Here is a 57,671-nt window from a genome sequence, read left to right as displayed (position 1 = left end):
GGTTTCCTTATTGTTCATCCTGATTTGAATTTTGAACAATGGCAATTATTGTTCACTAACCCTATATTCCAAATAGCTACCGCAGTAGGATTGCTAGCACTTACTCTGCATGCCTGGATTGGTATTTGGACAGTAACAACCGATTATATGAAATGTACCGCACTGCGCTTATCGGTACAATTGATAGTAGCTTTATGGCTCCTTAGTCAGTTTATCTGGGGCTTAATGATTGTTTGGGGACAATGAGCATGGCAATTCCACGTAATGAATTTGATGCGGTAATAATCGGCGCTGGTGGTGCTGGTATGCGAGCCGCATTGCAGTTAGCTAATTCCGGTTTAAAAGTGGCACTTTTATCAAAGGTATTTCCAACACGTTCTCATACAGTTTCAGCCCAAGGTGGTATTACCGCAGCGTTGGGAAATGCTGATGTCGATGATTGGCGTTGGCACATGTATGATACGGTTAAAGGAGCCGACTATATTGGCGACCAGGATTGCATCGAGTACCTATGTAAAACTGGACCAGAAGCCGTTTATGAACTGGAGCATATGGGCTTACCTTTTTCACGAATGGATAATGGTAAAATTTACCAACGTCAATTTGGTGGCCAGTCAAAGAATTTTGGTGGTGAGCAGGCCGCGCGAACATGTGCGGCAGCAGACAGAACAGGTCATGCTTTATTGCACACCTTGTATCAACAAAATGTAAAAGCAAAAACTCACGTATTTAGTGAATGGTATGCTCTTGATTTTGTCAAAGACAGCCATGGGCGTATTGCCGGTGTGACTGCTATGAATATCGAGTCAGGTGAAGTGGTCTTTTTCCAGTCTCGAGTCTGTATTCTGGCGACTGGTGGTGCTGGTCGAATTTACCAGTCAACTACTAATGCATTTATTAATACTGGCGATGGTTTTGGTATGGCTTTAAGAGCGGGTATTCCATTGCAGGATATGGAAATGTGGCAATTTCACCCAACCGGCATAGCCGGCGCGGGTACTCTGGTTACAGAAGGCTGCAGAGGTGAAGGTGGTTACCTGATTAATAAAGACGGCGAACGATTCATGGAGCGTTATGCTCCGCGTGTAAAAGATCTTGCATCACGAGATGTGGTTGCACGGTCTATGGCTCTTGAAATCAGGGCTGGTAAAGGCTTTGATCCTAAAGGCGTTGATCATGTTAAATTAAAACTGGACCATTTAGGTGCCGATCTTATTATGTCGCGACTACCTGGAATTCGTGAATTATCCATGAAATTTGCTGGTGTGGATCCTATTTTAGAGCCAATACCTGTAGTTCCAACATGCCACTACAGTATGGGGGGAATACCAACCAATATGCATGGTCAGGTGATAACCAAAACAAATGGCGAAGAGCATCTGGTTGAAGGGCTTTATGCCGTTGGCGAATGTGCTTGTGTGTCTGTCCATGGAGCAAACCGTTTAGGTGGTAATTCCCTGTTAGACTTGGTGGTTTTTGGTCGCGCAGCAGGCTTACATGTTGAAGAGTTATGGCAATCCAATCAATTACCCGATATGCCTTACATCAGTGAAGATGATGTTGCTGCATCAATGGCGCGTTATGAGCGTTGGGAACATTCTACCGATGGTGAAAGCCCGGCAGTGATTCGTGATGAAATGCAACGTGTAATGCAGGAAGATTTTGGTGTATTCCGTACAGGCGAAGTAATGGAGTCTGGCTTAAAACGACTGCAAGCACTTCGCGATAGATTAGCGCACGCTAAACTGGAAGATAAAAGCCATGTTTTTAATACGGAACGTGTTACTGCATTGGAGTTAGATAATTTAATGGCTACTGCTTACGCTACGGCACAGTCAGCTATTGCCCGCACCGAAAGCCGAGGGGCTCACAGCCGGGAAGATTATCCTGAACGAGACGATGCGAACTGGATTAAACATACGCTGTATTTTGAAGAAGGCGAGGTAATTGACTATCGTCCTGTGAATACATCACCTAAATATGTTGAACCTTTCGAACCTAAAGAACGCGTATACTAAAGAGGATATATAATGACTGATAGTAAAAAAATAACTCTTTCGCTATATCGCTATAATCCTGAAGTGGATGCCGAGCCTTATATGAAAGATTATGTGCTGGAAATCCCGGAAAAAAGCGATCCAATGGTGCTTACTTTGCTTGAGCGTTTGAAAGCGGAACAAGACCCTTCAATAACCTACAGAAGATCTTGTCGGGAAGGGGTTTGTGGTTCTGATGGCATGAACATCAATGGAACTAATGGACTGGCTTGTATTACTCATCTAACGCAATTAAATACCGATAAGATAGTAATTCGTCCATTGCCAGGATTTCCTGTGATACGAGATTTAGCCGTTGATATGAGTCAATTTTATCAACAATATGAACGTATTGAACCTTATTTACAAAATGATGAAGTAGCACCTGCTCAGGAACGATTACAATCTCCCGAGGAACGTGCGCAACTTGATGGACTGTATGAATGTATTTTATGTGCTTGTTGCACCAGTTCGTGCCCATCATTCTGGTGGAACCCGGAAAAATTCGTTGGCCCAGCAGGTTTGTTACAAGCTCGACGGTTTTTAGCCGACAGCCGTGATACCGCAACACAACATCGTCTGGATAAGCTACAGGATCCATTCAGTGTCTTTCGTTGCCGTACAATTATGAATTGCACGAATGTATGCCCGAAGGGACTCAATCCAACGCAGGCGATTGCTAAAATTCGCACGCAAATGTTGACACAAGAAACTTGATATAAAATCACCACAGAATTGAGTAACAGCCAGATTTGAGTTTAGGTGGACGATTAGTTAATAGTGCTCTTGAGCATGGCATAACCAGTGTTATGTCATTATTAGACTGCTAATCGTTCAGCATAATTTGAATATGGCTGCTAAAATGACTGGGTAAACCCTTTGGAGAGAACAATGAGCAGTTCCAATCTGCAAAATGAATGGGCTTCTTCCTTTTTGTCTGGTGGAAGTATGGCTTATGTAGATAGCCTTTATGAGGATTATCTCGCTGATCCTGACTCGGTATCAGCTGATTGGAGGGCTGTGTTTGACGCATTGCCCAAATCAAATAATGCCGCAGGCGATGTATCTCATAGAGACATCCGTGAGTATTTTTTGCAGAATGCGGACAAGAAAGTCGGGCATGTTGTTCAAACTGCAGACAGCCAACAATATCAGGTTGCTAACTTAATCAATGACTTCAGAGCTCTGGGGCATTTAGCTGCTCAACTTGATCCTCTGGGTATGACTGAGCGAACTAATGTATCTCGATTGGAATTGGCTCATCATCATCTTGCCGGCGTAGATCAGAATCGCAAGTTTTTTGCCGGTACCAATTTTAACGGCCCCGAGCTGTCTTTATCCGAGCTATATAAAGCACTGCATGATACTTATTGTCGTAGCATCGGTATTGAATACATGCACATTTCGGATAATGATGAAATTGAATGGTTACAACAGCGAATGGAATCTGTGCGCGGTCGTCCTCATTATGATGACGCTAAAAAGGTCAGTATTTTAAAAGACCTCATTGCAGCTGATGGTCTGGAACGCTATTTAGGTACCCGTTATGTAGGACAAAAACGCTTTTCCTTAGAAGGAGGCGACTCTCTCATTCCGATGATGAAGGAAATTATTAACAATGCTGGTAGGGATGGAGTCAAGGACGTTGTGATTGGAATGGCTCATAGAGGCCGATTGAATGTGCTGGTGAATGTTTTGGGTAAAGAGCCAGGACAATTATTCCAGGAGTTTGAGGGCAAGGTAAAATATGAGCGTACGGGGGATGTAAAATACCACCTGGGCTTTTCTTCTGATATCAAAACACCATCAGGTGGCACGTTGCACTTGGCTTTAGCGTTTAATCCATCTCATTTGGAAATTATTGGGCCAGTGGTTGAAGGTTCTGTGCGCGCACGGTTGGAGCGTCGCAACGATTTAGCTAAAAAAGATACCGTGGTGCCTGTTGTGCTTCATGGGGACGCTGCCTTTGCTGGGCAAGGCGTTGTAATGGAAACCTTTAATTTTTCTCAGGCGCGTGGTTATTCTACGGGTGGAACTATTCATATAGTCATCAACAACCAAATCGGTTTTACTACCAGTAACCCTATTGATGCACGCTCCACCTTATATTGTACCGATGTGGCTAAAATGGTCCAGGCTCCTGTAATCCATGTGAATGGAGATGATCCTGAAGCCGTTATTTTTGCAACGCAGATTGCTTTTGATTACCGAATGAAATTTAAACGGGATGTAGTTATTGATCTGGTTTGTTACCGACGCAATGGCCACAATGAAGCAGATGAACCCGCGGTAACTCAGCCGCTCATGTACAAAAAGATTAAGTCCATGCGACCATTGCGCGAGATTTATGGTGAGCAGTTAGTTAATGCCGGTATCGTAACTAAAAATCAAGTAGATGCTTTTGTTGATGCTTATAGAGATGGTTTGGATCATGGCAAGGCTGTAGTTGAAGTTGTTCATGATGATTATGAAGGGAAATATGCTATAGACTGGACTCCTTACCTGAACGCAAAATGGACCGACAAAGCAGATACTACGATCAGTAAAAGTGAATTAGCCAAGCTGACAAAGCAGCTTAATAAGATCCCAGAAGGCTTTGAAGTGCATCCAGTGGTTCAACGTTTATTGTCTGAACGTGAAAAAATGACTCTGGGTGAAATTCCGATGAACTGGGGGTACGCTGAGACTATGGCGTATGCAAGCCTGTTGGAAGAAGGGTATGGAGTACGATTATCCGGTCAGGATTGCGGACGCGGTACTTTTGCTCATCGTCATGCAGTATTACATGATGCAGCAACCGGAGATGCTTTTGTTCCTTTGGAGCATATCTCTGCTGATCCAAGACGAAATTTCACGGTCATTGATTCAGTCTTATCTGAAGAAGCAGTTCTGGCTTTTGAATATGGTTTTGCATCGTCACAGCCATCGCATTTGGTCATTTGGGAAGCGCAGTTTGGTGATTTTGCAAATGGTGCCCAGGTCGTAATTGATCAGTTTATTAGCTCTGGCGAACAAAAATGGGGTCGTTTATGTGGTCTGGTGATGCTATTACCACATGGTTATGAAGGACAAGGTCCAGAACATTCATCAGCACGGTTAGAGCGCTTCATGCAGCTTTGTGCCCAGCATAACATTCAGGTATGCACGCCAACAACTCCAGCGCAGATTTTCCATTTATTGCGCCGACAGGTTCTTCGTAACTTTAGAAAGCCACTGATAGTGATGACGCCCAAGAGTTTATTACGCCATAAACTGGCAGTGTCTCCTTTAGAAGATTTAAATAAAGGAAAATTTTATACGGTTATTCCTGAAATTGATGATTTGGCTGCATCCAAAGTAACTAAAGTGGTTTTATGTTGCGGTAAGGTTTATTATGATTTACTGCAAATGCGTCGTGATAAGCAGTTGAATCATGTAGCTATAATACGTATTGAGCAATTGTATCCGTTTCCTAAAAAAGCCTTAATGACTGAACTGGATAAATATCCAAAAGCCAAAGAAGTTGTCTGGTGTCAGGAAGAACCCCAAAACCAGGGCGTATGGTTTTCTTCTCAGCATAATATGCGAGATTGCCTACACCCAGAACAAACCCTGCGTTATGCAGGTAGAGAATTTGCCGCTGCGCCCGCAGTTGGCAGCCCAGCTTTGCATGCTCAACAACAAATTGCTTTGGTTGAGCAGGCTTTATTAGGTAATAAATGAGTTTAAACAATATAAAATGAGAAGGTATAACCATGTCTATTGAAGTCAAAGTACCTGTTCTACCCGAGTCAGTAGCTGATGCAACTGTAGCTGCATGGCATAAAAAAGTGGGTGACAAAGTCACGCGCGATGAAAATTTAGTGGATCTGGAAACAGATAAAGTAGTACTTGAAGTGCCAGCACCTGCAGATGGCATCCTTGCTGAAATCATCTATAAAGTAGGTGATACTGTCGGTTCAGGAGAGCTTCTGGCTAAGATCACATCTGGGGCAGCCGTTCCAGCTCCGGCAAAAGAAGAAAAAGCAGCGGACACTAATGTCGCACTTGCGAGTGAAGATAGATCTACCAGTCCGGTTGTGCGACGCATGCTTGCTGAAAATGACTTGCAACCTGGACAAATTCAAGGTTCAGGCAAAGATGGCAGAATAACCAAGGACGACGTTCTTTCTTATATCGAATCCAATAGGGATAAATCCGCGCAGCCAGCTGAACCTAAAAAAGCACAAGCTCCGGCTGCTGCTCCAATGGGTGCACGAGAAGAAAGACGAGTTCCCATGACTCGATTAAGAGCCAAAATTGCAGAGCGTTTGCTTGAAGCACAGCATAATGCTGCCATGTTAACTACTTTTAATGAAGTTAATTTAAAAGCGGTTATGGATATGCGTGCACAATATAAAGATAATTTTGAGAAGAAGCACGGAGTAAAGCTTGGCTTTATGTCGTTCTTCACTAAAGCGGTTGTTGAATCATTAAAAAGATTTCCCGCTGTAAATGCTTCTATAGACGGGCAGGATGTTGTTTATCATGGTTTCTATGACATTGGAATCGCTGTATCCACTGAAAGAGGATTAGTTGTTCCCGTGATTAGAGATGCCGATCAGATGAGCATGGCAGAGATTGAGCTGTCGATTAATGATGCTGCTACTAAAGCCAGAACAGGCAAGTTGTCTATGGAAGAGATGCAGGGAGGCACGTTTACTATTACTAATGGTGGAGTGTTTGGTTCTCTGCTAGCTACTCCAATCATTAACCCACCGCAAACGGGTATTTTAGGGATGCATAAAATAGAAGATCGTCCTGTTGTGGAAAAAGGACAAATAGTAATTCGTCCTATGATGTATGTTGCTTTGTCCTATGATCATCGTTTGATCGATGGTAAGGATTCAGTACAATTTTTAGTTAGTGTTAAAGAGTTGTTGGAAGATCCAGCTCGTCTTTTACTTAATGTTTAATCAGCGCATTTAACTGCAAGACCCGCCTAGACGGGTTTTGTTTTTTAGAAAGGTAACTACAATGAATTTACATGAATATCAAGCCAAGCAACTATTCGCAAGTTATAATTTACCCACTCCTCGTGGTGAAGTAGCTTATACTGTTGAAGATGCTTTGCAGGTCGCATCACAATTATCTACTCCTCGATGGGTTGTTAAAGCCCAGGTTCACGCAGGCGGACGAGGTAAGGCGGGTGGTGTTAAATTAGTTTCTACAAAAGATGAATTAGCAGCTGTAGCGAAGTCTTTATTGGGAACGCATCTGGTTACTTATCAGACTGATGCAAAAGGCCAACCCGTAAATTCAGTTTTGGTTGAAGAAACATGTGATATTGATCGTGAATTGTATCTTGGTGCGGTAGTTGATAGAGCCACACGTCGTGTTGTGATCATGGCTTCTACAGAAGGTGGGGTTGAGATTGAGAAAGTTGCAGAAGAAACTCCAGAGAAAATATTCCAGGTAGTTATGGATCCTTTAGTTGGTGTCATGCCGTTTCAATGCCGTGAAACAGCATTTAAACTGGGTTTAAAAGACGATGAAATAAGACAGTTTACTCATTTAATGATGGGATTGGGTAAAATGTTTGTCGAGTGTGATTTAAGCTTACTTGAAATCAATCCATTAGTAGTTACCAAGACGGGTCAGTTAATTTGTCTCGATGGTAAAGTTACTGTAGACGGTAATGCTCTTTACAGACAGCCAAAGTTGAAAAGCATGCGTGATGCCTCACAAGAAGACGCTCGTGAAAATCGTGCCAGTGATTGGGAATTAAATTATATCCCGCTGGATGGAACAATTGGATGTATGGTTAATGGTGCGGGTCTTGCTATGGCAACTATGGATGTGATTAAACTTCATGGTGGTGAACCAGCAAACTTTCTTGATGTTGGTGGTGGTGCAACTAAAGAGCGGGTTAGTGAAGCATTGAAAATTATTTTATCTGATGACTCAGTTAAAGGGATACTTGTTAACATTTTTGGCGGAATTGTTCGTTGCGATCTTATTGCCGACGGTATTCTTGCTGCAGTTAAAGAAGTGGATGTAAAAATACCTGTTGTCGTTCGTCTTGAAGGAAATAATGCTCAATTAGGCGCAGAGATTTTGAATAAGAGCGATCTGAATGTGATTGCTGCAACCAGTTTAACTGATGCGGCTAAGAAAATTGTAGCGGCAGTCGCTTAATTACAATTTTTTGAAGGGCTTAAATTTACAGTTGGAGCATGAAATAAATTATATGCGGGTCTATGACTCAACTATAAGCTGCAACACCACAAAATTACGAGGTTAGCAATGAGTGTATTAGTTAATAAAGAAACCAAAGTTCTATGTCAGGGATTCACTGGCAAACAAGGAACCTATCATTCCGAGCAGGCGATTGCTTATGGTACGAAAATGGTTGGCGGTGTTACGCCAGGCAAGGGTGGTCAGTTGCATTTAGGATTACCAGTGTTTAATACCATGCGTGATGCTGTTGAAGCGACTGGAGCTGATGCCAGCGTTATTTATGTCCCAGCTCCATTTTGTAAAGATTCTATTCTTGAAGCTGCTGAGGCAGGTATAAAACTTATAGTATGTATTACTGAAGGTGTTCCTGTATTAGATATGTTACAGGTAAAAGTTTATTTGGAAAATAATACAGAGGCTCGATTGATAGGTCCTAACTGTCCAGGAATTATCACTCCAGGAGAATGCAAGATTGGAATTATGCCTGGCTCCATCCATTTGCCTGGTAAAGTGGGTATTGTGTCACGTTCTGGTACTTTAACTTATGAAGCCGTGAAGCAAACTACTGATAAAGGGTTTGGACAAAGTACATGCATCGGTATTGGTGGGGATCCGATTCCTGGAACTAATTTTATTGATGCATTAGCTTTATTTGAAAAGGATCCTCAAACTGAGGCGATTATTATGGTTGGTGAGATTGGTGGTTCTGCAGAGGAAGAAGCTGCTGAATATATTAAATCTCATGTTAGTAAACCAGTCGTTTCTTATATTGCAGGCGTTACAGCTCCTGCAGGCAAACGTATGGGGCATGCTGGTGCTATTATTTCCGGTGGAAAAGGTACTGCAGCAGAGAAATTCGCAGCGCTTGAAGCTGCTGGTGTAAAAACAGTACGTTCTCCTGCTGATTTAGGTGATGCAATTGCTGAAGTAACCGGCTGGTAAATTTAAGGTAGCAACGTACAATAACGTTGCTACCGTTTCATCCCCTTTAATAAGCACAACTCCTCTTTTTAATTTCTTATTTTTACTCCTCGCAAAAAAGTAATTCTTAAGCGTATAATTGCCGATAATTTATTTTCAAGCAGGTGTTTTATGACAAACTTTAGAAGTCTTGCTGATATACGACGCGATTATGGTGAACTCAGTTTAAGTGAAGAATCAGCCCAATCTGAGCCTATTGCCCAATTTAAACTATGGTTTGACGATGTTTTGCAAAATGAAAAAAATGATCCAACGGCAATGGTGCTGGCAACCGTTGATGATAAAGGCTGCCCTGATACGCGAGTGGTTTTATTAAAAGGGTTGGATGAAGGGAATTTTCTGTTCTACACCAATTATCAAAGCGCTAAAGCCATGCAAATCAATAAAAATCCTTATGCTGCACTCAATTTTTATTGGCCGCAGATGGCAAGGCAAGTTCGCATTCGGGGACGAGTTAAAAAAGTAAGCAGGGAACAGTCTGATGATTATTTCTCCTCCAGACCAATAAAGAGTCAATTCAGTGCAATTGTATCTCCGCAAAGTCAGGAAATTACTAACCGAGCTGCTTTGGAACTGGCATTAAATAATTTGATTGAACAGCATGGCCAAGAGGCTGTGGTGCGCCCTGATAATTGGGGTGGGTATATGGTTATTCCTGATGAAATTGAGTTTTGGCAAGGCAGAGACAACCGCTTGCATGATCGCATTCACTATTTTCGCAAAGGAGATGGTTGGTTGGTACGAAGGCTTGCTCCTTAGTCGACAGAAATTGCCGGAAGAGGAATAGTTCTGTTCCTCTATGGCACTTTAAGTGAGTACTGAGCGCTTGCCATGCCCCGGCAACACAGTTGCTGCCATGCAACATAAAAATCAAATGCGGCACCTGTACCCGCCTGCTAAATGGGATAATTGGGGCTAGTGCTGCCGGCTTTGCCGTTAAGATGGCAACTCATTTTTTACTCGTACTTTGTGTGTAATTTTCTTAAAACAATAAGGTAATTTTTTTGTAAATTATTAAATGATACGAGTCATTTGATTACATCGTTGATTTATAATTGAACAGTGCATCGATGTTAAATAATGTAAAACATCTTGTAGCTTCAGTATAAACCTAGCCTGCATTTCTGAGCAGATCTCAAAATAAATAACCGTTTAAAAAGTTGGCCTGATAGTTGCATTCTATAAAGAAAATCAAAGAAAAAAATTCTGTTTGATTTTGTTTTCGGAGTAAAAAAGGATTTTTGTCAAGAATATGTAAATATTTTATCTTTGAAAGCAGGCAGTAAGTTTTAGTCGTAAAATTGATTTAAGTGTACCAATTCATTGCTTGAGAAGCATGAATTGAACACAAAGCTTTAATCTATAACCAGGAGTACCCACAGTTGAATATTGGAAATTATATATTGGATACATAGAGAGGATATTATAATGAACGACACGACAGCCTTATTACCACATATTAAATTACGATTTAACATTGAACATCCAAGTTACGAAGAGTGTTATATATTTGGTTATGAATGTGCACTTTCTGAGGTCGAAGAGGGAGAAAATCCTTTCCGCGAAGGCTCTCAAGAAGCAGAACAATGGCTGGAAGGTTGGTGGGCTGGTGCATATGGAGAGAAACCCTTGTTTGATTTAAGCACTCTTGAAAATGAGGATGCTTATATTAGTAAAGAACAGGCCGCAAATGATCAACACTATTGCCAGAAACATAGTTTTTTATCTTTAGTCTTTGAAATTAGTGGTGCGATAGCCGCTTCAGCTATAGTTGGTTATCAATTATTAGAACTGGTTGCGTGATGTGGTGTATTCAATTGAAGAGCATTTATAAATGCATCTTCAATTGAAGAAATCATTGAGTATTTAAAAAAGCCTACTATATTGTCAGGCTAGCAATCAATTGCATTGTTTTTGGTGCCCATAAACTTAATGTTGGCGAGGTACTAGTTTTTAAATAACTTTAGAACCATTGATCTCATCCTGGCTGTTTCTGCAGGATTAAATTCCTTATATTGCGTACTGCCTATGTCAAGACAAACAGTCACGTTTTCTCCAAGGCCCTTTAGTAAATCAACCCCGGATAATTTTAGCAATTTTATATTACTGCTAATTTCTGCCGCCCAAGCATCCAGATAGCTCATTTCAGTAAATACAGGAAGGAACGATTGATTTCCATCGTGCAAAAATAATACTTCCGGATTATCGTCATTTGAATGATTTTCGATAGGAATAATAAAATTTGCTTTAATAAATTCGAGATAAGCTTTATTCGCTTCTTTAGTATTTCCAGAAGTTTCTAATGCTTCTTTAATCGCCAGATTCAGACTGTTCATTTTATAAATCTTAATAAAAAGCATATTATAACTGACTCTGGTTTGTATAGCTAACATCCATAAAATGAAATCAAACTTTGTGTTGAAATAACTGGCCACAACAGTATAATGTACGTTTGATTTTGTTGAATTATTGCCCAGCATTGGAATAAATACAGCATGTAACTGATTGTTTCTCTTGCAAAATTTAACATGCAGGTCTTGCAATAGAACATGGGCTTGCCAATTAGGTATATCTGATTCATTCAGAACAACGTATTAGTTAAGAGTATCTATAGCCAGCTATTCTAATGATTGAATTCATATGATTTACATTGGAAATTGAATAAGGCAGTTATAAGTAGAGAGCTTATGAACAAAATAAATGCATCTAAAGTAGAAGTTTATAATCAAAAAAATAATTTGGGATTTGCCTGGTTAGTATGGGGGCTCGCAGCTGCTTTTTATTTTTCTGATTATTTGGCTCGTGTTGCACCCGGGGTAATGCACCGTTATTTACAAATGGATTTTGGGATTAATGAGGCAGGCTTCGGCATTTTAACTGCCTCTTTTTACATCCCATATATTCTTATGCAAATTCCTGTTGGTCTGACTGTAGATCGGCTGAGTATTCGTTGGTTACTTACCATCATGTCACTGGTCACCGCATTTGGTTGTTGCGTATTTGGCTTGGCAGATGGTTTGATGATGGCATCCATCGGTCGGATGCTTATTGGTTTTAGTGCAGCGTTTGCCTTTGTTTGTTCTCTTCGTTTGGCAACTTCCTGGTTTCCACCTACTATGCTTGGCTTACTCGCCGGTTTAACTCAGTCTTTAGGCATGCTTGGAGCTGCGGCTGGAGAGGCTCCTGTATCCTTTTTAGTGAGTAATGTTGGCTGGCGACATAGTATGCTCATTATCGCTTTTCTCTTTATTGCTTTAGCTGGTCTTTTATATCAATTTGTGCAAGATAGACCTGGCTCACATCGTAATGAAGTACGTTCAATTGAGCGAATCAGTATACTGGATAGTTTGAAAATTATTCTATCAAGCCGCCAAACCTGGTTAAACGCGCTTTATGCGGGATTCTTGTTTGGGCCGACTGCAGTAATTGGTGAAGCAATCGGGCCGGCATATCTACAATTCGGTCGTGGGCTAGGTGCGCATTCTGCTGCTTTTGCAACAGGCTTGATTTTTATTGGCTGGGGTATTAGTGGTCCAATTTCAGGCTGGTTATCTGATAAAATGGGACGTCGCAAGCCATTGATGATTCTCTCTGCTGTGTTCGGAGTGATTTTCACTACTCTGTTTGTATTTAGCCCAACTATGAATCAGACTACCGCATATCTTCTCTTTTTTGCCTTCGGTCTAACCAATACAGGAGTGGCTATTGCTTATGCAGTTTCAACAGAACTACATGAGCGAAATGTAGTTGGAACTTCTATCGCCTTTACTAATATGACTTCTATCTTTGTCGGTGCTCTGATGCAACCTCTGGTTGGTCGTATGGTTGATATGGTCTCTGGTCCGCGAGCTTATAATGTTGAATCTTTGCTGCTTTCAGACTTTCAGGCCGGATTAAAATTATTGCCTTTATGTTCTTTGGTTGCGTTGGTTTTAGCGTTCACGGTCAAGGAAACCTACTGCAAGCCTGTTCGCTGAACGGGCATCTTTGGCGCATCTTAAACGATCTCGGATAGAAAAAAATGCTCACATACTGATGTATGCTGCGCTTTTTTTCTATCCGAGATCGTTTAACCTGCACTCAAATCTGTCCCGTTCAGTGTGTTGTGTGTTTTTGCAAAAAGCTTACATACTTTGTATGTTGTGCTTTTTTTCTTGTTTGAGCCTGCTTGTTCATTTGTATTGATGTTATTGGGGTAATGAATTTTCTGTGGGAATGTCACGAAACTCCCTCTCCCGCGATGGGAGACTGGGCAATTTGACTGAAGGGTGAGCGCGGGAGAGGGTTGGGGAGAGGGTTACTATTGTATGTAGGAACGAATTTTTTAAACCCAATTTCTACGTGCTAAATATTTCTTGGCACAAAGATGAATTCCGCTGCTTTCCTTTAATTCTAAAACCCAAACATCTTGAACTTAATTTACTCAGCATATTCGTCACTGTACTGTTTTTTTCTTTTAGTTTCAATCTTCTTTCAACAGACTGTCGCACTCTTGTATTATTTACTGCTATAATTTGCCCACGCGTTTTGCTGCAATAAAGTGACGCTGGTCGCACATTAATAACATGGAGATAATAATGAAAAAACTTACAGGATTAATAACTATCCTGGCTGTTTTAGTCCTGGGCGGATATTATGGCATGGGAGTTCTTACTGAAAATACAATTAAGAAGAACGTCGAAGTGATCAACCAGTCAAATGGACTTTTTGCCGATATTCAGCAATATAATAGAGGTTGGTTTAGCTCTGATGCCAAAATAAAATGGCGTTTGCATGTGCCTGAGCGTGTTGTTAAAGATTCTGATGGTCAATCACAAACTGTTGCAGCCCAAGATTATCAAATGGAAATGCCATTAGTAATTCACCATGGTCCTTTTATATTTGCGAATAATCGTCTACGTTTTGGTATGGGTTATGCTGAAACCAAATTCCCATTCCCTGAGCAATACAATCAGCAATTTGATGAAATGTTTTCTAAAGATTCAATGAAACCTCAGTTGGATTTAAGTATTTTTGTGAATTATTTGAATAAGAGTACGGTTGAATTAGCGCTTCCTAACTTCAAGCTGATTTCTAAAGACGGTACAGGTAATTTTGATTGGATGGGAATGACAAGTACTACTGCGATGTCTTCAAATATGGATAAAGTAGTCGGTGATATTGTCATTAAAGGCATGAATATAGCTAAAGACGATACCAAAGTTATCATGGGCAAAATGACCAGTGAATTTGATTTGCATCAAACCCCAGGGGGATTGTATTTGGGCGATGCTACTTTTACATTACCTTCTTTTGATGTCATGGTAAAAGATCAAAAAATGTTTGGTATTAGTGACTTTGTGCTGAATTCTAGCAGCGATATTGAAGAACATCTGTTTAATACTCATTTCACAGCAGGATTACAATCAGTATTAGCTAATGGTCAGACTTACGGTCCGGCTGAAGTAGAGATTGCATTACGTAATCTTGATGCTGACGTTTTAGCCAGAATAAACCAACAGGCAACTGCAATGCAAAATGGTACAGATGCTGAGCGTCAACAGGCTATGATGGCTCTACTCCCTGAATTACCTAAATTGTTTAGTAAGGGCGCCGAGTTTGAAATTTCCAAACTTAATGTAAAATTACCACAGGGCGTTGTTGATGGCAGTTTGTTAATTGCCTTACCCAAAAGCGAAACTACTAATCCGTTTGAAATGATTCAAAAGATTCAGGGTAATGCTAAATTAAGAGTGCCTACTGCAGTGGTGAAACAACTGATGCAGCAATCTGTTATGCAGCAAATGGCAAAACAGCCTGAAATGCAACAGGCATTAATGCAACAATTACAAAGTAACGATCCTGCTAAAGCAAATCAACCTGCTCCCACACCAGACCAACTGGCTGCAATGCAGACAGACAAGCAAATTGCAACATTAGAACAATCTGGTTTAATCACCACTGATGGCTCTGATTACGTAATTGAAATAGCTTTAGAGCAAGGAAAATTTTCTGTTAACGGCAAGCCATTTGATCCTTCAACGCTGAAGTTTTAATAGCTAATTAAAAATTGGATAAACCGCTTCATACGGCTTATCCAAAATTACAGTCAAAAAGGATTTTTGAAATAGCAATTACTCAAGGCGAATTGATTAAATATTGAATTTTAATACAGTTTTTTATGTTCTACCCTTGTCTCGAATTGCTCAATTCGGTAATATACCTTTTTTAAAAGGAGGAGCTAATAATAATGACAACAATCAGTAATGAGGCAGGGGATACCACTGCTTCACTAGCCGAGAGCGTGACTCACTCAGTACAAAAATATTTTTCAGAGCTTAAGGGAACTGATCCTGTTGACTTATACCAGTTTGTACTTGAAGAAATTGAGACGCCTCTATTTCGTGCAGTTATGGAACACTGTAAGTACAATCAGTCTCGTGCTGCTATTATGCTGGGCATTAGTCGTGGAACATTGAGAACTAAATTACGACGCTACTTTGATGATAAATACGTTGGTACTCGTGATTAAAAACATTGGATGTTAGAAAAGGGAGCCAGGCTCCCTTTTTCTTTTTTAGAGCATGATTCTTGCAATGAAAACATTAATGATCAGAGAGTAAAACTAGATTTCATTTAAGCTTAATTTTTGCCTTCCCTGCAGATCAAAATTATCTGGATTCAACCATCGTATAAATCGTTGATTCAACTCAGGCCACTCAGCGTCAATAATAGAAAACCATGCTGTATCCCGATTGCAGTTTTTATACACATTACTTTGTCTGAAGATGCCTTCGAATTTAAACCCAAGCCTGATTGCTGCATTCCAAGATGCTTTGTTTAACGAGTTACATTTCCATTCGTATCTTCTGTATTTAAGGATATCGAATGCATAAAACATCATGAGATACATTGCTTCAGTTGCCGCGGCTGTTTTTTGCAATAATTTTGAAAAATGAAGATGCTCTACTTCAACGACACCATGTTCATTATTAATGCGGAGATATCCTGACACACCAATGGGAAGCTGATTTTTAATATCTAAAATAGTATAGAGTACTACATCTTCCTCAGAGCAGGTGCGTTCTAGCCAAGCTTTAAATTCGTGCAATGACTGGAATGGGCCATAAGGTAAATACGTCCATGATTCCCCTTTATTATCCATTAAAAGAGACTCATATAAGTCCTTTGCGTGTTTATTAATATCCATTGGTTCCAGGATGCAAAAGGAACCGTTTATTGGTTTTTTTTCTGGTCTTTTCCTTGCCAACCAGCTGATAACTTCAGTGCCTGTAATTTGTTCAAACTCATTTATATTTAACATACAATGCTCATTTGGTTAGAGTGAATTACCATGAATATTATCTTTTTAACGCGATTCTCATTATATAGTTGGATAGTGGATTAAGTGAATAGGTTTTTATGAGCCTTGTCCATGCAGTTTGCTCATAAGGACTATTTACGTTAATCTTCGTTGTCGCATTTCTTGATACCCAGCGGATGGTTACGTGCTGGCTTTATCGTGCATGAAATAATTTAAGGAAGAAATAATGCAGAAAGATCAAAAAAAATTATTGATTTTATCGAGTTTGGGTGGGGTTTTAGAATTCTATGATTTTATCATTTTTGCTTTATTTGCCAGTTACATCTCTAATGCTTTTTTTCCAGCCACTAATGAACTTGCAAGTTTACTGATAACATTCGCTACCTTTGCGATTGGTTACTTGGTAAGACCTTTGGGAGGCATCGTTTTTGGTCACTTTGGTGATCGTATCGGTAGAAAGGCTACTTTTACGGTATCTATTTTCATGATGGCACTAGCAACACTGGGAATAGGATTGATACCCACCTACGAGCAAATTGGGCTTATTGCGCCTATTCTAATTATTAGTCTGAGAGTGATTCAGGGGCTATCTATTGGTGGTGAAATTCCTGGGGCAATTACTTATGTTAGTGAGTCTTTTAGCCAAAATAAAGGATTTGCCTGTGGGATAATTTTTTGCGCCCTTACTTTCGGCATTGTATTGGGATCCATTGTTCATGCCTCAATCATTACTTTGTTGCCTCATGAACAAATGCAGGTGTTCGGCTGGAGAATACCTTTTATTCTCGGCGGAGTTTTTGGGTTATTAAGCTATGTATTAAGAAGAGAATTGCATGAGTCATCACAGTTTTTAGCTATTGAACATTCAATTGAACAATTTCCTATTATTACCGTTTTTAAAAAACAATTAGGCGTTACGATTGCCGGTACTTTTATCGCGGCCATGTGCGCCGTGATAGTGACGTCGCTCTTTTTATTCACTCCCGCTTATTTTACTGAGATTCTGCATTTGCCGGCTAATTCTTTTGTATGGGAACGCACGATTGCAATTGCCTTAGGCTCTGCGTTGAGTGTTTTTTTTGGCTATTTAACCGATGTAATTTCTGTTAGAAAGTTGATAGTGGTGCTTTGTATCACTACCGCATTCTGTGCTTATCCAATATTCATTATTTATGTTTCCTATCCACAATATTATTGGGTTTCATTTATTGCAAGTTCTTTATTGCTTGGCTTTTCTGCGGGGATCATTCCGCGATTGCTTAGTGAATTGTTTCCTACCGCTATACGCTATAGTGGCATAGCAGTAAGTTATAATCTTGGTTTTGCTCTCTTTGGGGGCTTAACGCCTTTTATCTCTCTAACCATGATTTATTATACAGACAGCATTAGTATTCCAGCTTTATATCTGATTGCAGTTGCTGTGATGTCACTAATTTCTTTGGCTTTCATTGGGGCAAAAGACAACAACAATAATGCACTAAGCCCTGAATATCTGTCTCGGATTTAGCTTTTTCGATGAATATTTTTTTTGAATAGAAAATAAGCAGCTATGAGACAACCCCAAATCCATATGTGGCTTAAATAATTAATAATAGGCAAAAAAGGAGATAAATATTGTGGATTAAGTCCTAATGCAAAGGCGCTAAGACTTGTTACTAAGGCTAGAGCTATCGCTAAATTTTTTTTTCTCTTCCAGAGTAAGACACACCAGCCCATGAGCGCTGCAACGATCCCGGTCGCAAATAGGATAAACACAATAGCATACAGATAGAGGAGGTATAATGGATCAAAAAATAAAGTAAGAAAGGCAATACCTACTAAAGGAGTTGTCACAGTTGCAAGTATCCAGGCTAACCAATATCTCTTAATGTTTGAGAACAGTACAACCATTAACACCAGCATTAATAAAATAGCATAAACAATGTTAGCATCAGGTTTTGCTGCACTACTATCTGGCTCGAAAGGTTGCGGCTCTACTAATTGTCCACTTGTAGTAGCTAAGAAAAGATCCTTATCATTTTTCATAAGTACGTGTTCCTTCTAAAGACTACTTGCTCTCAATTACCAGGCGATACATATTTATTTTACCAATTTTAGCTGGGTTTAATATGTTATCGTTCATTCATGATTTGAAACCATCATCATAGTTCATTATATGTGTCCATGAGACCATGGTCAATATTTGTTCTAACCGGCTTTTTTCTGCAGCTTATTAATAGAAGAATAATGCGCACGCTAGCAATCATGAACTTTGTTTTTTACTCTTGATTACGTATAAATTGAAGAGGGCATTGATGTCCAAATGAACGGATGTGTTCATATTGCATTTATGATCCCACTTCGTCGATCGTAAATTTGCGCCTAACAAGCTTCTGCTTGTATCTTTTACTTCATATTTTTAGATGATTCAGGAGGAGAGGGAAGAGTGCGGGGTATTTTTTAACGAAAAAGGATGCATTTTAAAATCCGCTCCTGAACCAGTCATTCGCGGATTTTAAATTAAATGGATTATTCGGCAAACATGGAGCTGACTGACTCTTCAACGTTCACACGTTTAATCGCTTGTGCTAGCATATCTGCAAGGCTGACTACGCGAATTTTTTCGCAGCTCTGTGCTTCTGCTGACAAGGGGATGGTGTCGGTAACAACGACTTCATCCAAACCGGAGTGTCTTATATTTTTTACTGCAGGACCGGACAATACCGGGTGAGTAATATAGGCTCTTACGCTCAGTGCGCCATTCTTTTTGAGCTCATGAGCGGCTGAACAAAGAGTACCCGCAGTATCAACAATATCGTCAACAATAATACAATTCTTACCAGCAGGTTCACCAATAATATGCATTACTTCCGATTTGTTAGGACCACTACGTCGTTTATCTATAATAGATAATTCAGAATCATCCAGCCTTTTGGCTACTGCTCTTGCTCTGACAACTCCACCTACGTCTGGAGAGACAATCATGATGTTATTCAGATTTTGCCTGGCGATGTCTTCAATCAGTATTGGTGTTGAATAAACGTTATCAACGGGCATATAAAAAAAGCCCTGGATTTGATCCGCATGTAAATCAACTGTTAGAACACGACAGATTCCCACCGATGCCATCATGTCGGCTACTACTTTTGCTGTAATAGGTACGCGCGCTGAACGCACTCGTCGGTCTTGACGGGCATATCCAAAATAGGGGATTACAGCTGTAATACGACCGGCTGAAGAGCGTCTTAATGCATCTGCCATAGTAAGCAGTTCCATTAAATTATTATTTGCCGGGGCGCAGGTTGATTGAAGAACAAAAACATCCTTGCCTCGGACGTTTTCTAGAATCTCAATCATTGTTTCCCCGTCACTGAATGTACCGACTGTCGCTTGACCAATGGGTATTTGCAAATGAGAAGAAATTTTAAGTGCTAATTCAGGGTTAGCATTCCCGGTAAAAATCATCATTGTGGACATGTGTAAAAAGCCTTAGATTGATGTTAATCGCTTAACTTAAACACATAGCAGAAGACAGCCAGAAAGATATTATTATTATTTGAGCGATACGAAGTACGCATCCTTCCAGGGTATCTCCTGCCGTCTGTTTACTTGTACCTGGATTAAAACCAGATTAAATCAACAAGAAAGTGGCAGGGGTGCTAGGATTCGAACCTAGGTATGCAGGGATCAAAACCCTGTGCCTTACCGCTTGGCGACACCCCTATAATTTGTAGATTCTTAAAATCTTCCTTGAGGTAAATTACTACATCCTTGCAATGTGCTGCGTATTTTGCAGTGGTTTTTAAGTGATGTCAACTTAAGAAAGCAAATAATTTATTAAATTTAAATATCAATGTCTTTTTGGTTATTTTTAAAACACTTTATAGCACCAAACAAGACTTAAACATAACCCGCAAGAACATCAATTCACTTGCGGGTTATTTTTATTGGATAAAAGATTAGACTATCCAGTTTTTTATTACTACTTTGACCATAACGCCATTACCTTCAAGACGAATCATGCTAGGAAGGTCTATACCTTTGACTGATGTGTATTTCATGAAGTTAATCGTGTAGCCGCTTTGTTTCAGCTGAACCAGATGGTTGAACTGATCATGTTTCTCTGATTGAACGCCACCTGGGGCTGGCAATCCTCGTACCCAGTAATAGAGATTATTCACTGGCAGGCGAATTCCTGTCTGCTTTAACAGTAATTCATCGGCATTCGTTGATGTGGCTGTTTTAGCTCCATCCTGGAAGGTGATTGTGCCTCCGCTTTTATTAATTGCAACTGCCCCTCCGCCTAATGGTCCCATCAGACGTATTTGATAAGAGCCAGGGCCATGCTGCACCCAATTCATAGTTGCTGACCATCCTTTGGATTTGCTTTTAGCGGCCATTGCTCCTTTTATTTCCCAAGAAGAGACAGTGGCTGTTTCTGCTTTTCGTTCCGTCAGGGGGATTACTTTATTCGTTGGTTGTTCTTCGGCAGGGCGCGGGGGCGCGCAGGCGGTTAAAAAACAAATGGATATAATTGCCATACGTTTTAATGCATTCATTGCTTACCTCAATTCCGTTTCTATAGTTTTTCAATCAACAATACGCTAGACTGCGTTCATATGCAATTGGTGTTAAACGATATGAAAAAAAAAGCAATATATCCAGGTACATTTGACCCGGTGACTAATGGTCACATTGATATTATTTCCCGAGCAGCTCAAATATTCCCTGAACTGATAGTGGCTGTAGCCAGCAATAAAGCAAAACGCCCGTACTTATCTTTAGAGACGCGAATTCGTTTGCTTGAGGAGGCAGTGAATCACTTGCCTGGGGTGCGGGTCGTCGGATTTGATAATCTTTTAATCGATTTTGTATTGCAACAGAATGCCGAAATTATTTTACGTGGTTTACGTGCAGTATCTGACTTCGAATATGAGTTTCAATTAGCAGGAATGAATAGACAGCTGTCTAAAAAAGTGGAGACTATATTTTTGACTCCTTCAGAGCATTTAATGTTTATTTCCTCTTCCTTAGTAAGAGAAATTGCAGCATTAAATGGCGATGTTTCTCAATTTGTACCGGCGGGGGTAGTCAAGGAATTACATAAAGAGACGAAATGAAAATCAAATATAAAGGACTTATCAGTTTAATTTTATTAGCAATGAATGGAGCCTCAGTTAGTGCTGAATCATTGCAACAACGCCCACCAGGTTATGCTGTTGCGAGCGCACATCCGCTGGCGACTAATGCAGGTCTGGATATTTTGGCTGAAGGTGGAAATGCATTTGATGCCGCTGTAGCAGTGGCCGCAACACTTGCTGTTGTTGAACCTTATCATTCGGGATTAGGTGGCGGTGGCTTTTGGTTATTACATGATGAAAAAAATCGCAAAAACATCTTTATCGATGGACGAGAGGTGGCACCTAAAGCTGCTACGGCAACAATGTTTTTAGATTCTGCTGGTAATGTTGTTCCTGGATTATCATTAAATGGCGGGTTGGCTGCTGGGATACCTGGAGAACCTGCTGCATTAGTTTATATAGCGACTCATTATGGGAAGCTTCCTCTTGCGAAAACACTTGCGCCAGCTATTAAACTAGCAGCTGAGGGGTTTGCTGTCGATCCACAGTTTCGTTATTTCTCAACGATGGATGATCGCTTGGATTATTTAAAAAAATATCCGGCTACAGCCGCAATTTTTTTGAATAACGGTAAAGCTTATGCCATTGGCGAGCGCCTTGTTCAAACTGATTTGGCAAAAACATTAACTTTAATAGCAGAACAAGGAAATAAGGGATTTTATGAGGGAGAAACAGCGCAAAAACTGGTTAAAGGAGTAAATGCTGCGGGCGGTATCTGGACTTTAGACGATTTGGCTGAATATAAAATTAAAGTGAGAGAACCTTTAATTGGCGCTTATCATAACATGCTGATTATAACTGCGCCTCCGCCATCAGCAGGAGGTGTTGCGTTATTAACCATGTTCAATATCCTGGCGAATTTTCCTTTACCTGAATTTAGCAAGGTGCAATGGATACATCATGTTGTTGAATCCATGCGGCTGGCTTATTGGCAAAGAGAACAATTTTTAGGGGATCCTGATTTTATTACCATTCCTGTTGATAAATTAACAAGTTCTGAGAATGCCAAGTCATTAAGCACTTTAATTTCTCCAAATAAGCCTATTTCCAGTAAGGCATTACAAGGCGATGACTCCAACAATAAATTGAAATCAACAACAACAACTCATTTTTCTATTATTGACGCAGAGGGTAACAGGGTCGCAGCAACCTTGACTGTTAATTTTATTTTTGGTTCCAGTGTTGTTGCTGAAGGAACCGGGGTTTTGCTCAATGATCAGATGGATGATTTCTCCACTAAATCTGGTGTTGAAAATGTGTATGGTTTAGTAGGTAGTGACAAAAACTCCATAGTTCCAGGAAAAAGACCCCTTTCCAGTATGACTCCTACTTTTCTTGAACTCCCAGGACGGGTCGCTATTTTGGGAACTCCCGGAGGAAGCCGCATTCCTACTATGGTTTTAATTGCTTCATTGTTGTTTCATGATGGCTATGGTGCAATAAGCATGGTCTCTGCCATGCGTTTTCATCACCAATATTTACCTGATGTCTTGCAATTTGAGCCTGATTCTTTTTCGCCAGCTATTCAGGACGCTTTGAAGAATATGGGGTATTTATTAATGCCGCTGGAACAATATTATGGTGATATGCAGGCAATTACCTGGGACAAAGAAAGAAATCTTTTAACTGCAGCATCAGATCCCAGGGATATTGGGCTGGCAGCAAAAGTTGTATCGACGCCTGGTGGCTACGGGGTGAATTTTTAAAGTGTAGCTTCTCCGGTTAATTCTTTAATTGCCTGATAGGTTTGGGCAATAAGTTCGTCTTTATTGTCCGTTGTGAACGTGGCGGCTTTTATTGGCTTACCAATATGGATTTCTGCCTTTTGATTCAGATTTATTTGAAAAGTACGAGCTGGTAATATGTCAAAGGCGCCTCTTATCCCTATTGGTATTATTGTTGCTTGGGCTTGGATAGCCGTAATGAACGCTCCTTTTTTAAAAGGCGCAAGTTTTCCATCTTTTGAACGAGTTCCTTCTGGAGCAATCCAGATAATAATCCCGCTTTCCATTAATTGTTGCGCATAAGCCAGATCTTTGATTGCCTGATATCGGTTTTTTCTATCTATAAAAGGAAATTCAGCAGCAGCCATTCCTTTTCCTAACAAAGGAATTCGAGACAACTCTCTTTTGGCCAACATACGTATGGAGTGTTTGGGGAATGCTTTAAATCCAAGAGGTATGTCATAAGCACTGGAATGGTTACACATCAGGATGGTTGCCTCTCCTGGCTGCGGTTCTGTATTGAAGGTATTGATTACTTTATAATCTACTTTAACTTCGTTTAAGAGCTGATCTATCCAGTGATGGATGGTTTTATCTACCCAAGGCCTGTTCGGAGTGCTAAAGTAATATTTAAATATTGAACGCAAGCTTACTATTGTTGTATAAACAAATAATGCAATGATTATCCAGGCTGTTCTCAATCGGCTTATTTTCATTATTCAGTATACTTGGTTGATTGACGGGTAATCATACATCAAGCTAATTAAATTGCCTAGATGAATTCCGAAGGCTAAGAGCCTCCTTCCAAGAGCAAATAATCAGATTAACGATATTGTTGCAATCAAAACATGCCGCTGAGTGAGGCTAGAAACCCCGGTTCCTGGGGCTCGATGCTGTGGATATCAAATCCTTCAGACATGAATTGCTCAGCATTCCACCGTTCCGTCATCCACATGGTGTATTTCGTAGTATTTAAAAATGCCATCTGATCTATTTCATCGCGCACACTATGACGTTTCTCATTATTTGCCAATTCATAAGAGCGTAAACGATAATAGGGGTTTTCAGGCATAATTTCTGCAGCCTGTTGAAAATAGGGGAGGGCCTTTGTCTCAAGTCGAGTGAAAAATAAAATGATGTCGCCTTTGAGATAATACATTTTGCCAAGTACTGCTCTCATTTCTTTAGTTGGTTTGTACTTATTTAAACTTATAAAGGAAGACAGGTTGTGCTGCAATAGAGCAAGCCATTGCTGAATGGTGGGGAGAAACTCTTTTCTGGTCGATAAGTTATCATTAAAATCGATGGGAACACGAGATTTTTCTATGAGGCAACCAATTTTTCGGAGTAATAATTCATTAAAGTGCTGTTTGTAGGTCACTGAGTTTTTAGATAGGCTACAATTTGTTAATATTTTTTGTGCACTATCCAGGCGCTCAAGGCTGGCGTCTTTTATATCTGGGCACATGATTTTATCTATTTCTATCAGGATCCCCGCATAATCAATAGTAACTGTTAACAGAGGGTTTTCTTCAGGAGTAATGATTGCTATCTGCCGGGCAATTGCAATTGCTTCTTTTGCCGTTATTTCGGCTTGAGTACACTCTCCTTGTTTCAGGAGTTGTCGAATCCTCTGTTGCTTTGCCGATAATTCTGCAAGATAGTTGTCTTTTAAGATGTTCAGATTATTTTTATCAAATTTAAATGCCGGATGAGATTCAAATAAGACTCTTGCATTCATAAAACGCTTATTTTTTATCGCTTCATTGAACAGGTATACGGTCCATTCTTCTTTTAAAACAATGTCTTGCATTGATTGATCATTATCTAGAATGTTTGGTGCAAGATTTATGGCATGTGCTAATAAGGGAATTAGGTTGTTACCAAAAAATAATTTGGTGATGGCGTATTTATTTTTTTCTATTTTCGCGTCTTGCAAATAGGCATCTGCCACTTTTCTTTTTAGCGTTGAATGAGGGGAGAGATGTGTTAATTGCTCCGATTTATCAAGTCCTCTAACATAAGCGACAGATTTATCCTTATCTTCAGTTTTGGGCGATTGAAACAAATATTCCATGAGTTCAACAGCCAGTTGCAGACTGTTTGATAGTGTATGTTTTTGAGAGAGGAAGAAGTTAATGAACAATTCCTGATGTTCATATCTGATTGATTCATGCCACACCAGTGCTTGAGTATAATTACCTTGATAGGTCAGATGGTTTGCATAGGATTGGGCAAAGCTGCTGTTTTTAAGTCGCTCCTTGGTATTGAGATTTATATTACAATAGTGCAATCCATTGATTGCCTTTGAAATAACATGGTTATCCTGAGGATCAAGCGAGGGTATTAGTTGGTATTGGCCTTCACGATTAAACGTTTGTCCAAAGGCGGAAATTGTTGGTTTACAAGAATACCAGGGAATGATCTCATCAGAGCGAGTAATATAATAACTCATCAGCAAATACTGCAATTCAGCAGAATGTTGATTGTTTCTGGGTTGAGTTATTAACGATTCAAAGCGTTGAGAGATAAGAGAAGGCATTAATGCCTTGATTTGTTGCGAATTAAAACCTTTTATATAACCATGGTAGGCAATTTTTGCCAGCGTCATCTCTATTTTATCTGAGGCGCAACGATTCTCAAAGCCAAGCCAGCCTTTGATGGATTGAACTAATGATTGCCACCAGCTGACCTGGATAACCTGTACCCCGTCAGTATAAAGACGATTTCGTGGGGTAGTACTCATATTAGTCCAAAAAGTACGATATTCTGTTTCATCGATGTCGTATATGATGAAATCGGGATGATATGCAGTCCCATCTTCTCTATAGTTTTTTGTTAGATGGTTTCCTAATCGTACTCGCAGCATTAGAATTATCCACAGCTATTTAAAAGGGGCTTATTTTAAACGAAAAGAGATCTGCTGAGCAATAAATTTATAAACTGGGCTTAATTTCCCCAGCATTGAGCTTGCTGAATAATAATGAGGTTTTAACCATGGAGTTCTGAGTCTGATTATACCTCCCGAGGTATATACTCTTTTCTACAGAATTCTTATCAGTATCTATAGGAAGAGTTTCCTGCTTCGTTTTCCTTATTCTCTTCATCTGGCACAGTGGGCTTATCTGGCCGGAACTTCCTTGCCTTCGTAGCATAGTGTCCCAGATCTAATGTTGATGCCTTGGTTGCCGTGTCAGGCATGGGCTTTAATTCTATTCCGCCCTTTTGTTCCTGTTTATGGGCGTCTATTCCGAGTATGTTTAATGCCTCATTTTCTTTGCCATTTTTCAATAAATTCCAGGCTTTGGCGGCTCTGGCCCGATCCTGTGGATCTTTACTATTGTATAAAGCATTAGCAGCATCACAGTAGGCTTGTGCTTTTGCCGAACCCATATCTACTGGAACACATATCCCTTCTGAGGTATTACAAATTGATGTAACAAATTCCGTTTCTTTTTCATCCTCTTCTTCCATTTTCTTTGGTTTTAGAAGTGACGTATAGAATGCGTTCGATTCACCTTTGGATTCATTTTCTTTATTTAACTCAAGGGGCTTTGCTTGCACAAAACTCTCCTGGGTTTCCGCTGATGCCACTATATCATTCAACCATTGTGTTTTAATTTGTTTAGGTGACGTTGACATGGATGGCTCCTTGAACTTATTTATGCATAATAAAAGCGATGCTTTTTGATGTGATAATTAATTGTACTATTGGTTTATTAAGCGACTGTTATGTGGAGTGGTAATATTTTGCAGCCCTTAGATTTTGTGAATACGTTTTTATGGGAGCAATAAAATGGGTTCATAGAACCTGGATGAACAAGAGGGATATGATGAAAAAATTAATAAATCACGATCTCATATGGATTGGCATTTAGGGCAAAATGCAGAATGACGTCCCGCAATGATTACACTTTCGATGAGGGTACTGCATTGAACACACGATTGCTTTCTTCTACCATAAACCTGCAAGGAAATACTGAAATATCCCGGTTTGCCATCAAAGGTATAGAAATCTTTCAACGTGGTGCCTCCTGCTGCAATGGCTGACTTTAGAATCGTTTTTATGTGCTTTGTCAGTTGAATTAATGGTTCCCTGGCTATGGTTTTGGCTTGGGTCATAGGATGAATTCCGGCCATAAACAGGCTCTCTGTTGCATATATATTGCCAACACCTACGACTATTTCATTGTTCATGATTAAAGATTTTATTGGCGTGTTTTTGTTTTTCGTTGTGTGGATCAGATAATCGTGATTAAATTCTTCCGAAAGTGGTTCTGGGCCAAGATGGGCAAGAAGAGGATGCTGATACGGATTATCTTCTATATAGAAAAACAAACCAAAGCGTCTGGGATCACAGTATCTAAGAATTAAACCATTAGAGAGGAGCAAATCAATGTGATCATGTTTTTCTGCTTTAGTCGCTTCTGGCACAATTCTTAAATGTCCTGACATACCAAGATGAATTAATAAATAACCGTCACTTAGATGGAGCAGAAGGTATTTGGCTCTTCTGGTAATGTTGGTAATCTTTTTCCCGGCGCAAAGCACATCGATATGTTGTGGAACGGGTAAACGCAACTTAGGATTACGTACAATAACCCTAATAATGGTCTGACCATCCAGGTGTGGTTTGATTCCTTGCTTTGTGGTTTCAACCTCAGGTAATTCAGGCATTATTTCTTATCATCATGCTCTATTACTCTTCCTTGTTCTTTTTTTGTTGATTCTCCAGGGAAGAAGTAGTGCTTGGCAAGTGCAACAAGATACAAAATTCCACCAATTAGCACCCCCCATATGGCAACATAGAAGAACATAAACAGTAATGTGATGACCACAGCAATAGCAATTCCAATTACTATAAATGGAATTATATTTTCAATTATTTTTTCTAATTTATCGTTCATGTCTTCTTCCGGAAGAGAGTAATTCGTTAATTATCGGCTACATAATGGAATCATGCAATGTTATGTGTAAAAATGTGTTATGATTATACGATATGGATATAATGTTTTTGAATATTACTTTTTCATAACGTGTTAAAGTAGTATTTTTTTATTACTTATTTTTATCTAAAGCGGAGCTACTATGGTTTTCGGATTTTTAGACCTGTCCTTTTGGGGGTATGTACTTGCAATTTTAGTATTAACTCAAACTACTATTGCTGCAGTGACAATTTATCTTCACCGCAATCAAACGCATCGCGCGTTAACCTTGCATCCTATTATCAGTCATTTTTTTCGTTTCTGGCTATGGTTAACTACTGGTATGGTGACTGCTGATTGGGTAGCTATCCACCGTAAGCATCATGCAACGACAGATGTTGATGGTGATCCGCATAGTCCAGTTGTCTTAGGTATTAAAAAAGTATTTTGGCAGGGAGCTGAGCTATACCGTGCTGCTCGTAAAGATAAAGACATGGTGTCTAAATATTCTCATGGCACTCCTGATGACTGGATAGAGCGCAATGTCTATTCTCGTCATTCAGCCAAAGGTATTCTTTTAATGCTGTTTGTGGATTTGTTTTTGTTTGGTGTTCTAGGACTAACTGTTTGGGCCATTCAAATGATGTGGATACCTATTTTTGCGGCTGGTGTAATTAACGGAGTTGGCCATCATTGGGGATATAGGAATTTTGAATGCCCGGATGCCGCAACCAACATTATTCCTTGGGGATTTTGGATAGGTGGTGAAGAGTTACATAATAATCATCATACTTTTGCTTCTTCAGCCAAATTTTCTGTTAAATGGTGGGAGTTTGATATGGGATGGATGTACATCCGAATTCTTTCATTCTTTGGTTTGGCTAAAGTTAAAAAATTACCACCGAAACTTGCTATGGAAGAGGGCAAGCTGCACGTAGATATTGATACTGTAAAAGCAGTTATTTCCAATCGTTTTCAGGTGATGTCTAATTATTATAAAATAGTGATCAGACCGATTTTAAAGCATGAACGAAGTACTGGTATCGAAACTAAAGCAGATAAAAAACTGTTCCAACGGGCAGGAAGTTTGCTACGGCGTGAAGACAGATTACTAACAACTAAAGCCAAAACACGTTTGCAAACGTTATTGGAAGCACGTGAACAATTACGTCTTGTATACACCTACAAGCAATCTTTGCAGAATGTCTGGTTGAAAACAGCGTCATCACAAAAAGAACTGATTGAGGCATTGCAGCAATGGTGTCGCCAAGCTGAAGAATCTGGTCTTGAAGTACTAGGACAATTTGCTCAGCAGCTAAAAGGTTATGTTCCTGCTTACGCTAAATAGCATCAAAGAGAGTGTGGTTCGATGAACCACACTAACTCATCATTAATCGTCATCCGTGACATTTCCTTTTCACTACTATTAAAAAAGTACGCCATCCTGAGCCTAGCGAAAGATGGCGGCTAATGGCAGTGTCCGAATCCTCTCTGATAATACAACTTCCGCATTTTTAGCCTTATTGCATTATCTGGGGCACTTATTGGGGTGCATCAGAAAATTCGTTCACTGAACTAGTTATTACAAAAAAAGTCATTAGGAAACACAACTGTAACACTGTTATTTGAACCCGCCAGAATCACATCTCCAGCTTTTAACATGCATTGTCCAATTTGTTGGCCATTGTCTATTATCATTGGGGGGGCATTGTTGAATGCGGTGGCGCTAATGGTGTAGGGTATTGTGGAACAAGGAAGCTTCCCTATGGTTTTAGGCGCTTCTCCACCGCGCACTATAATGGATTTACTTAGACCATGGTTATTTGTCACATTAAAAGCAATGCTTTGGTCTAATTGAATTGGCGGACTGGATACTGCGACCAGGATCTCGCATGAATCATCATCGGCATGGACGTATTGCGGGGCGGCAAGTGCAATAAGTGAAAACGTTGTAGCTACAAATTTATTTAACATAGTACCCTCATCAAGTGAAATTGTGCCAAACAGCCAATAGTTAGATTTTGAAAACGTAATTTCAAAGCTCGATTAGGTTACATTTAATGAAAATCCAATGCAACATAATTGCTTCGTATAGGGTTGGGCGAGCTCTTCCGCTTTGTTTTATATGTATTTTTCAGGCTGGTTAAATTATTTTACCCATACTGTTTTAGCTTAATTCCATTCGCTGCTCGGTGGAATTGTTCTCGCAGTTTTTTAATGGCGTAATTTTTTGGTAAGCAGAACGATTTTAATTTGTCCATCCAGCGATTTAGCCAGGAATTGGTATTGGGAAGGATAAAATGCATCACTGTTTCACCTAGTTCCTGATTCAATTGGATATAGGGACGCATTTGTCGTTCATAAGAATCGAATGCCGTTTGGTAGTTTCCCTTGGCGGCAAATAATTCTCCTGCCAATACGTAGGCTCCGACAATCGCAATACTACTGCCTTGTCCCGAGGTTAAGGCTGGACTGTAGGCTGAATCTCCAATGAGCGCCACTCTGCCCTTAGACCACGCTGGCATACGAACTTGTTTCGCGGCATCAAAATAGAAATCGGGAGCATGCTGCATGGCGTTTAATAAAACAGGTGTTTCCCATTTTTGATTTTCGTAGTGTTTCATCAAAACGGCTTTTTGTTGATCAATATTGCGATAGTCAAATTTAAAATGGAGATCCTGGAAGAGATGAATTACTTTAAAATTCTCATTGAGATTAGTCGAAGAAAGGTTAAGCTGTTTGTTCTCTTTAGAATAAAACAGTTCTTTGTTGGCTAAATGCAGATAGTTTTTAACACTGTAAATACCATAATAATAGTGACCAAGATCATATAAAAATTGCTGTTCAGCACCAAAAACGAGGGAGCGGACATTGGAATGAATGCCATCTGCCCCAATCAGCAGATCAAAGGTGCGCGGCTGTCCTTTGACAAATTCAACTTCAATTTCATTTTCAAGCTGGTTTATTGTTTTGACAGAGTCACCAAAGAGATACTCGCAGGTGTCTTGGGTGGCTTCATAAAGAATATTGGATAAATCGCCTCGTAATAGTTCTATATCGTCTTGTTCTCGCATGCCTAATTCAGTAGCAGGCATCTCGGTAACCGTTTTCCCCTCATCATCTACAAAAATTGCGAGTTCAGTATGAACATTATATTTTTGCACTTGCTCATACAATCTCATTGCTTTAAGAACTTCGATGCATTTACCACGTGTATCTATTTTGTATCCACCGGTTCTCATAACTTTAGATTGTTCTACAACCGTCACTGTAAAACCATATTGATTTAACCAGTAGGCAAGAGCAGGGCCTGCGATACTTGCTCCTGAAATTAATATCCGTTTATTGTTTAATTGATTCACCATGGCAATTGGTTCTGCTTCATTTTTTATTGTTTTGTTCACCATTATAACCTTATTGGTTGTTGCTATGGAGCCTCTCCTGATGAATAAGGGGGACTTTGTTATAATACTAGATCTACTAACCGTACAGGCTGGCTTAAATTGCTGGTTTTTATTTCTGGCTTATAGGGTTTAAACAGCCTGCACTGACTTTGGGTGAGAATCTCTTTTTTAGAGTCCTTTAATAACTCTTCTACGGTTGGAATTTCAACAGAATCCTCGCTATCACTACATGAATCACAGTCACTGTCGCTGTCTTCGGGGCATAAATCTGCGCCCAGTTTTGTGGTAGCTCCTTGATATAAATCACCTGAGTCAATATCAAGCACACTGGGGAATTTCATCCCATGGGTACCGCGATAAGTGGATTTATCCTCTTTATTCAATACTGTATGACATGCCTGGCAGCACAATTTGGAAATACCTAGATGCACTTTTGCCGATGGAGTGGTACCAAATGTGGTATATTCCCTTAAATAATACAAAATAGCCTGTTCTGCATGTAATTGTTTTCCCTCCAATACGTCGGTATTAGGAGTCACAATAGTTATCGACTCGCTAAGCAGAGTGCCTATTTCCTCTAATTTAAATCCTTTTTTACCGTTGGTTAATGTTCCTAGCAGGCAATGTTGCCCCAATTTGAGCAATGCGTTTTGCAGATGTGACACTGTATTTTTTCTTTTGTCATGGCGATTATCCTGTGTAGTCGGGACTACCTCACCAACGCCTCCATTCGTAAGTTGTATCATGTTCATCACTGCTTCCATGGCTAACAACTTTGCTCGAGTAGAAAATTGAATTTTTGTAAGGTTCGGTTGGCTGCCAACAGGAATGTCTTTGATTAAGTCGGTTAGAAAATTTTGAATTATTTCCATTTTTCTAACCAAACAATCGCTCAGTTCATCGTCCGTCATTGGTTCTTTGGGATTCGGTGCATTAGATGAGGCGATCAGTTCTCCGTTATAAAAAGTGACTGCTACACAGGGAGTATATTTGGTATCCAGAGAGAGTAATCTGGAGAGGCTGTCCATGCGTCGTTGCTCTACACTGTCATTGACTGCGTGGCGAATGGGATTGGGGAGCAGCTTAATGTTTGGATGTTCCAGAATCGCTGTTTTTAAATCGTCTTTTGAACATTTGCCAATACGTTCCATGGCAATAATTTTAGGAACAGCATGTTTTATGAGATCTTCATCAGATAAGCCCATATAAAGTATAGAACCTACTACACTTTTTGATACTTTTGTCTCGGGATTACTTGCGGTTTTTAAGCGTTCAGCCTCCAGTAGGCTTAACAATAGTTCTATTCTCATAGGAATGATCCTGCAATATAACGTCGGGAATTTCTCTATTTATTGATTCATAGTATACGAGCCAATTATTAACGAAATATTAGGATTTGTTTTTATTTTCACCTATTTTTTTATGTTATAATCACTTTGAATTATTATGGTTGATAGGATAAGTGATATGGTGAATAAGTTTTTCTTTGAGCAAACAGACAAACAAGTATTAATAAATATAAAAGAACTTTTGAAACAGCTGAAGCAAAATATGAACGACATCACACCAGACGATGCAATAAAAATATTAATTAGTTTATTAAAAGTGGTCTTTACCGTTGTGAAAAAAAACTCATTAAGTTCTGATTGTCAGATTGCTTCCTGGTTACTCTTAGCTGATGTATATGCGAGTTTAAGTTATACTCATTCTCTTAAATCTTCTAAATCTCAGAAAAACACAGATGCTGCTCTGATTGAGGCATTCAACTGTGTCGATAAAGTACGAACGATTATGAAATGCCTGCCAATGGGCTACAAATTGGATGGCGAATTTATAAAACAATGTAATACTTTTGCTGTGGCTAATGTTGATGAGGCTATAAACTGCATTAAAACTGGCTTGATAATGCCCTTGATAGAGCAAGTTGAAGAGCAGCCTCTTTATAGTGGGCTAGGCCAGAAATAATCTTCTTTTCGTTTACCATTTTATCGCGACATCTATTCTACGGGCATCTTCCAAATTGCTTGGAATATTGTGCAACTTATTAACTACTATCCAATTTATGAAGATGGATCTAAAATGAGTAAGAATATTTTTTATTCTGCTCTACAATCTAATTACAAAGACTGTTTATCATTAATCTATTATCTTTAATATATTATAATCATGCCACATATTTGGATATTTCATGATGCACACTAAATCTGGGCTGTTGGAGCAGCGAGTTCTTAAACTTTCAATATCTGTGACGTTCTTATTGGCCGTTACTGGTGTTTTATTTGGCTTGATATCCGGTTCATTAGCCATTGTATTTGATGGCATGTTCAATATGGTTGATACAGGGATGTCGATACTGGCTTTGCTGGTAGCACGCTTGTTAACCAGTGAAGGGAATCGTCGCTTTCAGTATGGTTATTGGCATGTTGAACCTATGGTCCTGGTTTTTAATGGCAGTGTACTTATACTGCTTTGTGTTTACGCTTTGATTAATGCCATTGACAGTTTGCTATCTGGGGGACGTGAATTAAACTTCGATTGGGCTTTTGTTTTTGCTTTGCTGATGTCTGTCTTATCGATTGTGATGTATGTTTATATTCGTAAAAAGAATAAAAAACTTAATTCAGAGTTTTTGCGGCTTGATACTCAAAGCTGGCTTATCTCTGCAGCTATTTCTTCTGCTCTTTTAATTGCATTTGGTATCGCTACTTTCATGCACGGTACTCGTTATGAATATCTGACTCCTTATGTGGATCCTTTAATTTTAACCATCCTTACTTCCTGCCTGATTTTTGTACCAATGGCAGCGGTCTTTGATGCGATGCGGGATATGTTTCTTATTGCTCCTTTGGGTCTTGATGAAAAAGTAAGAGGCTTTTTAGATGAGCTGACGGTACGAGAAGGATATAAAACCTATTCCAGTTATGTTGCAAAGATTGGGCGTGCGCAATTTATTGAAATACATCTTGTGGTACCTCCTGGTTACCCTATTACTGATATTGAATCTTTAGATGCAATCCGTCGCGAAATTGGCAAGGTTATGGGGGGAGATGGACCGCAACTATGGCTAACCATTGCTTTTACTGCAGATGAACGTTGGATTTAGGAGTTCGGCCTTATTTTTGATTGTGAATGGTACAAGCTTTAAATAGTACGTAGGCACTTAACAAGGACGGAATTAAAGCCCAAAATGCGAATCCGGCAATGTAAGATAAAACTAATGTCATGAATGGTGCTAAAAAAACTAAAAATACTTCTGGAAATTTCCAGATAACATCACCGTGTAACAGCCCATTTAAGAGAAATATGATGAGCAACGAGACATTGCCAATATAAAAACCCAGCATAAAATAGGGATAAGGCAGGGATAATAGACGTTTTTTCATCAGCGCGATGACCATCAGACTGGCCAGAAATGCAGAAAGTAAAATAACAGTTCCGTTGAAATCGCCGTTAAACGGAGAGGATTTTAATAGGCCCAGACTAGCAGTAAAGCCGAACAGGAAAAGGAAAAGCATAACGCCAAAAAAGTAATATGATCCCAGATAAATAATCAGTATCTTAAACATATTCATTATTCGTTCTTAAAATACATTCATAGGTATAGTATAAGCTGAAACTCTCAATTATAGTTCGAGTATTTTCAACGGACATTCGATTGTACGCTCATGATTCAAGAACTTGATAATCCATTATGACGTTATTCGTTGCAACTTTATGCTCATGAAGAGGTCAAGCAATTGTGTATCACGTTGCAGGATTGTTATGAAATCAACGTGAATATCATCTTGTGGTGTTGCTGGTTTGCTTCGGTACAGGGAGAATGCAGCAAGGAGTTATTGAGTTCCATTTTGGCAGACAATAAGCCTTGGCATGCTCAGGTGACTTGCCAATTAAGACAAGCGCGTCAATGGCTGCGAAACAATCATCAGCATGAACTGGTTCAACCCTTTCGTCAGCAGCTATTGCAATTGGAGATTACTTCTGAAGCCTTTGAACAAGAGCAATTGTATCAACGTTCCATGAAGCAGAATCAATCCGGAAGCACAGGCCGGAGCGCGGCTCGCTCTAATATGCAGATGTATTTTAATCAGTTACATGCGACCGTAAGTGAAGCGCATTGGCAGTTTATTGAGCTTAATTTATTAACCAGAGTAAATGAGTTCTAATGAGGTTTTATATCGTTTATTAATAGTTCATGATCAATTTATTGAACATATCTTGCAATCGCCGACTATCAAAAGCCACCTTTTTAGCATTACTTGTTTTCATGTCCTGTTTGCGCATGAAAACAATAATATAAAAAAGACGGTAGAAATCCAGACGTTGTTGTGCTTCTGCATCTAATTGTAATCCTGCTGCCCAATAGTCGGTGTATAAGGTATCATGCCCCTCGGTTTCCAGGGCAATAGCGGTCAGAGCAATGACCAATAAAGGATCGCCAAAGCATATGTCATCAACATCAACGATCCCACTGATTGTTCCTTGATGAATAATGACATTGCGTTCACTGGCATCCCACAAAAAAGGCGAGAAGAAATCGCTCGTAATTCTTCTTCCATTTTTTTTGCCAATTCGATGACTTTAACTGCATTTTTTCATTATATACTGTATTTTCCCTGATAATGTCTTTAAACCAATACAATCTATTGAGCAAGAATTCATACCAGGATTTATCGGCGGGTACTTGTTCATAACTGGGAGTAATGCCATACCCATTCCCATTTGGAAGGGAATTGGTTAATGCCTGTATTTTTATTATTTCTTGTGCCAGATTTTTTTTATCGGCATCGCTCAGGCTTGAATAGACATTGCATATATCACTTCCAGGTAAGCGATTCATGAGCAAGGAGGGAAAGGCCGAATGTTCGCCATTTAAATCTGAATTAATAAATTCTGCAAGAGGAATACCTAATGGTATTAACTTTTCCTGCCAATAAATTCCTGCTTGAAAATTATTCAAGCGTTCTTTGTCGGTCATTCTGATTACGTATTCAGAACGGGCTGTTTTGATGTCAAAAACAAAATATTGATCACCCGTTGTCATTCGTGTTGAAGACAGTACGTCCTCATTAATCATTGACGAAACCACAGCGGCCGCAATAGTTTCATCTGGGGTCTTTGGATAGGGACACATGATATACAATATCCATTTGATGTATTGGTTTTAATCTTAGTATTTTCGGCAAACTATCTTATATTATATAGTGCTTATCTTGTCCTGTTTCGGGGAAAAATTCCTGATAGTTAATGGAGTATTGTTTGAAAATAGCTTCTAATTGCTTTAGATCCAGAGCAGAATTAGTTGCAAGTTCTTCTTGCACCAAATGCAATAAATCATATTGTTTGGCTAGGTCTAAAACTTCCCAAATAAAGCATGCTTTATTAATGCCCCATTTAAAGGAGATACCAATCATTTTTTGAATAAAAAATCCTTTTGCTTCAGCTTCAATATCGGCACCCTTTACTAAATGAAAAACTTCCCTGAATCTTAATAGAGGTTTATTATTAAATGCGGTTACCGGCATATTTTGATATATCATTAAATAAGCTTGTGCGAGAAATTCAAAAATTTTTCCTCGATCTAATTTAACCATAATTGGCAAGAAGCAAACAAAATCCAGATCATGAGGCTTTATTTTTTTTTCTTTCTCAAGCGCTTGTATTTGTGTTGAATATTCAGGGTTTTCTAAACAAAAAATAGAGGCATCAAAAGCCGTTGCTTGAGCAAAGAAATTCTTGGCATCGTCTGCGTGAATGAACGGTAGAAGCTCATTGAAGCGAAATGTTTTCGATGATTCTTTAAATCGGAATATAATGCTTGTTTCCCAGAAGTACCAGCTTTCTATATCCAAAAGCCCATCTCTGTTATCAATATATTCAGGATATTTACCCAATTCATCCAGAACAAAAGTGCGGAATCCCTTTTTAAGCAAATTTTGTTTGTTATCCGTTATTACAGGGATAACTTTCTTTTTCAGTAATAACTCTTCAAAATTATCAATACCTTTCGCAAAAGCCGCTTGTAGTAGATCACATTTCGCTCTTGCCCCGGCTTTTTCTTTTTCATTAGTCATTAAATCAGATGATTCTATTAACTTGGCAAGTTCTGCGCATGCTAAAGGAACTAAACCAGAATCACGACAAAGCTGTAGTGTATTCACAATAATGTATTCATATTTATAGCAGGTTTCAAAGATTATACTTAAGAGAAGCTGGATGAAAAAACTCTGCTCTTGTTCTTTACTGTCTGTAATAACGATCATGTTAAAAAAACGTCAAAACTTAAATAGTGCGGTCCTTCAAGTGGGACCCCAAGTTCATTTACCTGTACATTTTGGTATAAAAAAAGGTACGCTTTTACTACGGCAGTAAATAGATTGACTCGTTTTAATGTTATTAATGCGGGTAAAAAACCGATGAAATCTTGTTCCAGTAAAGAGCTGTCATGCGCTTTTTTACTGTAAAAATCCAATCTGTTTCCTGCAGAATTAAAATCTCCTCTATGAGCAAAAAAAGAAGGAGTAAAACCAATATCACTTATTGCCGTAAAAAAAGGTTCTGGTTCATCTTGCCAAATGATAGAGGCAATTTGTTCTAAAGAAAATGTGTTGCCTTGGTATCCTAGGGAATATTTATGCTCGTCTTTGCTAATAATCAACGAGAGAAAGGGATTTTCTAATTCGAAATACTCGGAATTTCTGTCGATTGATTCATATAAGAAATTTATCAGTGGTCATTTTCGCGCCATTCCAAGTACTTTTGCATTATTCCTCTCATTGCCAATTGCTTTTGGAAAGTAAAGCTTTGCTTTTTGCTCCCAATAATTATTTTGTTGCTGATTAGAATAGCGGCATAAACTTAAAAAAGTACTCGCGTCTGTAATAGGGATATACGCTACATAAAGGGTAAGTATTAAATCATAGGAAAGAACAGGATCAGAGGATTTTTTCGACTGCATTGGGGAATTTCTTGAATATAAAAATTAATGCGGTCAATATTAATATGTGTTCAAAAAAATGTCAATTCATTAATTGTATAGAATGGATTAAAAAAGATCAGGTTTCGCTTGAGGCTAAATCATTTTACGCAAGTTCATTATCTTAATCAGGACTCGTCAAATGAAGCGCTGAAGACAATTACTTCGGAAATTGCGTCTATCCTTGGGCATATTCCCGCTATATGTCAAAAAAGTTATATTTTTCCAGAGATTATAACAAAATAGATAGTCTCATAAATAGATCTGCGGACTAAAAATGGAGCAAACCCAATTCAGGGAAAAGTAACTTATGACTGAGTTGGTTGGGTATTCATATCGTGCAGCCATAAATATATGAAAATTAACTTTACATTATGATCTAATTTTGACATATCCTCAATCTAGGCTAGACTGTAAGAGGAGGTAATTAATTGTTCTAAATAATCCATTGGAGTATCAGCAGTGTAACCAGGGGGTTATGTCCCTTTTGTCGCAATATCGATTTAACAGCTGCGCGTATTTAATCAATATCAAATTGATAAGCACATTCTTATATTTCAAGATGTGTTCGATGGATTTTCTTTGCAGTAAGAATGGATAGAACGTTAATTCCTATTTATTTTAAACAAAGGAGATTACGATGAATAAGGATATTTTTGAAGGAAAATGGGAAGAAGTTAAAGGTAAAATGAAACAAGCTTGGGGTAAATTAACTGATGATGACTTCAAAGTAATTGAAGGGTCTCATCAGGAAATATATGGAAAATTACAGAAACACTATGGCTATTCTAAAGATCAGGCAGAGCAAGCTGTAAAAGATTTTCAAAACAGACACTAGCAATTAATAAACTGGTGTCATTCATTTTACATTACAAGGACGAAATCATGAAAAACATACTTTTGACGATAACTTTTTTAGCGTTTAGCAGTTCATTTGCCTTTGCCGCAAGTGCTACAGATATGACTACAAAATGGATCTGTACCACCAATGCCAGCAGCAGCGAACTCGCAGCAGATAAAGCTGCTGATGAACAAATGAAAAATACAGCGGGTTCTGCAGCTGACTCATTTGCTTTTGCGGCTGCTAATTGTCGTGATTGCACGAAAATAACGTGTGAAGCACAAGACTAGTCTCGTCTAAATTACTCCACATTATGTGGAGTAATTTAATCTACAGTTTATTGGGGTCTATTGAAGAATCAAATGATGAATTGTTGTTTGTATCTCAATTATCTGATTTTAAGATAGTTTCAAAATAGCCCATAGCGTTCATTTATTCTCTTATTCCTAATAAAGCCTTAATAAATCTTGGCTATACTTAAAGAAAATCGACTCGTTGGATAGCATATGGCAATATTCACTGTATTTTGTTACGGAACGGGTGAAAATCACCGCAAGACAAATAATATTATTTCTCAGTTTTCCAAGGCGTGTAATGAAGAGAATTCCATTCATGTAGATGGCCCTCGCATGTTGGGTACTGAAGTGAAACCTAATGCTGCCAGAACGACAGAAGAAATTATTAAGTGGCTAAACACGCAGGCAGATGATAGCCATAGTATTAATATGGCAGGCTTTAGCCGTGGCTCAATAACTTCCATTTATATTGCAAACAATTTAAAAAAACGGGAAATGGAATTAGAAGCTCAAGAGCAGCAATTAATTCTTGAAGGGAAACAATTGGATGCCGGTGACAAAAAGCTGTTGACCCAATTACAAAAAATTAATTTAAATCTTTTTCTTATTGATCCTGTGGCTGGCATGAGTGATAAAAGCAAAATGGATGGCCGGGTCATTCCTGATAATGTCAAAAGTTGTGTTACAGTATATCAGACTGATGAAATGCGGCGTGATTTTAAGCCACAAGATTTAACCCGTCTGGTTATTTCCTCTCCGCAAACTACCAAATTATCCATGTTACCCATGTATGGTAACCACTCTGATACTACTAAAATAAAAAATGATAAGATGACTGCCGGACCGCAAATTCTCTGGCATTCATTGTATCAATTTTTAACTCAACACGGTACGACATTCCAGGGGGATAAGAAGCCACAAATTGTGTACAGTAATGATTATAGAGAACCCACCGCATTACAATCGGAAAACCCTTCTGCTAAAGAACTGCTTAATTTATTCAGTCTAAACCATGAGGAGCGGGACGCTTATCTGAAATCTGGAATGACATCAAAATTGGTTGATGGCATCCCTACACCAAGGATAGAACGAACACTTAATAAACACTTGCGTTTCTATGTCAAAAATGCAGATTTTTTTACTAATCAACTAGAACGCGAACTGTTTAAAATAACCTATCCTAAAACATTTAATTACTTATTTGAGCGAAATCAAGTTGATATTCGTTTTCCCAATGATCGCGATTCTAGCCCAGAAAAAGTGGCAGAAGAGCTAGCTATTTTAAAACAGGATAATCCTAGATTATTTGCGCGTTTGGAATCGCGTGGAGTACGTGAAGCTGATGGCAATATCCACGTTGGAAAACCACGAGGAATATATCATCTAGAGCCTTGTGCTACGGTACAGCAGATGTTTCCTAATCTGGTAACTAATGATCTGATAACCCAGCAAGCCCCCCAGATGAATAAATTAGCTCAGCTGGAAATGGATGTTTATCGTCTTACTTTTCGCTATCAAAGGGAAAAAGAATGGTACAAATTCTCTCATGATAGGCCTGAGAATGAACGTGTAAAAGATATTCGCAATGATATTAACAAGATAATCAATTACAGTAAGGAAGATAATAATACAAAATATAAACGTATATTAGACAAAGTGGAGCAACACTATAAGGAGTTGATGCAATCGGCAAGCTCCTCTGATTTGGTTCCTATGTTGAAAGGATTGCTAGATCGCAATGGGCGTCAGTATATCGTTCATGATCCAGGGCTAGTGCGAGACACTTTATCTGCTACCGTGCATGTTCTGGTTTCCACCCTTCGAGAGACTATTGGATTTGTCGGTAATCTGGGCTACGTTGGGGGAGATGCTTTATTCTCTGTTGGCCATGCGCTTCAGAATATTGGACGAAGAACAAATGAAATGCTGGGAACTCTTGGATATAATCCATTAAAATATGTGGCTTCAGCATTAGCCTATACGTTCGAAGGCATTGGCTTTGCCATCAAAAACAGTTTTGGTTTAAAACCTTTGACGGCATTTATTGTCAGTGGCCTTAATGGGATTAGAGATGCTCTAAATTCTGCAATTCGCGATGTCAAAATAGAGAAAGCTAATGCTGTGACTCAACAAGTACCCGATGTAGCTGAATTACCAGTAGCTCTGGAAAGACAGGAACCTGAACTTAAGCGACCTATAACTATACAGGAGCACTTAAACGAACCGTTACTTAATGCAGAAAGTGAACCACAATCAGAAGCCAATGTGATCAACAAGACTGTAGATGCAAGACGACAAATGCAGGAACAAAGAGCTGAGTTACTTGCAAAGGCTAACCGTACCGAAGCCGGCAATGAGTTGGATAACGTCGACAATAATCGCATGCAATTGTCTTAATCATTCTGTTTTTTATCGTAAATTCAGCTATGCCGGTATGAGGCATAGCTGCTAAAAAATTAAAAACGTGCGTTCTTATTATTAACCATCGAATTTTTGATAAGCCGAATATCTTTTGAACAACAGTTGAAGTCAGGAGGTCTGTATTGCATACTGCAGTCCCTAATTTCAATGAATCAATATCGTTATGAATAATCTGCAAAACATTACTTGCCCCACCTGCGGCAAAACCAAAACCTGGCAACCTGAAAACAAGTACAGGCCTTTTTGCTCTGATCGTTGCAAGCTCATTGATTTGGGGGAGTGGGCTAATGAATCCAGAGTAATACCCGGTGACTCGGTTGACCCTGATTCGTTATTATCTGATAAAAATGATTCTGACGACCCTCATTTTTAAACTGCCTGGTGAATTAATCTAATCCCGAGAATTAGAGAGCATGAGTAGGTTTCAAATATGTTTGTTTTGATGCAACAATACATTAGATGCGGTACATTTTAACGGGACGTTCGTATGAATATTACGGAAATTAGTATTGCGCAATTAACCATTCCTTTAACCCGACCCTTTATTACTGCGGTACGACGTACCGAATGTGTTGATGATGTGATGGTATTGATTAAAACTGATTGTGGCAATATAGGTTATGGCTCGGCAGCATCAACTCCTGCGATCACTGGAGACAGTACCGAATCCATTATCACAGCTATTAAACAGGTTCTGGGGCCGCAATTAATTGGGCGCCCCATTTGCGATTTGAATTTATTACTTCAGAGAAATAATCAGGTTATAGCTGGTAACACTTCTGCCAAGGCAGCCATAGACATCGCCCTGCATGATTTGTTTGCCCAATATTGTGGTTTACCTCTTTACCGCTTATTGGGTGGAAATAGCAATAGTATTAATTCGTGTATCACTATCAGCGTTAAAGGAATTGATGAGATGGTCAGCGATGCAGTTGAGCTGGTCGCCCAAGGTTATTCCACTGTTAAAATCAAATTAGGATTAAATCCCAAGGAGGATATCCGACGAGCCCGGGCTATACGCCAGGCTGTCGGCAAGGACATCCGCTTACTCATTGATGCCAACCAGGGATGGTCTTATGAAGATGCTTTAAGAGTGATTAATGCATTCAACCAGTTTGATTTAAATATCTCTCTGGTGGAACAACCCGTTAAAGCTCAGGAGCTTATTCAATTAAAAGCAATAACAGAACAAGTTCATTGTTCTGTTATTGCTGATGAATCGTGTTTTTCACCAAAAGATGCTCTAGACATAGCAACGCTTCATGCCAGTGATGGCGTTAATGTTAAGTTGATGAAGTCAGGAGGTATTGAAAATGCTCAAGCGATTTATCATATTGCCCAGACTGCCGGTATGGAAATAATGGTTGGCTGTATGTTGGAGTCTCCTGTTGGTGTTGCGGCAATCGCCAGTTTTGCTGCCAGTAAACCTGACATTTTATATGCTGATCTTGATCCCATTTTCTTGATTAAAGAGAATTACATTCGAGGGGGCGCACAACGTCAGGGGAATCAAATTATTTTGTCAGATAAACCGGGTTTGGGTATTGAAGGGGTTAGTCAGGGCATCAACTGGATTGGGAGGGTTAGCTAATGGCCTTCTATATTCAGCTTGCCAGTTTATCTATTATTCTTCTTTATGCAGTGATGTTATTTCGAAATGTTGATCCCTTAATTGCAACTGCATTATGTGTTGGACTTGGTTTTTTATGGAATTTAAGCAGCCCGCTCGCCATAGGGAATATTATGGCTGAGGCTTTAGGCTCTTTTATGGCTTTAGTTGGATTTATCATTATGCTCGGGCGTGGTCTTGGGGAAGTTTTAACCCATACTCAGGTCAGTCATACACTGGTGCATCAGATTGTTTATGGGATTGGTATCAACACACAACGCCGCGCTAAAATAGGCATTGTACTTTCTTCTTTCATCATTGTCGGGTTACTTGGAACTCTGGCTGGAGGCTTGGCTATTTTGGCCCCGAGTTTGCGCCCCATAGCCGGAGCAGTGGGATTATCACGCCCCAGTTTAGCCGTATTAATGCAGGCTTCAGCTGAAGAGGCGTTGATACTTGGGCCTTTTGCTCCGCCAGTCGTGATGTTGCTGGGAATTACCGGCCTTAAGTATGGGACAATGATTCTCTATGCCGCTCTGCCAATCGCTTTGATTACTTTAATCACCACATGGGTAATGGCTTCGCGTTTACAAAAACAATATGCCGATGAGCTGTTTGACGATGAAGATACTTCTGAGCCTTTTGTTCCTAATAAACAACAAAAAAAGAGTACCTTGTGTTTTTTGATATCCTTTTTCGTTTGCGTATTTTATGGATTGTTTGCTCAGGCAAAAACACCGTATGTCATTTTTGTCATGTTGTTTTTAACATTGGTGACTGGATTGGTCAGTAAATTGAGCCTTAAACAAATTTTTAAATTGTTGCTTGAAGGAATGCAGAAAAATATGCATCTCTTCTTTTTATTTATTTTATTTGATCCTTTTATGAATCTGATTCACCAAGCTGGTGGCTTTAGTGCATTGACTGAACTGCTTACTCCATTAATTAACTCGGGAGGAAAACCTGTATTGTCGATGCTTATCGGATTTACCGGAGCCTTTGGGATGCCAGGAGCTGCAGAAGCAACCATCAAAATGTTACACCAGCTTTTTGCCCCAATTGCTCTTCAATTACAACTACCAATGATTACCTTTGCTTTATGTATGCTGTTTGCTACCCGAGTAACCAATTATGTTTATCCCGGAGCTAATATGTTCGCTGCAATGGGGTTTGCTGGTAGTGAAAATATAAGAGCTATGATCCAAAATGGGTTGACTGTGACAGCAGTGCAAGTGTTCTTCCTCATTATCTACAGCTTGTTCCTTTAGTTCGGAGAGATTTTTATCACAGTAAAGGTTTTCCGAATTCAGGAGTGCATCCTTATTAAACTTATTGATACGTTGTAATCCAGTCAATTAACACCTTGATATAAAATAATTAATTATGTTCTATACTATGGCTGAGCATGAGGAAAATTCGTGTGTAATATCATTCCCTCATTGACAAGAGAAGTAAATTACTTTGTAGTAATGTTATTCAGTAATCATTTCAAAACAAGGAGTTGTTATGGAACAAATGATAGCTGTTGTTACCGGAGGAACCGGTGGAATTGGTTCGGCAATCAGTCAGCGTTTAGCTACAGATTTTAAGGTCGTGGCCTGTTATTTCAAGGATGGTCGTCATGAAGAAGCAAAACAATGGCAGGAAGAGCAAAAACAGTTAGGCTATGACATTGACATAGTCTTCGGTGATATTGCTCAATACGATGATTGTGAAAAAATAACGAATTTGATTATGGAGCGTTATGGTCGTATTGATGTTTTAGTAAATAATGCCGGAATTACTAAAGATGCTAGCCTGCGAAAAATGAGTCCACAACAATGGCAACAAGTATTGGACGCCAATTTGACTAGCGTATTTAATATGACACGTAATGTAATCCCTGTTATGTTAGAAAAAGCATTTGGTCGAATTATCAGTATTTCTTCTATTAACGGTCGAAAAGGTCAATTTGGTCAATGTAATTACGCAGCGACCAAAGCGGCATTGTTTGGTTTTACTAAAAGCCTGGCTCAAGAAGTCGCGAGTAAAGGAATTACAGTAAATACTATTTCTCCCGGATATATAGAAACCCCCATGCTTGCCGGAGTAAAAGAAGAAGTGCTTAATTCAATCATTGCCAATATACCTGTAGGTCGATTGGGCTATCCTAAAGAAGTGGCTGATGCGGTTGCTTTTTTAGCTTCTCCTGATAGTGGATTTATTACCGGTGCAAATCTGGATGTGAATGGTGGTCAATATATGTAATGAAATGACCGGCACTATTTCAGTATTTAATGGTTATAGCCGGTTACATACATCTTGATCGTATAATTAAAAATTTAAAGAGGATTTCATGTCGAATAATAATGTGGTGCTTATCACTGGAGGAACTGGAGACATCGGTACTGCAGTTGCTAAACAATTAGATTCAACCTATAAACATGTCATTGCTCTTGATCTGCTTTCTGATGAAAAAGGAACTGCCTGGCAACAGGAGTTAAGGCATGAAGGTTATAAAAATATAACCTTCAAACATATGAATGTAACTGATTTTGATCAATGCCAGGAAGTAATTGGTTCTATCATTAAAGAATTTGGCAGTGTCGATGCGTTAATTAATAATGCAGGAATAACCCGTGACGCTGTATTTACTAAAATGACCAAACAACAATGGGATGAAGTATTGCGCGTTAATCTCGATGGGATGTTTAATGTGACTCGGCAGGTTGTTGAGGGCATGAAAGAACAGGCATCCGGACGGATTGTGAATGTATCTTCTGTTAACGCCCAAAAAGGCCAGTTTTCCCAAGCAAACTATGCAGCTTCCAAAGCTGGCGTATATGGTTTCACCAAAAGCCTGGCTCAAGAGCTCATGAGTAAAAATATTACCGTAAACAGCATTTCCCCAGGTTATGTGAATACTCGGTTAATGCAAGGGATCCGGCCTGATATTTTAGAAAGTATTATTGCATCAATTCCTGCTAAACGTTTGGCAGAACCACAAGAAATTGCTTGGGCTATTGAGTTTTTAATCAGTGAAAAAAGCAACTACATTACCGGCGCAAATCTTTGCGTCAATGGCGGATTGCTGATGTCTTGATCTATAACTACAGAGATGCACATGACCAGATTAATTAAGAAATACAAAAACCGCAGGCTCTACGACACGGAAACCAGCCAATATATAACTCTTGAACAATTGCAGCGTTATGTAGTTGATGGTGTTGTGTTCAAGATTGAGGATTCCGAAACCGGAAAAGATTTGACTAATGCCGTTTTGTTGCAAATTATTGTCGAGATGGAAGCAGGTCCCACTCAATTTTTATCTCCTGAAATATTACGCCAGATAATTTCTTTGGCGAATCATCCTATGCATGTTTCATTGAAAACCATGATGGAAAAGATGTTTCAAGCAATCGACAAGCCGTTACAAAATAATCCATATCAACAGGCAACTGATACTTGGAACAAACAAATGCAAGAGATGATGCAGCAATGGCAGAAGTTATTTAAAACTTGATGAGGTATCTTATGGTGCGGTGCAATATTTTTTTGGAATTTTATTGACAAATTTAGCATAAGAGGTCTAATATTTAATTGTGCAATGCAGCATAAGGGAGAACGTTATGAACCAACAAAATTTTGATAAGTGGACTGAAATGGCTAAAAAAATACAAGAGCCTTTTCAGGCAATCGCTGAGTTAAATGTAAAAACCCTACAAGGCTTAAGTTACATAAAGCCAGAAGAACTTGCTCATGTTAAAAAGCCAGAAGAAGTATTGGAAAAACAAATTAATTTGGCAGTTGAAAACGGCCATAAGGCTTTAGACTACATGCAAAAATCGTTTGAGATTCTTGAGAAAGCAATGCTTAATATCGTTGAAGATGCTAAGAAAACAGCGAAAGATACAATTAAAGATAAATAATAATCTCTTTAAAAGGCTTATTTCAATTCAAATAAGCCTTTTATTCTATTCGATTCATCCTGCTCATTTTATTTTATAATTTAGCCGTTAAATCTAAATGCACCTCACTTGTCGGAGGAGTGTGCAATGGTTTGAAAAATAAAATTCGCTCTTTTCCGCCAAATTTGATAAATACTTCTTCTTCCTGATTTTTTAATGTTTTCTCTAGTATTTTTTTCGAGCCCGTATTCGATGGATCAACTGTAGCTACAATTTCTGTTGGCACAATATGAGAGGCATTATTTTTTAATTCATTAACGACGTGTTTGATGTATTTTTTTGCCGCGATTGCCATTTCTGTCCCATAACCCTGTCCCCAGCATGATTTATCCAGCACATAACTGATTTCTGCTACGTTTGCATGCCCGCTTCCTAGTTGCAGATATTCATCAGGAACAAATGTTACTTCTAAAGTACCTATGAATTTTTGGCTTTCGCTGTGGTACACCGCAAAAATACCAAAAGACGCTCCTGAATTTCGCTGCTTAACATCATTGGTTACGTATTCTTTTATTCGCTCATGATCCCAGGGGCTGCCATCTCCAAACAACGCAACATTTTCAGGATCAGATAATAAATTGGTATATGCTGTGAGCAAAGAGACAGGAGCTATTTGGTTTAACGAGCGAAACTCCAATCGTTGCGTACGGATGGTCACACTATTTAGTTCTGAGGCAATGAGTACTGTGCCCAGTTTTTTAGAGTGGTAGGTTATTTCTTTCATAGTAACTCCATTATTGTGAAAATAAATTTCAATACAAATGATGTGTATACAAATGATTGAGATTGATAGTAATATTTCAACGAATAATTTTCAATTAAAATTAAGAAGATGTGTCATCCATGAATAACGTTCAATTAGACTATAGTGTTGATTTAAATCCAGAATCCAAAGCCAAATCAAAAAAAATTATTTTTGCTTTACGTAAAATAATGCAGCATATGGATAATCATTCAAGGCGGCTAAACAAGCATTACGGCCTCACAGTACCTCAAATATTATCTCTGTATGAAATTTACGAAAAAAAAATGCTAACTCTTTCTGAATTATCAAAAAACATTTATTTGTCTACTAGCACTTTGGTGGGAGTAATTGATCGATTAGAAGAGAAGGGCTTGGTGCAGCGGGTAAGAGATGTTAAAGATCGCCGTAACATTTTCATTTCTATCTCGGAGAAAGGAAAAAAATTTGTGTGTTCATCACCTTATCTGCTTCATAATCAATTGGATGATAATTTAAAAATGCTTGATGAAGACGTGCAAATAGCATTAGGACGTTCATTGGATGTGTTAGTTACTATTTTAGAGCATCTATGAGTCATTTAAGGAGGTGGGATGTTTCATATAGGGATGATTGTATCAGAATTAGCATGGCCAATTACTTTGTTGATTGCCTGGTTCATTGGTGAATTAGCCTATCGATGGGCGCGAATCCCTCGGATCAGCATTTACGCTATTACTGGCTTTATTTTATCAGCAACACAAATGGGTTTATTACCGTCAATCCAGCCGCCTTCTATATTATTTTTGGCAAATATTGGATTTGGTCTCATTTTATTTGAATCGGGTTATCGAATTAATTTACGATGGCTTATTCATAACCCTTGGTTGGCCGCAGCCAGTATTACAGAGGCTTCTCTAACTTTTGGCCTGGTATATCTTTTAGTAACATTTTATGGCTTAGCGTCATCAACTTGTTTCTTGCTGGCGTCCTTATCGACAGCTACCTCTCCGGCAACTGTAGTAAGGGTAATTAATGAGCAGCGCAGTTCTGGGCAAGTGACAGAACGCTCACTTCATCTTTCTGTATTGAATTGTGTTTTTGCTGTATTTATATTCAAAATTGTTCTTGGTTTGGTTATTTTCAGAAACTCGGGAAATCTTTGGGAAGCTGCCTACAGCAGTTTAACGGTAGTGCTGTTCTCCACAGTATTGGGCATCATCTTTGGGATAGTGCTGCCTATAGTACTTAAAACGGTGAAAACCACGTGTAATGATAATACATTAGCATTTGCTTTCGCTGTTATTTTACTTGTAGCACTAACCCATCACTTAAAATTATCTCCGGTTCTGGCTACTTTAACCTTTGGTCTTGTATCACGCCATGGCCGCAGGGTTTTTAATCCGTCGCAGCGAGGGTTCGGGACTTTGGGCGATCTTTTGTCCGTTATCTTATTTGTCTTTATTGCGGCAACGATAGAATGGAAACGCGTGGTTGCGGGTATTGGACTGGGGCTGGCCATTATTATTGTTCGTCAGTTCGCAAAAATCACCGGTGTTGGCATCTTTGCACGTATTAGCGGAATTACTTTGAAAAAAGGTCTGCTTACCGGTCTTGCTATGGCTCCCATATCCGTTTTTGTTATCCTGATATTAGAACAAACTCGCTACATAGGTATGGACTTGGTTGATACACTTGCTCCTTTAGCAATGGTTACTTTAACTTTAGAACTCGTTGGTCCGATTATGGTGCAATGTGCATTGATTTGGGCAAATGAAATTCCAGCAATAAAGGAGAAATAAAATGCCTTTAGATAAGTTTAAAATCTCACCCTCATTAACCATGGGGGTGGAGCTGGAATTACAATTAGTTAGTTTAAGTGATTTTGATTTGGTGTCTGCCAGTCCAGATCTTTTGGAGTTATTAGGACGTAAGCCTTTTCCTGGTACTTTAACCCCAGAAATTACTGAGAGTATGATTGAAATTTCAACTGACGTACATTGCGAGTATCAGCCGTTGCTGACTCAGTTATTGAATATCCGTGATGTGCTAATTGATGCTGGAGACCGATTAAACCTTGGGATTTGTGGCGGAGGAACTCATCCTTTTCAAATGTGGCCAGACCAGAGTATTTTTAATAAAACAAGATTCAAGCAAGTTTCGGAACTGTATGGTTATCTCACAAAACAATTTACTATATTTGGGCAGCATGTCCACATTGGTTGTACTAGCGGTGATGAGGCGCTTTATTTATTGCATGCATTGAATGCTTATGTCCCTCATTTTATTGCTTTATCAGGGTCTTCGCCTTTTGTTCAGGGAAAAGATACCTTGTTTCATTCTGCACGCCTAAATTCTGTATTTGCTTTTCCTTTAAGTGGGCGTGCGCCATTTCTATTAGATTGGAACGAATTCGAACAGGATTATTTTGCAACAATGGAACGTACTGGAATTGTTAAAAGCATGAAAGACTTTTATTGGGATATACGCCCCAAGCCCGAATTTGGGACCATTGAATTACGAGTTTGTGATACACCTCTTACTGTTGAGCGTGCAGCCGCTTTAGCTTGTTATTTGCAAGCTCTTTGTAGTTTTTTGCTTGAGCGTAAAGAAGTAGCTCCTGAAGAAAATGATTATCTTGTATACAATTATAATCGTTTCCAAGCCTGCCGTTTTGGGGTAGATGGAACTTTGGTGCATCCTAAAACTTATGAACAGATTACTATAAGGGAAGACATTTTGTCTACGCTGGATCGAATTCAATTACATGCGGAACAATTGGGGAGTATGAAGGCTTTAGAACACATTAGGCAAATCGTTCATCAAGGAGGAGATGCTGCGTTTTTGCGACAAAAACATTTGGAACAAATCAGCATTGAGGGTATGGTCGATTCCGCTTTAAAACGATTTCGATTTAAATAATTTTGTCTTTTATAGTATATAATGTGCGCTTAAATCATTCGTGATGAACTAAGAGATTGCTATGGAACTTGAGTATGAACAGAAATTGGAGTTAGGCAAAAAGTCTGAATATGATGCACATTATAATTCTGATAAATTGTTCCCTATCCCTAGGGCTGAAAAGCGAATAGAAATAGGAATCGACCCTGAAAACCTGCCATTTGGGGGCTTTGATTCATGGAATCATTATGAGGTTTCCTGGTTAAATTCAAAAGGCAAACCGATGGTTGCCATGGCTGAAATAATATACGATTGTTCTTCGTCCAACATTATCGAATCAAAATCGTTAAAACTCTATTTTAATTCATTGAACAATACTTCATTTGATTCTCTTGCAGAAGTCGAACAAATTATAAAACAGGATTTGAGCCGTTCTCTAAAAACAGACGTTTCTGTAACCATTCATCAATTAGGAACTAATAAGGCAATCCCTATTCAGGATACTTTTTCAGGAGTCTGTATTGATGAGCTGGATGTCTCTTGTTCTGTTTATTCAGTTGAGCCTTCTTTTTTGACTGTTGATGATCCATTCGTTGAAGAAACTTTGTTTTCAGATTTATTAAAATCCAATTGTTTAGTGACTTATCAGCCTGACTGGGGCAGTGTACAAATTCATTATAGAGGACCGAAAATTAACCGAGAGGGATTGTTGAAATACATCGTTTCTTTCCGTAACCATAATGAATTCCATGAACAATGTATCGAGCGCATTTTTGTTGATGTCATGAGGCAATGTAAGCCCCAGGAGTTAACTGTCTATGGGCGTTATACTCGTCGCGGTGGTCTGGATATTAATCCTTATCGTTCGACGGAAAAACCGGATCTGACCGCCAGAACAATCAGGTTACCAAGGCAATAGGGAATGGTACTAAGTGACGCATTGAATCGCTGGCCCGTTGATTCAATGCGTATCTTTTTTATTAATCCAAGTTAGGCGTACGGCAATTATGGCGTACGGGTTTTTTGGGGAGCACTATTTGTACATTAATCCCTTTAATTGTTGGGCTTTCAATAGCCTCTTTCAGATAATCAATTAAAGGAACATCAACTATTTTTCCATATTGAGATGATGCTTGCCTGAAATATAGCTGGTCATTTATCCGGATAGCAAATCCCAGGTGAGAAATGTTTAATGAGGTGCCAATTACCTTACGTAAATCCCAACCAGGCCTTACTATCTCAATGATTGCTCCTGTTGGGATTTGTGAAAACAAATATAGATTGGGAGCATCATTCATTGGAAACAAGACAGTGAAAGGAATGTAGGGGATTTTGGATACTGTGGCTTTCAGTTGGCTTCCTTTATTTTTTAATTCCGCCAAACGTTGTTCCTGTTCCTGTTTATTTTCCTTTTGTAATCTGATGGTATTCACCTTTTTATGGGCATACCATCCGGGCTTGTCAATTAATGCTTCAGCATAGAGTGCTACAGATTTATTTTGTTTGTTTTTAATCGTTAAGGTAATGTCTTTAAGCATCCCTCGTTGCTGGTTATTTGCATTCCAGTCTATAGACGTAAAATGATTGCGGTTTATGTAGGAGATTTTCCCGTCTTTATAACGCGAGTATTCAAGGCACTGCTTGAAGGTATCAAGAGAGTTGGCCAGCGCTAATGCCAAAACGGTATTGACATACGTATCGCAGTCGAATCCATCAATGCGGTATAGAGGATATTGATCGTAACGTGCATTTGGTCCTTCTCCCAACGAACCCAGAATATAAGGGACGTCTTTAAATTGACTACTGAACCAATCAATTCTTTCAGCCATGGATTTGTTCGGCATGGTGTTAAGTGTATGATATAGTTCCTTAATTGACCCATCGGCTTGTTGCTCAATGGCTTTCGAGTTTATTGCGTAGCTGGATAAACCAGTTATAAAAAGGGTTATCGCTAATATAGATCTTAAGGGAGTCGGTGTGTATTTCATAAGTAGGATCAGAGTGGTTCATTTGGGTTATAGCATGCTACCCCTTTTTGAGGCCTGGAGGCAAGAATGCTCAATATAATCTGGCTAGGCATGATATTGATTGCTGTGGTTGTTGGTGTTATTGAAGGAAGAATTGATGAGGTGGTGCGGGCAGTAACCGACTCAGCAAAACTGGGATTTGAAATAGCAATTGGCTTGACTGGAATTATGTCTCTGTGGCTTGGCATTATGGCTATTGCAACTGAGTCAGGTCTGGTCGCTCTTTTGGGTAAATTTTTGAAGCCGGTATTAACACGTTTATTTCCTGATATTCCGGTTGAACACCCCGCGATGGGGGCAATGGTAATGAATATTGCTGCCAATATGTTAGGCTTGGCAAATGCTGCTACTCCTTTTGGTTTGCAGGCGATGAAAGAGTTACAGACATTAAACAAACATGCGACGGTTGCAACAAACTCCATGTGTACTTTTCTGGCGATCAATACATCAAGTGTCCAATTAATTCCCGCGACTGCTATTGCTTTTCTGGCTGCTAATGGAAGCACTAATCCTAGCAGCGTGATTTTCAGCTCCCTGATTGCAACGTCGGTTTCGACCCTGGTTGCCATTGTTGCGGTAAGAAAATTTGCAAAATTTAAACGATTTCGGATGGATAGGGTGGACAGTTTATGAGTGGAATAGCAAATCAATTATCCAACTGGATGTTTTTGGCGTTTATCGTTGGGATTCCGTTATTTGCGGCCATTAAAAAAATCAATGTGTTTGATGCATTTGTGGTTGGCGCAAAACAAGGATTCGAGACCAGTATCAGCATCATTCCTTATTTAATCGCAATGATGGTTGCTATTGGTATGCTAAGAGCATCTGGATTTTTTGCTTTGATGAACCAGTTATTAGCTCCGGTTATGGCTATGATAGGCATGCCTCCAGAGGTTCTTCCTTTGGCACTCATCAGACCCTTTTCGGGCAGCGCTTCAACAGGAGTAATGGCTGAATTAATCCATCAGTATGGAGGCGATTCTTTGATTGCCAAAACAGCTGCTACCATGATGGGCAGTACTGAAACAACTTTTTATGTCATTGCTGTTTACTTTGGAGCGGTAGGGATTAAAAGAACGCGGCATGCAATACCCGTTGGTTTATTGGCTGATTTGTCAGGGGTTATTGCTGCTGTTTTAATTTGCCGATATTTATTTGGTTAAATAAATCAATAAATACCGGCATTTTTTGTGGCTAACCCACATTTGTTTTCTTTTTACCAGAAGCTGCAATATTCGATCGTTCCATTACTTTTAAACGAGCGAGCAGAGTACTTGCTCTGGCTTTGAATAATGCTAATTCCCGGCCAGAGATAGGCGATGTAGTAGGAAGAGCAATAGATGTTGGGTTTTTGGGTTGATTGTTGACATGTAATTCATAATGGCAATGTGGTCCAGTGGCTAACCCTGTCTGTCCTACATAACCTATAATCTGTCCTCGTTTCACTTTACTTCCTTTTGACAATCCTTTTTGAAACTTAAGCATGTGACCATAGACACTACTGTAGGTATTGTCATGTTTGATTTTGATCATATTCCCATAGCCATTGTGTCGATCAATGACTTGAATGATTCCATCTCCAGTGGCTTGAATAGGAGTACCAATTGGAGCTGCTAAATCAATTCCTTTATGTGCTCTTTTATAATGGAGTATTGGATGGTATCTCGATGTAGCAAAGGTTGAGCTGATATGGCTGAATTTAATCGGGTAGCGAGAAAGAGAAAATGTTTTTTTGAAGCTTTGACCTTGTGGCGTGTAGTAGTCATGATCTCCGTTTGCTTTATTATGTCGAACCGCCTGCGCAGTCTTGGTTCGGTTGGTGTAAGATACTGCTTGAATGTCGCCAATCTGTACCATCTTATCTTTTATATAGTATGCATTATACACTATAGAGAATTGATCTCCGGCACGTACTGATTTTGAAAAATCAATTTCTTTATTCAGTATTTCTGTCATCTGACGAATCAACTTTGATGGAATATTTAAATGTTGTGCTGTATTGTACAGAGAGCCTTTCACTGTTGCTGTGATATAAAGATCCTGACTAACCATTTTTTTTGACTCGATTTTACTGTTGTATTTTTGTCCGGTTTTGAATACCGTAAGTGTCTGGATGTTATTCATCGGGATGATCAATTTTTCAAGTTTACCCTTGTTTATTAAAAATTGTATTTCCTGATTGAGTTTGATGTTAGTCAATACTTTTGCGTGGGGGTTTTTGTCCAATACCGCATGTAAATTTTGTGCACTTAACCCCAGTCTTTTAAAGATTGCCGCCATGGTATCACCTTTGCGTGATTTAATGGTTTGCCACTCATTATCCTTTATAACCTTCACTACTTTTTTGGGGGGCTCTGGTTTTTTTGCAACGTCTACTTTGGGCGCTTCTACTGGTCTGGGAGTATCGATGCTTTTTGATGTGACAATTTCTTCAGAAACATCATCAGTTAATTCATTTTCAAGTTCTGCAAGCTCAGGCAGCGATATCGTTTTATGCGTGTAATCCGTTCTCTTGGGTTGAGAAAAATTTTTTACCAAATAATAAGGAAGCGAAAAAGCAATTACCAATGCACATGCAGTGAGTAGCTTGGATGGTTTACCAGATTGTCGTTTTGAGATATTTGGTCTTTTTGCCATTGGTTGCCTATACTGCTGTCATTCATTAAGAATGCTGTAGTTTTATATTTATTAATGTAACACATTCCATGATGTGTCAGTGACGATTAACTAAAGTCAATTAATTTGACCATATTTTTAGATAATTTGTTTTAAATTTTTTTATTTAGTGTAACAAGTTACCTTAAATTACATAAATTTGGTATAGCAGGAATTTGCTAACCGGGCTAAGATACCCGCTGTGAGAAGATTGGTCAATCATTTATAAAGGTTTTAATTTATGTTAGAGACAATTTCAGAGTGCCAACTAGAATTAATGCGTGGTTGTGAGGAAGTTCTTCCTCAGCAAGAGTTAACAAAAAAATTGCAAAAGGAAGTTCCTTTAAAGATTAAAGCAGGCTTTGATCCTACAGCACCTGATTTACATCTGGGGCATACTGTATTACTGAATAAGCTAAGACAGTTTCAGCTTTATGGTCATGAGGTCATCTTTCTAATTGGTGACTTTACCGCCATGATAGGCGATCCGACAGGAAAAAATGTAACACGTATGCCCTTAAGTGAAGAAACCGTTATTGAAAATGCCAAAACCTATCAAGAGCAGGTTTTTAAAATCTTGGATCCGGCTAAAACTACCGTTGCCTTTAATTCACAATGGTTAAGTAAATTCAGTGCAGTTGATTTAATCCGTTTGGCAGCGACTCATACTGTTGCCAGAATGTTGGAACGTGATGATTTTAACAAAAGGTATACAACTGGCCAGCCTATCGCAATCCATGAGTTTTTATATCCCTTATTACAAGGATATGATTCAGTAGCCTTAAAAGCCGATGTCGAACTTGGGGGAACTGATCAGAAATTCAATCTACTGATGGGACGTGAACTACAAAAGCATTATGGTCTTGAACCACAGGTTGTAATGATGACTCCATTAATTGAAGGATTGGATGGCGTTAAGAAAATGTCTAAATCGTTAGATAACTATATAGGTATTAATGAACCTGCCGCTGATATGTTCGGCAAAATAATGTCGGTATCTGATGAATTGATGTGGCGCTATATTGATTTACTGAGTTTTAAAACCGGCGTGGAAATTCAGAAATTAAAACAATCTGTAGCAGAGGGATTAAATCCTCGTGATGTAAAGATTGATTTTGCCAAAGAGATAGTGGCTCGTTTCCATGATGACTCTCAAGCAGAGACAGTACATAAAGAATTTATCGAGCGTTTCCAGAAAGGTGCAATCCCGGAAAACCTGGAAGAGTTATCTCTTACTAGTAATGAACCGGTTAATCTGGCACAACTATTAAAGCAATTAGATTTGACGTCCAGTACTTCTGAGTCTATAAGAATGGTGAAGCAGGGCGCTGTAAAGATTAATGGAGATAAGGTCTCTGATCCTGCGTTATTACTGCCTTTAGCTCATACCTATATAATACAAGTCGGCAAGCGAAGAATCGCCAAGGTGCGTGTAGAAAAAGCAGTGTGAAATAAAATTTTAAAATAAATGCAAAAAGTGTTTGACACTGATGCGGAAATCAGTAGAATACGCAGCACGCCTTCGGGGCAGGTTCATTAAGAATTGAGAAGACAAACTGTGTGGGCACGTTGAAGAAATTTGAGTG

59 protein-coding genes and 1 tRNA gene (1 of these 60 running past the window's edge) are annotated in these 57,671 nt (G+C 39.1%); 36 read left to right on the top strand and 24 right to left on the bottom strand.

Features of this window, described 5'->3' with window-relative positions; genetic code table 11:
* From sdhD to Q0495_RS11570, 9 genes are all read left to right on the top strand, one after another.
* Positions 1 to 246 carry the 3' portion of a succinate dehydrogenase, hydrophobic membrane anchor protein gene (sdhD, locus tag Q0495_RS11610; RefSeq protein WP_298626450.1) on the top strand. 102 nt of this gene lie to the left of the window's left edge, so only the last 246 of its 348 coding nucleotides appear in the window; the start codon falls outside the window, past its left edge; its stop codon occupies positions 244 to 246.
* Between the two features lie 2 nt (positions 247 to 248).
* Complete coding sequence (gene sdhA / locus Q0495_RS11605) at positions 249 to 2,018, top strand: succinate dehydrogenase flavoprotein subunit (RefSeq protein WP_298626448.1); 1,770 nt, start codon at positions 249 to 251, stop codon at positions 2,016 to 2,018.
* A 12-nt stretch (positions 2,019 to 2,030) separates the two neighbouring features.
* Positions 2,031 to 2,753, top strand: a complete 723-nt coding sequence (locus Q0495_RS11600; RefSeq protein WP_298626445.1) for a succinate dehydrogenase iron-sulfur subunit — start codon at positions 2,031 to 2,033, stop codon at positions 2,751 to 2,753.
* Positions 2,754 to 2,927: 174 nt separating this feature from the next.
* Complete coding sequence (locus tag Q0495_RS11595) at positions 2,928 to 5,738, top strand: 2-oxoglutarate dehydrogenase E1 component (protein WP_298626443.1); 2,811 nt, start codon at positions 2,928 to 2,930, stop codon at positions 5,736 to 5,738.
* A 32-nt stretch (positions 5,739 to 5,770) separates the two neighbouring features.
* Positions 5,771 to 6,970 (top strand): 2-oxoglutarate dehydrogenase complex dihydrolipoyllysine-residue succinyltransferase, encoded by a 1,200-nt coding sequence (gene odhB, locus Q0495_RS11590; RefSeq protein WP_298626440.1) that lies wholly within the window; start codon positions 5,771 to 5,773, stop codon positions 6,968 to 6,970.
* A gap of 61 nt (positions 6,971 to 7,031) precedes the next feature.
* Positions 7,032 to 8,192 (top strand): ADP-forming succinate--CoA ligase subunit beta, encoded by a 1,161-nt coding sequence (sucC, locus tag Q0495_RS11585; RefSeq protein ID WP_298626437.1) that lies wholly within the window; start codon positions 7,032 to 7,034, stop codon positions 8,190 to 8,192.
* Positions 8,193 to 8,300: 108 nt separating this feature from the next.
* Positions 8,301 to 9,176, top strand: coding sequence for a succinate--CoA ligase subunit alpha (gene sucD, locus Q0495_RS11580; RefSeq protein ID WP_298626435.1), 876 nt, complete (start codon positions 8,301 to 8,303; stop codon positions 9,174 to 9,176).
* A 150-nt stretch (positions 9,177 to 9,326) separates the two neighbouring features.
* Positions 9,327 to 9,974: a pyridoxamine 5'-phosphate oxidase gene (gene pdxH / locus Q0495_RS11575; protein WP_298626432.1), complete on the top strand. Its 648-nt coding sequence runs from the start codon at positions 9,327 to 9,329 to the stop codon at positions 9,972 to 9,974.
* A 669-nt stretch (positions 9,975 to 10,643) separates the two neighbouring features.
* Positions 10,644 to 11,018, top strand: coding sequence for a transmission trait enhancer LetE (locus Q0495_RS11570; RefSeq protein ID WP_298626429.1), 375 nt, complete (start codon positions 10,644 to 10,646; stop codon positions 11,016 to 11,018).
* Positions 11,019 to 11,161: 143 nt separating this feature from the next.
* Here Q0495_RS11570 and Q0495_RS11565 read toward each other — a convergent pair whose 3' ends face one another.
* A complete protein-coding gene (locus Q0495_RS11565; protein WP_298626426.1) occupies positions 11,162 to 11,551 on the bottom strand; it encodes an SseB family protein in 390 nt (129 codons plus the stop codon).
* A gap of 351 nt (positions 11,552 to 11,902) precedes the next feature.
* Here Q0495_RS11565 and Q0495_RS11560 point away from each other — a divergent pair, with 351 nt between their 5' ends.
* A complete protein-coding gene (locus Q0495_RS11560; protein ID WP_298626423.1) occupies positions 11,903 to 13,192 on the top strand; it encodes an MFS transporter in 1,290 nt (429 codons plus the stop codon).
* Positions 13,193 to 13,284: 92 nt separating this feature from the next.
* Here the strand turns inward: Q0495_RS11560 and Q0495_RS11555 are convergent, their stop codons facing one another.
* Positions 13,285 to 13,437: a hypothetical protein gene (locus tag Q0495_RS11555; protein WP_298626420.1), complete on the bottom strand. Its 153-nt coding sequence runs from the start codon at positions 13,435 to 13,437 to the stop codon at positions 13,285 to 13,287.
* Positions 13,438 to 13,792: 355 nt separating this feature from the next.
* On the opposite strand from Q0495_RS11555, the gene Q0495_RS11550 reads away from it, so the two are divergent.
* Complete coding sequence (locus Q0495_RS11550; RefSeq protein ID WP_298626417.1) at positions 13,793 to 15,250, top strand: YdgA family protein; 1,458 nt, start codon at positions 13,793 to 13,795, stop codon at positions 15,248 to 15,250.
* A gap of 194 nt (positions 15,251 to 15,444) precedes the next feature.
* Complete coding sequence (locus tag Q0495_RS11545) at positions 15,445 to 15,726, top strand: helix-turn-helix domain-containing protein (protein ID WP_298626414.1); 282 nt, start codon at positions 15,445 to 15,447, stop codon at positions 15,724 to 15,726.
* A gap of 93 nt (positions 15,727 to 15,819) precedes the next feature.
* Here the strand turns inward: Q0495_RS11545 and Q0495_RS11540 are convergent, their stop codons facing one another.
* Entirely contained in the window at positions 15,820 to 16,518 is a 699-nt protein-coding gene (locus tag Q0495_RS11540; RefSeq protein ID WP_298626411.1) for a GNAT family protein, read from the bottom strand.
* A 226-nt stretch (positions 16,519 to 16,744) separates the two neighbouring features.
* On the opposite strand from Q0495_RS11540, the gene Q0495_RS11535 reads away from it, so the two are divergent.
* The gene (locus Q0495_RS11535) at positions 16,745 to 18,025 is read left to right on the top strand and encodes an MFS transporter (RefSeq protein ID WP_298626409.1); all 1,281 of its coding nucleotides are present in this window, start codon (positions 16,745 to 16,747) and stop codon (positions 18,023 to 18,025) included.
* Here Q0495_RS11535 and Q0495_RS11530 read toward each other — a convergent pair.
* The 4 genes from Q0495_RS11530 to lolB form a co-directional block, all read right to left on the bottom strand.
* A complete protein-coding gene (locus Q0495_RS11530) occupies positions 18,022 to 18,543 on the bottom strand; it encodes a hypothetical protein (RefSeq protein WP_298626406.1) in 522 nt (173 codons plus the stop codon). The two genes, Q0495_RS11535 and Q0495_RS11530, sit on opposite strands and share 4 nt — an antisense overlap.
* A 483-nt stretch (positions 18,544 to 19,026) precedes the next feature.
* On the bottom strand, positions 19,027 to 19,974 hold the full coding sequence (locus Q0495_RS11525; RefSeq protein ID WP_298626403.1) for a ribose-phosphate pyrophosphokinase: 948 nt from the start codon (positions 19,972 to 19,974) through the stop codon (positions 19,027 to 19,029).
* 171 nt (positions 19,975 to 20,145) lie between these two features.
* Positions 20,146 to 20,220, bottom strand: a tRNA-Gln gene (locus Q0495_RS11520).
* Positions 20,221 to 20,456: 236 nt separating this feature from the next.
* Positions 20,457 to 21,056: a lipoprotein insertase outer membrane protein LolB gene (lolB, locus tag Q0495_RS11515; RefSeq protein WP_298626400.1), complete on the bottom strand. Its 600-nt coding sequence runs from the start codon at positions 21,054 to 21,056 to the stop codon at positions 20,457 to 20,459.
* A gap of 60 nt (positions 21,057 to 21,116) precedes the next feature.
* Here lolB and coaD point away from each other — a divergent pair, with 60 nt between their 5' ends.
* Both coaD and ggt read left to right on the top strand, forming a co-directional pair.
* The gene (gene coaD / locus Q0495_RS11510; protein WP_298626397.1) at positions 21,117 to 21,617 is read left to right on the top strand and encodes a pantetheine-phosphate adenylyltransferase; all 501 of its coding nucleotides are present in this window, start codon (positions 21,117 to 21,119) and stop codon (positions 21,615 to 21,617) included.
* A complete protein-coding gene (gene ggt / locus Q0495_RS11505) occupies positions 21,614 to 23,344 on the top strand; it encodes a gamma-glutamyltransferase (RefSeq protein WP_298626394.1) in 1,731 nt (576 codons plus the stop codon). Before coaD ends, ggt begins: the two co-directional genes overlap by 4 nt.
* On the opposite strand, the gene Q0495_RS11500 is transcribed toward ggt, so the two are convergent.
* From Q0495_RS11500 to Q0495_RS11480, 5 genes are all read right to left on the bottom strand, one after another.
* Entirely contained in the window at positions 23,341 to 24,078 is a 738-nt protein-coding gene (locus Q0495_RS11500; RefSeq protein WP_298626391.1) for a 1-acyl-sn-glycerol-3-phosphate acyltransferase, read from the bottom strand. The two genes, ggt and Q0495_RS11500, sit on opposite strands and share 4 nt — an antisense overlap.
* A gap of 125 nt (positions 24,079 to 24,203) precedes the next feature.
* Complete coding sequence (locus Q0495_RS11495) at positions 24,204 to 26,231, bottom strand: hypothetical protein (protein ID WP_298626388.1); 2,028 nt, start codon at positions 26,229 to 26,231, stop codon at positions 24,204 to 24,206.
* A gap of 188 nt (positions 26,232 to 26,419) precedes the next feature.
* The gene (locus tag Q0495_RS11490) at positions 26,420 to 27,004 is read right to left on the bottom strand and encodes a hypothetical protein (protein ID WP_298626385.1); all 585 of its coding nucleotides are present in this window, start codon (positions 27,002 to 27,004) and stop codon (positions 26,420 to 26,422) included.
* Positions 27,005 to 27,220: 216 nt separating this feature from the next.
* Entirely contained in the window at positions 27,221 to 28,039 is an 819-nt protein-coding gene (mutM, locus tag Q0495_RS11485; RefSeq protein ID WP_298626383.1) for a bifunctional DNA-formamidopyrimidine glycosylase/DNA-(apurinic or apyrimidinic site) lyase, read from the bottom strand.
* A complete protein-coding gene (locus tag Q0495_RS11480; protein ID WP_298626380.1) occupies positions 28,039 to 28,269 on the bottom strand; it encodes a hypothetical protein in 231 nt (76 codons plus the stop codon). Before Q0495_RS11480 ends, mutM begins: the two co-directional genes overlap by 1 nt.
* A 181-nt stretch (positions 28,270 to 28,450) precedes the next feature.
* On the opposite strand from Q0495_RS11480, the gene Q0495_RS11475 reads away from it, so the two are divergent.
* Complete coding sequence (locus Q0495_RS11475) at positions 28,451 to 29,635, top strand: fatty acid desaturase (RefSeq protein ID WP_298626377.1); 1,185 nt, start codon at positions 28,451 to 28,453, stop codon at positions 29,633 to 29,635.
* Positions 29,636 to 29,862: 227 nt separating this feature from the next.
* Here the strand turns inward: Q0495_RS11475 and Q0495_RS11470 are convergent, their stop codons facing one another.
* The 3 genes from Q0495_RS11470 to Q0495_RS11460 all read right to left on the bottom strand — a co-directional run bounded on the left by Q0495_RS11470 (position 29,863) and on the right by Q0495_RS11460 (position 33,001).
* Positions 29,863 to 30,261 (bottom strand): hypothetical protein, encoded by a 399-nt coding sequence (locus Q0495_RS11470; RefSeq protein ID WP_298626374.1) that lies wholly within the window; start codon positions 30,259 to 30,261, stop codon positions 29,863 to 29,865.
* A gap of 179 nt (positions 30,262 to 30,440) precedes the next feature.
* A complete protein-coding gene (locus Q0495_RS11465) occupies positions 30,441 to 31,694 on the bottom strand; it encodes an FAD-dependent monooxygenase (protein WP_298626372.1) in 1,254 nt (417 codons plus the stop codon).
* Positions 31,695 to 31,750: 56 nt separating this feature from the next.
* Complete coding sequence (locus Q0495_RS11460; protein WP_298626369.1) at positions 31,751 to 33,001, bottom strand: hypothetical protein; 1,251 nt, start codon at positions 32,999 to 33,001, stop codon at positions 31,751 to 31,753.
* Between the two features lie 157 nt (positions 33,002 to 33,158).
* Between Q0495_RS11460 and Q0495_RS11455 the strand changes: the two genes are divergently transcribed.
* Entirely contained in the window at positions 33,159 to 33,656 is a 498-nt protein-coding gene (locus Q0495_RS11455) for a hypothetical protein (RefSeq protein ID WP_298626366.1), read from the top strand.
* Between the two features lie 226 nt (positions 33,657 to 33,882).
* Positions 33,883 to 34,794 carry a cation diffusion facilitator family transporter gene (locus tag Q0495_RS11450; protein WP_367274412.1) on the top strand — a complete coding sequence of 304 codons (912 nt, stop codon included), beginning with the start codon at positions 33,883 to 33,885 and terminating at the stop codon, positions 34,792 to 34,794.
* Between the two features lie 10 nt (positions 34,795 to 34,804).
* Here the strand turns inward: Q0495_RS11450 and Q0495_RS11445 are convergent, their stop codons facing one another.
* Positions 34,805 to 35,263, bottom strand: coding sequence for a hypothetical protein (locus Q0495_RS11445; protein ID WP_298626362.1), 459 nt, complete (start codon positions 35,261 to 35,263; stop codon positions 34,805 to 34,807).
* Between the two features lie 132 nt (positions 35,264 to 35,395).
* Between Q0495_RS11445 and Q0495_RS11440 the strand changes: the two genes are divergently transcribed.
* Positions 35,396 to 35,857: a TIGR02444 family protein gene (locus tag Q0495_RS11440; RefSeq protein WP_298626359.1), complete on the top strand. Its 462-nt coding sequence runs from the start codon at positions 35,396 to 35,398 to the stop codon at positions 35,855 to 35,857.
* 19 nt (positions 35,858 to 35,876) lie between these two features.
* Here Q0495_RS11440 and Q0495_RS11435 read toward each other — a convergent pair whose 3' ends face one another.
* The 5 genes from Q0495_RS11435 to Q0495_RS11415 form a co-directional block, all read right to left on the bottom strand.
* On the bottom strand, positions 35,877 to 36,212 hold the full coding sequence (locus tag Q0495_RS11435) for a phosphotransferase (RefSeq protein WP_298626356.1): 336 nt from the start codon (positions 36,210 to 36,212) through the stop codon (positions 35,877 to 35,879).
* The gene (locus tag Q0495_RS11430; RefSeq protein ID WP_298626353.1) at positions 36,196 to 36,825 is read right to left on the bottom strand and encodes a hypothetical protein; all 630 of its coding nucleotides are present in this window, start codon (positions 36,823 to 36,825) and stop codon (positions 36,196 to 36,198) included. The genes Q0495_RS11435 and Q0495_RS11430 overlap by 17 nt, the downstream gene beginning before the upstream one ends.
* Positions 36,826 to 36,883: 58 nt before the next feature.
* Entirely contained in the window at positions 36,884 to 37,765 is an 882-nt protein-coding gene (locus Q0495_RS11425; protein WP_298626351.1) for a hypothetical protein, read from the bottom strand.
* Between the two features lie 185 nt (positions 37,766 to 37,950).
* Entirely contained in the window at positions 37,951 to 38,349 is a 399-nt protein-coding gene (locus tag Q0495_RS11420) for a hypothetical protein (protein WP_298626348.1), read from the bottom strand.
* Positions 38,350 to 38,424: 75 nt separating this feature from the next.
* Positions 38,425 to 38,649 (bottom strand): hypothetical protein, encoded by a 225-nt coding sequence (locus tag Q0495_RS11415; protein WP_298626343.1) that lies wholly within the window; start codon positions 38,647 to 38,649, stop codon positions 38,425 to 38,427.
* 658 nt (positions 38,650 to 39,307) lie between these two features.
* On the opposite strand from Q0495_RS11415, the gene Q0495_RS11410 reads away from it, so the two are divergent.
* The 10 genes from Q0495_RS11410 (at position 39,308) to Q0495_RS11365 (ending at position 47,742) form a co-directional block, all read left to right on the top strand.
* Positions 39,308 to 39,505, top strand: coding sequence for a CsbD family protein (locus Q0495_RS11410; RefSeq protein ID WP_298626340.1), 198 nt, complete (start codon positions 39,308 to 39,310; stop codon positions 39,503 to 39,505).
* 47 nt (positions 39,506 to 39,552) lie between these two features.
* Positions 39,553 to 39,798: a hypothetical protein gene (locus tag Q0495_RS11405; protein WP_298626337.1), complete on the top strand. Its 246-nt coding sequence runs from the start codon at positions 39,553 to 39,555 to the stop codon at positions 39,796 to 39,798.
* 216 nt (positions 39,799 to 40,014) lie between these two features.
* The gene (locus Q0495_RS11400; RefSeq protein ID WP_298626335.1) at positions 40,015 to 42,201 is read left to right on the top strand and encodes a DUF5621 domain-containing protein; all 2,187 of its coding nucleotides are present in this window, start codon (positions 40,015 to 40,017) and stop codon (positions 42,199 to 42,201) included.
* A 187-nt stretch (positions 42,202 to 42,388) separates the two neighbouring features.
* On the top strand, positions 42,389 to 42,598 hold the full coding sequence (yacG, locus tag Q0495_RS11395) for a DNA gyrase inhibitor YacG (protein ID WP_298626332.1): 210 nt from the start codon (positions 42,389 to 42,391) through the stop codon (positions 42,596 to 42,598).
* 114 nt (positions 42,599 to 42,712) lie between these two features.
* Positions 42,713 to 43,816 (top strand): dipeptide epimerase, encoded by a 1,104-nt coding sequence (locus Q0495_RS11390; RefSeq protein WP_298626330.1) that lies wholly within the window; start codon positions 42,713 to 42,715, stop codon positions 43,814 to 43,816.
* Positions 43,816 to 45,102 (top strand): Na+/H+ antiporter NhaC family protein, encoded by a 1,287-nt coding sequence (locus Q0495_RS11385; protein ID WP_298626327.1) that lies wholly within the window; start codon positions 43,816 to 43,818, stop codon positions 45,100 to 45,102. The genes Q0495_RS11390 and Q0495_RS11385 overlap by 1 nt, the downstream gene beginning before the upstream one ends.
* 238 nt (positions 45,103 to 45,340) lie before the next feature.
* The gene (gene phbB, locus Q0495_RS11380; protein WP_298626324.1) at positions 45,341 to 46,081 is read left to right on the top strand and encodes an acetoacetyl-CoA reductase; all 741 of its coding nucleotides are present in this window, start codon (positions 45,341 to 45,343) and stop codon (positions 46,079 to 46,081) included.
* Between the two features lie 88 nt (positions 46,082 to 46,169).
* Entirely contained in the window at positions 46,170 to 46,916 is a 747-nt protein-coding gene (gene phbB, locus Q0495_RS11375; RefSeq protein ID WP_298626321.1) for an acetoacetyl-CoA reductase, read from the top strand.
* Between the two features lie 21 nt (positions 46,917 to 46,937).
* Entirely contained in the window at positions 46,938 to 47,336 is a 399-nt protein-coding gene (locus Q0495_RS11370; RefSeq protein ID WP_298626318.1) for a polyhydroxyalkanoate synthesis regulator DNA-binding domain-containing protein, read from the top strand.
* A gap of 106 nt (positions 47,337 to 47,442) precedes the next feature.
* The gene (locus Q0495_RS11365) at positions 47,443 to 47,742 is read left to right on the top strand and encodes a phasin family protein (protein ID WP_298626315.1); all 300 of its coding nucleotides are present in this window, start codon (positions 47,443 to 47,445) and stop codon (positions 47,740 to 47,742) included.
* Positions 47,743 to 47,815: 73 nt separating this feature from the next.
* On the opposite strand, the gene Q0495_RS11360 is transcribed toward Q0495_RS11365, so the two are convergent.
* Positions 47,816 to 48,505: a GNAT family N-acetyltransferase gene (locus Q0495_RS11360; protein WP_298626312.1), complete on the bottom strand. Its 690-nt coding sequence runs from the start codon at positions 48,503 to 48,505 to the stop codon at positions 47,816 to 47,818.
* A 119-nt stretch (positions 48,506 to 48,624) separates the two neighbouring features.
* On the opposite strand from Q0495_RS11360, the gene Q0495_RS11355 reads away from it, so the two are divergent.
* The 4 genes from Q0495_RS11355 to queF all read left to right on the top strand — a co-directional run bounded on the left by Q0495_RS11355 (position 48,625) and on the right by queF (position 52,322).
* Entirely contained in the window at positions 48,625 to 49,098 is a 474-nt protein-coding gene (locus Q0495_RS11355) for a MarR family winged helix-turn-helix transcriptional regulator (RefSeq protein ID WP_298626309.1), read from the top strand.
* Positions 49,099 to 49,116: 18 nt separating this feature from the next.
* Complete coding sequence (locus Q0495_RS11350) at positions 49,117 to 50,304, top strand: cation:proton antiporter (RefSeq protein ID WP_298626306.1); 1,188 nt, start codon at positions 49,117 to 49,119, stop codon at positions 50,302 to 50,304.
* Between the two features lies 1 nt (position 50,305).
* The gene (locus tag Q0495_RS11345) at positions 50,306 to 51,424 is read left to right on the top strand and encodes a YbdK family carboxylate-amine ligase (RefSeq protein WP_298626303.1); all 1,119 of its coding nucleotides are present in this window, start codon (positions 50,306 to 50,308) and stop codon (positions 51,422 to 51,424) included.
* 61 nt (positions 51,425 to 51,485) lie between these two features.
* Positions 51,486 to 52,322 carry an NADPH-dependent 7-cyano-7-deazaguanine reductase QueF gene (gene queF / locus Q0495_RS11340; protein WP_298626300.1) on the top strand — a complete coding sequence of 279 codons (837 nt, stop codon included), beginning with the start codon at positions 51,486 to 51,488 and terminating at the stop codon, positions 52,320 to 52,322.
* A 61-nt stretch (positions 52,323 to 52,383) separates the two neighbouring features.
* Here queF and Q0495_RS11335 read toward each other — a convergent pair whose 3' ends face one another.
* On the bottom strand, positions 52,384 to 53,391 hold the full coding sequence (locus Q0495_RS11335; protein ID WP_298626296.1) for an N-acetylmuramoyl-L-alanine amidase-like domain-containing protein: 1,008 nt from the start codon (positions 53,389 to 53,391) through the stop codon (positions 52,384 to 52,386).
* Positions 53,392 to 53,457: 66 nt separating this feature from the next.
* Here Q0495_RS11335 and Q0495_RS11330 point away from each other — a divergent pair, with 66 nt between their 5' ends.
* Positions 53,458 to 54,063 carry a nucleoside recognition domain-containing protein gene (locus tag Q0495_RS11330; protein ID WP_298626293.1) on the top strand — a complete coding sequence of 202 codons (606 nt, stop codon included), beginning with the start codon at positions 53,458 to 53,460 and terminating at the stop codon, positions 54,061 to 54,063.
* Complete coding sequence (locus Q0495_RS11325) at positions 54,060 to 54,593, top strand: spore maturation protein (RefSeq protein WP_298626291.1); 534 nt, start codon at positions 54,060 to 54,062, stop codon at positions 54,591 to 54,593. The genes Q0495_RS11330 and Q0495_RS11325 overlap by 4 nt, the downstream gene beginning before the upstream one ends.
* 31 nt (positions 54,594 to 54,624) lie before the next feature.
* Here Q0495_RS11325 and Q0495_RS11320 read toward each other — a convergent pair whose 3' ends face one another.
* Positions 54,625 to 56,067 carry a peptidoglycan DD-metalloendopeptidase family protein gene (locus tag Q0495_RS11320; protein ID WP_298626288.1) on the bottom strand — a complete coding sequence of 481 codons (1,443 nt, stop codon included), beginning with the start codon at positions 56,065 to 56,067 and terminating at the stop codon, positions 54,625 to 54,627.
* 259 nt (positions 56,068 to 56,326) lie between these two features.
* On the opposite strand from Q0495_RS11320, the gene tyrS reads away from it, so the two are divergent.
* Positions 56,327 to 57,535 (top strand): tyrosine--tRNA ligase, encoded by a 1,209-nt coding sequence (tyrS, locus tag Q0495_RS11315; protein WP_298626285.1) that lies wholly within the window; start codon positions 56,327 to 56,329, stop codon positions 57,533 to 57,535.
* Positions 57,536 to 57,671 lie beyond the last annotated feature (136 nt).

The sequence above is a fragment of the uncultured Legionella sp. genome (genome assembly GCF_937871865.1).
GTDB lineage: Bacteria > Pseudomonadota > Gammaproteobacteria > Legionellales > Legionellaceae > Legionella.
This window is presented reverse-complemented; position numbering and strand designations above follow the sequence as displayed.

Coding starts and splice junctions, on each gene's coding strand:
- Q0495_RS11595 (WP_298626443.1), top strand. CDS start 2,928: ATGAGCAGTTCCAATCTGCAAAATGAATGGGCTTCTTCCTTTTTGTCT.
- Q0495_RS11455 (WP_298626366.1), top strand. CDS start 33,159: ATGGTGAATAAGTTTTTCTTTGAGCAAACAGACAAACAAGTATTAATA.
- Q0495_RS11530 (WP_298626406.1), bottom strand. CDS start 18,543: ATGAAAAATGATAAGGATCTTTTCTTAGCTACTACAAGTGGACAATTA.
- tyrS (WP_298626285.1), top strand. CDS start 56,327: ATGTTAGAGACAATTTCAGAGTGCCAACTAGAATTAATGCGTGGTTGT.
- Q0495_RS11525 (WP_298626403.1), bottom strand. CDS start 19,974: ATGTCCACAATGATGATTTTTACCGGGAATGCTAACCCTGAATTAGCA.
- Q0495_RS11425 (WP_298626351.1), bottom strand. CDS start 37,765: ATGACTAATGAAAAAGAAAAAGCCGGGGCAAGAGCGAAATGTGATCTA.
- phbB (WP_298626321.1), top strand. CDS start 46,170: ATGTCGAATAATAATGTGGTGCTTATCACTGGAGGAACTGGAGACATC.
- Q0495_RS11355 (WP_298626309.1), top strand. CDS start 48,625: ATGAATAACGTTCAATTAGACTATAGTGTTGATTTAAATCCAGAATCC.
- Q0495_RS11370 (WP_298626318.1), top strand. CDS start 46,938: ATGACCAGATTAATTAAGAAATACAAAAACCGCAGGCTCTACGACACG.
- sucD (WP_298626435.1), top strand. CDS start 8,301: ATGAGTGTATTAGTTAATAAAGAAACCAAAGTTCTATGTCAGGGATTC.
- Q0495_RS11415 (WP_298626343.1), bottom strand. CDS start 38,649: ATGCAGTCGAAAAAATCCTCTGATCCTGTTCTTTCCTATGATTTAATA.
- Q0495_RS11450 (WP_367274412.1), top strand. CDS start 33,883: ATGCACACTAAATCTGGGCTGTTGGAGCAGCGAGTTCTTAAACTTTCA.
- Q0495_RS11540 (WP_298626411.1), bottom strand. CDS start 16,518: ATGTTAAATATAAATGAGTTTGAACAAATTACAGGCACTGAAGTTATC.
- Q0495_RS11460 (WP_298626369.1), bottom strand. CDS start 33,001: ATGAGAATAGAACTATTGTTAAGCCTACTGGAGGCTGAACGCTTAAAA.
- Q0495_RS11600 (WP_298626445.1), top strand. CDS start 2,031: ATGACTGATAGTAAAAAAATAACTCTTTCGCTATATCGCTATAATCCT.
- Q0495_RS11535 (WP_298626409.1), top strand. CDS start 16,745: ATGCAGAAAGATCAAAAAAAATTATTGATTTTATCGAGTTTGGGTGGG.
- mutM (WP_298626383.1), bottom strand. CDS start 28,039: ATGCCTGAATTACCTGAGGTTGAAACCACAAAGCAAGGAATCAAACCA.
- ggt (WP_298626394.1), top strand. CDS start 21,614: ATGAAAATCAAATATAAAGGACTTATCAGTTTAATTTTATTAGCAATG.
- Q0495_RS11330 (WP_298626293.1), top strand. CDS start 53,458: ATGCTCAATATAATCTGGCTAGGCATGATATTGATTGCTGTGGTTGTT.
- Q0495_RS11390 (WP_298626330.1), top strand. CDS start 42,713: ATGAATATTACGGAAATTAGTATTGCGCAATTAACCATTCCTTTAACC.
- Q0495_RS11500 (WP_298626391.1), bottom strand. CDS start 24,078: ATGAAAATAAGCCGATTGAGAACAGCCTGGATAATCATTGCATTATTT.
- queF (WP_298626300.1), top strand. CDS start 51,486: ATGGAACTTGAGTATGAACAGAAATTGGAGTTAGGCAAAAAGTCTGAA.
- Q0495_RS11400 (WP_298626335.1), top strand. CDS start 40,015: ATGGCAATATTCACTGTATTTTGTTACGGAACGGGTGAAAATCACCGC.
- Q0495_RS11325 (WP_298626291.1), top strand. CDS start 54,060: ATGAGTGGAATAGCAAATCAATTATCCAACTGGATGTTTTTGGCGTTT.
- phbB (WP_298626324.1), top strand. CDS start 45,341: ATGGAACAAATGATAGCTGTTGTTACCGGAGGAACCGGTGGAATTGGT.
- Q0495_RS11565 (WP_298626426.1), bottom strand. CDS start 11,551: ATGAACAGTCTGAATCTGGCGATTAAAGAAGCATTAGAAACTTCTGGA.
- Q0495_RS11465 (WP_298626372.1), bottom strand. CDS start 31,694: ATGGTGAACAAAACAATAAAAAATGAAGCAGAACCAATTGCCATGGTG.
- odhB (WP_298626440.1), top strand. CDS start 5,771: ATGTCTATTGAAGTCAAAGTACCTGTTCTACCCGAGTCAGTAGCTGAT.
- Q0495_RS11480 (WP_298626380.1), bottom strand. CDS start 28,269: ATGAACGATAAATTAGAAAAAATAATTGAAAATATAATTCCATTTATA.
- Q0495_RS11470 (WP_298626374.1), bottom strand. CDS start 30,261: ATGTTAAATAAATTTGTAGCTACAACGTTTTCACTTATTGCACTTGCC.
- Q0495_RS11445 (WP_298626362.1), bottom strand. CDS start 35,263: ATGAATATGTTTAAGATACTGATTATTTATCTGGGATCATATTACTTT.
- lolB (WP_298626400.1), bottom strand. CDS start 21,056: ATGAATGCATTAAAACGTATGGCAATTATATCCATTTGTTTTTTAACC.
- sucC (WP_298626437.1), top strand. CDS start 7,032: ATGAATTTACATGAATATCAAGCCAAGCAACTATTCGCAAGTTATAAT.
- Q0495_RS11560 (WP_298626423.1), top strand. CDS start 11,903: ATGAACAAAATAAATGCATCTAAAGTAGAAGTTTATAATCAAAAAAAT.
- Q0495_RS11350 (WP_298626306.1), top strand. CDS start 49,117: ATGTTTCATATAGGGATGATTGTATCAGAATTAGCATGGCCAATTACT.
- Q0495_RS11365 (WP_298626315.1), top strand. CDS start 47,443: ATGAACCAACAAAATTTTGATAAGTGGACTGAAATGGCTAAAAAAATA.
- Q0495_RS11490 (WP_298626385.1), bottom strand. CDS start 27,004: ATGTCAACGTCACCTAAACAAATTAAAACACAATGGTTGAATGATATA.
- Q0495_RS11545 (WP_298626414.1), top strand. CDS start 15,445: ATGACAACAATCAGTAATGAGGCAGGGGATACCACTGCTTCACTAGCC.
- coaD (WP_298626397.1), top strand. CDS start 21,117: ATGCAATTGGTGTTAAACGATATGAAAAAAAAAGCAATATATCCAGGT.
- sdhA (WP_298626448.1), top strand. CDS start 249: ATGGCAATTCCACGTAATGAATTTGATGCGGTAATAATCGGCGCTGGT.
- Q0495_RS11385 (WP_298626327.1), top strand. CDS start 43,816: ATGGCCTTCTATATTCAGCTTGCCAGTTTATCTATTATTCTTCTTTAT.
- Q0495_RS11475 (WP_298626377.1), top strand. CDS start 28,451: ATGGTTTTCGGATTTTTAGACCTGTCCTTTTGGGGGTATGTACTTGCA.
- Q0495_RS11550 (WP_298626417.1), top strand. CDS start 13,793: ATGAAAAAACTTACAGGATTAATAACTATCCTGGCTGTTTTAGTCCTG.
- Q0495_RS11335 (WP_298626296.1), bottom strand. CDS start 53,391: ATGAAATACACACCGACTCCCTTAAGATCTATATTAGCGATAACCCTT.
- Q0495_RS11430 (WP_298626353.1), bottom strand. CDS start 36,825: ATGTGTCCCTATCCAAAGACCCCAGATGAAACTATTGCGGCCGCTGTG.
- Q0495_RS11405 (WP_298626337.1), top strand. CDS start 39,553: ATGAAAAACATACTTTTGACGATAACTTTTTTAGCGTTTAGCAGTTCA.
- Q0495_RS11495 (WP_298626388.1), bottom strand. CDS start 26,231: ATGCTGCGAGTACGATTAGGAAACCATCTAACAAAAAACTATAGAGAA.
- Q0495_RS11570 (WP_298626429.1), top strand. CDS start 10,644: ATGAACGACACGACAGCCTTATTACCACATATTAAATTACGATTTAAC.
- yacG (WP_298626332.1), top strand. CDS start 42,389: ATGAATAATCTGCAAAACATTACTTGCCCCACCTGCGGCAAAACCAAA.
- Q0495_RS11320 (WP_298626288.1), bottom strand. CDS start 56,067: ATGGCAAAAAGACCAAATATCTCAAAACGACAATCTGGTAAACCATCC.
- Q0495_RS11410 (WP_298626340.1), top strand. CDS start 39,308: ATGAATAAGGATATTTTTGAAGGAAAATGGGAAGAAGTTAAAGGTAAA.
- pdxH (WP_298626432.1), top strand. CDS start 9,327: ATGACAAACTTTAGAAGTCTTGCTGATATACGACGCGATTATGGTGAA.
- Q0495_RS11345 (WP_298626303.1), top strand. CDS start 50,306: ATGCCTTTAGATAAGTTTAAAATCTCACCCTCATTAACCATGGGGGTG.
- Q0495_RS11360 (WP_298626312.1), bottom strand. CDS start 48,505: ATGAAAGAAATAACCTACCACTCTAAAAAACTGGGCACAGTACTCATT.